Here is a 55483-nt window from a genome sequence, read left to right as displayed (position 1 = left end):
GAACTACGCCACTTACCGTTACCAAAGCTTCAACTTCTGGCGATTTAGCCAATCCCGTTCGGGCCAGCCTGCCGCCTCCGATCGGTCACTTGTTGGTGGCACACATACACATGACGCCAATCCGGCCAACTGTCGAACACCTCGATAGGGCCGAGCGCGCGGGCCAGACCCCGCCAGCCGCCCAGGGAATTCACACCATGCAATCGTCCAACCTCGCTCTGCCACTGTCCGAACCCAGCGCTGCCAACAGCGCCGTCAGCCAACGCCTGCCGAGCCCGATGTTGCTCAAGCAGCAAATGCCGCTTTCCCCCGCCCTCGCCGCCCAGGTCGAAGCCCATCGCCAGGCCGTGCGCGCCATCCTCGATGGCCACGACCAGCGCCTGCTGCTGATCGTCGGCCCGTGCTCGCTGCACGACCCGCGCTCGGCCCGCGAATACGCCCAACGCCTGGCCCGCCTGGCCTCGGAGGTCAGCGACAAGATGCTCCTGGTGATGCGCGCCTACGTCGAAAAGCCGCGCACCACCGTCGGCTGGAAGGGCCTGGCCTACGATCCGCACCTGGATGGCAGCGACGACATGCACGGCGGCATCGCGCTGTCGCGCGGGCTCATGCTGGCCATGCTCGAATGCGGCCTGCCGGTGGCCACCGAGCTGCTGCAACCGATGGCGGCCGGCTACTTCGATGACCTGCTGAGCTGGGCGGCGATTGGCGCGCGCACCACCGAGTCGCAGATTCACCGCGAAATGGTCAGCGGCCTGGGTTTGCCGGTAGGCTTCAAGAACGGCACCGACGGCGGTGTTGGCATTGCCTGCGACGCGATCCGCAGCGCCGCCCACGGCCACCGGCATTTCGGCATGGACGTGCAAGGCTACCCGGCAATTGTCGAGACCCTGGGCAACGCCGACACCCACCTGGTGCTGCGCGGCGGCAGCAAGGGCCCGAACTACGACCGCCAGAGCATCGCCCTGGCCCGCCAGGGCCTGGCCAAAGCCGGCGTCGCGGCACGGATCATGGTCGATTGCAGCCACGCCAACAGCGCCAAGGACCCCCTGCGCCAGCCGGCGGTGTTCAACGAGGTGCTCGAGCAGCGCCTGCAGGGCGATACCTCGCTGATCGGCATGATGATCGAGGGCCACCTGCTCGACGGTTGCCAGACACTGGGCACGCAGCCGCTCAAATACGGCGTGTCGATCACCGACGGTTGCCTGGGCTGGGATTCGACCGAGCGCTTGCTGCGTGAGGCGGCTGGACGGTTGTGACGCCTTTCAAATAGAGCGGCACGGTTCTGGCTGTTTCGTACCTATCCTGGCAAGTAAAAAAGCCGCCCCTAGCGGGCGGCCTATCAAGAACACACAAGCCTTGATTCAAGTGAATCGAATGGTTCGAGTTATCAAGGACCCCCGCACAAGGAAGCTAACGATGAGTTCGAACGTTAATACAACTGGTTCAGCTCTTGAATGAACTACGTCGATTACAACGTATCCCTCTCGCACCGAACCGACGGGGTAGTACTGCATTCTGATGGTTACGGCGGCCCCCGGATGCCCCACTACCTGCGCGCCCCCGGAAAGGGTTACCTTGCACCATTGATTGCCATCGAAGTTATGCGTCCTATAGACGATTCGGTTCACGCTTCGCCCATCGGCTCGTGCTCCCGTTGCCGCCATCGCCCAGATGTAACGGCCGCCTAAACTAAGGTAGCTAGAATTGTGTCTGAAGTTCACCTCAGTAGTCACTGGACTGCCGCCATGAGGAGAAACAACCACGCTTATGCTGTAGGCATTGGCGCCCACCCATTCACGCCACTCCCCCCGCTGGTCAAGTGTTACGTCTTTCTGTATTCCTCCATGGTCAAAGTAACCGTTGCCAACCACTCGCAAGGTCGCAACTTGCCCCGGATTGCCCGTCACCAATAATTGGTTGCCCATCGTCGTTTGTGGCGGTATCTTGAGCGAGCCTTCAGCGGTAACCATCACAGCCACCGGGCTCAGCACCCGCATCTCATAAGCAATCACCGGCGCAACGATGTCCTCCACCCTTAAATGAATACTCAGGCGCGAACGGTCAGCCAGGCCTTCAAGGGCCGAGCGCATGATCGAACGTGTGATGCCCCCGCTCACTTCATCCGCAGACACCGGATGCGCCACCAGTAGCGGCAGCGTCCAGCTCCCACCGCTTTTGAGCGTGCCCCGCAGGTCGACCCATACCCGTTGATCCCGGGCAATCCCCTGCCACCTGTCAATCCGCAGGGTGGCGTTGCCGGAAAAGGCTGCCAGTTCCAGCACATTGCTGTCGCGTGCCTCGAGGATCCGCGGATCGGTCAGGCTGATCTGCACCTGCAGGATCTGATACTCACGCACCGGAAACCTGATTGCCTGTGACTCTTCGGCATCCAGACGCAGCGCTACCGCCATTTCCAGAGTTATCCGGCTTTGGTGGGCAAATGCCTGCAAATCCGTCCTGTCCAGGGTAGCGCGTACCCCCCGATTGACTTCACCCGCCGACACCTGCTGCCCTTCCCCCAGACGGATAGTCTTGGGATTACCTTGTACATCGGTGCCATGGCAACGGAACCAGTAGCGCTGGCGCTCATTGATTCCGTTCCACGTCGCCACGGTTGCCAGCGCATTGCCGGGAAAACTCAGCAAATTGAGTGTATCGCCATTGGCCTCCTCGATCCGCGGCCGCGGCGGATTGCTCAACACCGGGCCGATTCCCAGGCGCAGGTAGTCCGAATAGCGCCGACGTTGGCCCAGCTCGCTGACGTGGTAGCGGATGCGTACCTCATGCCCCAGGCTGCGTACCATGTCTCGCTCATACACGGGAAAGCCGATGTCACCGATAAACTGCACATCATAAAAATCGATGATGTTCGCCCCGGCCACCGGGCTCAGCCACTCCATGGTCACCCTTTGCTCTTCCAGCATGCCGTCGTACACCGGAGCCTCGACGTTAGCCACCACAAGGCCGACCGGGTCGAGGGTATCGTTCTCCGCCTCGGGCACGTTCGGGGTGACCAGATCGGGGGCGGTTTCACCGACCCACAGTTTCAGTACTGGCGACTCCCGTGGCTCGCTGCTGCCGTAGAACACCCAGTAGGACAACTCCAGGTACCCGCCCGACAACGCGACGATATGCTCGGGCGGCACGATAAGCGCCACCTCTTTGCCCACCCCAAATTCAGTCACATACCAATCGCGAAAATAAGAATAGGCGTGACCGTTGGCCTGCTTGCCTTGCCAGACCAGGCGTGCCTGCTGGTTGCGGTACATGCCCACCCACGGCGGAACGATCACCTCGGCACGCGACAGGGTGTCAGGGAGGTAATCCTCCTGGCTATCGTAAACCCTCGGCGGCAGCAACTCGGCCGCCTTGCCCCGCACCCCCACGGCAGTGGTTCGCGAAGCAAACTCCTGGCCTTCGCGGGTGACCTTATAGGAGACATAGGCCAGCCCCCCCGCGATCGACTCGGCGATGCTGTTGGGCACCTCGTGGACAATGGGCCGCGGAGGCGGAATGATGCCTACCGGGTACGGGAGGGATTCATGCGGCGGGATCGCCACCACCTCTTCGGTGAATCCACGGAAGATGAACACCACCTGGTCGCCGACCCTGAAGTCGGGCCGGTCGGCAATCACCGAGACCTCAACATCGGCCCCGTGCAGTTCCCCCAGGTCGAGGAAGCCTTCCTCGTCGAGCCCGGCCACCGCCGGCCGTGGCAGCAACACCAGGCTGACCTCGACAAAGGCGTAACTGGGCAACGAGGCGCCATCGGATTCGTTGCCCACCTCGTCTTCGAGCCAGTACAGCACCAGCAGGCGTTCATCATCGCCTCCGGCCTCGATGGTGGCAAAGTCGACGAACACCGGTATGGTCTTGCCCACTTCGCCTTGCTGGACAACATGGGTGACCTTGGCCCCACCCCAGCTCAAGCTGAGAACATCACCGGCCTCCATGATGCGCCAGCGGTTGACGTACACCGTGATGCCGTCCTGGGCCATTTCCCAGTCGATCAGGCCGAAGGGCACATCTGGCGACATCAGGGCGGCATTATGAGGGCTGCCGGGGATGGGATTGGGCCCGCCGGGCAAGGTGACCTTGACCTTGACCCGCAAACGCGCCGACGCGCGCTTATTGCCGCTCAGCGGCTCGACCGTGAACCATACCTCACTGACGCCTTTGGGAATGCGGGCAGCGGGAACGTACAGGGTGACTAGTTCGTTCACCTCTTCAGGCAGTACCACCACCGGAATCGGCGTGGCCGGCACCTGTTCGTCGCCAAAATGCACATGAACCTTATCGCCAGCGGCCATTTGCAGGTACGGCTCGACCAGAACCAGCAGCCCATCGGCGTGAGCTTCCAGGGCCCGCACACCAATGCCACCATCAAGGCCTGCGGGATGATCGATGAACTCTTTCCATTGCGGGATGCGCACATGGCTGGTTTCGACGCTGGTGATCTGGTTGACACGCATGAACCAGGGGCTGCCGTCGGCGGCGACGCCGCGGGTCGCATAGCGCGAGGCCAGGCCGGTGAAGTACAGGGTCTGGCTGAAGCGGGTCCAGCTACCACCCTGGGGCAGTTGAAACGTCACTGTCACTTCTTCGGCGACGCTGTCGACCACGTCGAACTGGCAATCACCGCTCAGCGCCGTCAACGGCAGGCTGACCACCTGGCCAGGGTGGCCGACAATCCGCGCACTGCCGCTGAGCTCAACCTGCACATAGGTGGCGTTGGCAAAGCCATCGGCATCGAAACACACCCGATTGGCCGACCGGCCGTTGGCCAGCGCGCCGCTCGCCGCACGGGCGCGCACACGCTGCTCATCTTGCTGCTGGGCGTACGGGAACACATCAACGAATTTCACCGGCACGTGCTGGGCTTGTGCGCCGCCGATCTGCGCGCTGACCAGCACCGTCTCGGCGTACGGATCACCCAGCCAGGCGATAAACTCGCCCTGGGCATCGAGAGTGAAGTCCAGTTGCTGGCTGTCGTTGTCGAACTGCGCCGAGCCATTGACGCTGAGACTGCCTTGCGCGCCGGGCCGGCCGGCCAGGGTCACCGCGCAGGTCTGGGTGGGCAGCGTCCAGTCCGCCGGCAAGACCGAGCTGGCCAGGCCGGCATCGGAGATGCCTATGTGCAATTGCCCCTGGCGCACGGTGTAGCTGCGCACCGGACACTCTAGCGCCGCAGCGCCACCGTAGCTGACGCTCAGGTGCAGCGACAACGGGCTGCCATCCTCCAGCGGTTCGAGAAAATCGCGCGGCAACGCCACGCTCAATTCCGCCACCTGCTCGACCGGGCTGTCCTCCCACAGCGCGAGCGTGGCGGTGGCGCTGCGCACTTCCAGCCACACCCGCTGGCCCACGGCCATAAACGGCCAGGCTCTGACGCTGACCTGGGCATCGCCTTCGAACAGGTCCAGGTCCAGCTCGTTGCCGATCGCCTCATCGATCCTCGGGTGCGCCAAGTCGTGATCATTCGGCACGCCGATTTGCACCGCCTGCCTGGGCGATTCGATCGCCGCCAGCTCGTTGCGCAGCACTTCATAATAAAACTGCACCGGGCCGTTGAAGTTCGCCGCCACCGCAGCCGCCGGCACGCTGATGGTGATGCTGCCGCTGTCACTGCCCGCACGCTCCGGGAGGGTGGGAGTGCCGGCGCCCGCCGATCCTTTCCAGTACAGGACGATGCGATCGCTTTCACGCATGCCCGGGTAGCTGATCAGCACCTGGGCGCCATGCAGACCGAGCATCGGGTCGTAACTGCCGTCCTGGGCGCCAATCAGCAGCGGCCGCTCAGGCACCGGCGCCACCGAGCGCAACGCCAGCGCCCGCGCTTGGGACTGTCGCGGCCGCCCGCCCAGCGCCGGCTCGACCACGTAGCTCATCATCACCGTGCTGCCCACCCCGGCCTGGGCGATGGCCTGGGGCACGCGAAAGCTGGGTGCGGCGCCACTGCTGTCGACAAGCTTGGCTTCGCTGTAGCTATGCCCCGGATCCTCAGCTTGCCAGGTAAAGGTGACCTTGTCCCCGGCGCGCTTGCTCGGGTAGTTGATGTTCACCTGCACCCCGAACGGGTAAAAATACGGATCGAGCTCATTGACCGGGTCGTCCAGCTCCGGCGCTGGCAGCAAGCCGGCAGCACTGATGCGCAGCTCCAGCACCGCCGATTGGCGAAAACCGACGCTGCGCGTGCTCAGCATGCGCACCTGGTAGAACACCCTGACCGAGCCCGACTCCAGCAGGTTGATGTGCGCCTTATCGACACTGAACGCCATCTCATCGTCACCTGCCCCCTCGTTATGGGAGACTGCTCGGCTGACCTGGTACAACGTCGGCCGGCCATCACTTTGAGTCCCCTGCCATACCACGGTCACCTGGCGGCCTTGTGTGCGCCCCTGGTACTTGGGGATCATTACCGTGGCCCGGGCAACATCATAGGCCAGCACACCCTCCGGCGCCTGATGGACCCGAGGCACGGTCAGCGCCTTGGGCTGACCTACAAAACCGATGCTCAGGCGCTGCGACTGCTGCTGGCCGCCAGCATTCACCAGCGTGTAGCCCACCACCGCCAGACCACTGGCCAGGGCCCAGGCTTTGTCATTGGGAATGGTGAACGTCAGGGTCTGCGGCAAGGTCCCGCGGATGGTCTGGTCCAGCTCGGTTACGGTCGGCACGCCCGAGTCGATATAACCGGTAAAGCGCAGCCTGACCGTGTCACCGGTAGCGAATGCCGGCGCGCTGGCCTGCACATGAATCTGCAAGTCGTCGCTGCCCAGCACCTCGAGGTTGATATAGCCCTCGTTATCGAGCCCCGTGACCGAAACGGCCGGCAACTGCGCATGACCGGTGTCGACCACCACCGATACATGCGGCGCCCAGGTCTGGCTGGTGTTGTGGACAATATCGTGCACTTCCCAGGTCACCACCAGGTTGGGGCTGTCACCGGCCTGGAGGATGACGCTGCCGGGCACAGTGAACACCACCGGCTGGTTGAGGTCTGCCTCGACCAGGGTATAACTCAGCATGACCCCGCCCCAGCTCAGGCGGATCACGTCGCCGACCGCGCGGTTCTCATAGAAGTAGACCTGCACCTGAACGCCGTTTTCCAGGTGTTCGGCGGTCACCGGGTTGACACCGACATCCGCCGCCACCAGGCCCTGGTGCCCAGGCTCGGAACCGCCCGGGCGGTCCAGCTTGACCAGGATCGCGAGATCGCGGGAAGGCCCATACTCCACATTGTTGCGGCTGAAGGCATAGCGCACTGTATGTGCACCCGGGGTAAACCGCTCGCTCGGCAGGAACAGGGTCAGCGGCCGGCCGAGGTCGTATCCCTCAAGCACCAGCGGCGCAACGACCGGCGTGCTGTCGGCATCCATGTACACCCGCAACTCATCACCGGCGACCACATTAACGAACGGCGGCACGGTCGCCAGCACGCCACGCGGATCGATGCTCAGAGTATACAGGTTGACACCCGCGTCATGGCCGCTGACCGGTGCTACCGCAGCGAACAGGGACAAGACAGGCAGTTCGCTGGTGGTGGTTGCGTCGACGGTATCGCTTTGCAATTCATTCATGGCAGACATGCCTCGGTGCAGGGGAAACGCGTTGTGGCCCCGCATGCTTACCGCCATGAATAAGGGCCGACCTGGGTAAAGTCGACACTTATTCAATACCTCGTTATCGAGGCCAACAACTGACAAAAATACTAGGTGGCGGGTTCAAGCCCCATGAAATTTGTCCAGCTATACAGCGCGAAGTGCTCGTAATCCAGGCAGCAGCAAATTCACCGACCCTTGCTCGATGCCAACTATCAGCCACCCCGCATTTACGTTAGGCTTTACGTTTTACCCCAAGGAGCCACTCCCATGGCCAAAGCCACTGCCCGTCACATCCTGGTTGCCACCGAAGACAAGTGCAACGAACTCAAAGCCCAGATCGAAGGCGGCGCCGATTTCGCCGAAGTCGCCAAAGCCAACTCCACCTGCCCATCGAGCCGCCAGGGCGGCGACCTGGGCTCGTTCGGCCCGGGCCAGATGGTCAAGGAGTTCGACACCGTGGTGTTCAGCGCGCCGGTCAACACCGTGCAAGGCCCGGTGAAGACCCAGTTCGGTTATCACCTGCTGGAAGTGACCAGCCGTCAGGACTGATCGCTACTCTGCAAGCCGGCCTCCAGGGCCGGTTTGCTCGCGCAAGTGACCTGCTAAGCTTCAGCCACAGTCGTGGTTCAGGTGGTCAGGCGCTTGCGAATTGCTCCCTTCCCCTTCTTGTTGTTCGTCTTCGGCCTGGCCCTTGCCTGGTCATGCGCTGCCACGCCAGCGCCGGTTCACGCCCTGACGGTATACGGCGAAGCACCGCGCTATCCGTCCAGCTTCCAGCACTTGCGCTACGCCAACCCCGATGCGCCCAAAGGCGGCAGCCTGCGCCGCTCGGCCATCGAAATCGGCCAGTTCGACCACATCATTCCCTACATCGACAAGGGCATCGGCGTTGCCGAGGTCGATGGCTGGCTGTATTCGCCGCTGGCGGTGCGCTCCCAGGATGAACCCTACACCGTGTACGGGCTGGTGGCGCAAAAGCTTGAGCGTGATCCGCAGGGGCTGTGGCTGCGCTTCTATCTTGACCCGCGTGCGCGCTTTGCCGATGGCCAGCCGATCCGCGCCGAGGATGTGCGCTACACCTTCGCGCTGTTGATGCGCGCCGGCAGTCTCAAGTACCGCACCCAGTTCGCCGATGTCTCTGAGGTAAAGGTCGAGAACCCGCGCCAGATCATCTTTTACTTCAAGAACAACCTGAACCGCACCTTGCCTCTGGACCTGGCGACCCTGCCGGTGCTGCCCGAACACTGGTGGAAAGACCGCGATTTCGCCAATGGCGCAGGCTTCGAGGCGCCGCTGGGCAGCGGCCCGTACAGCGTCGGGCGGGTCGACAACGGTCGCAGTATCACCTTCGAGCGTAACAAGAGCTGGTGGGGGCGCGACCTGCCGGTCAACCGTGGCCGTTACAACTTCGACCAGGTGCGCATCGAGTACTTTGGCGACACCGAAGTGGCGCGCCAGGTGCTGCGCGGCGGCGGCTTCGACTACAACCGCGAGTTCTCTGCCACCGCCTATACCCTCGGTTACGCCAGCCCGGCGCTGGACGATGGCCGCCTGCAGCGCGCGCACCTGGCCAAGGACGCCCCGCAAACCGCCCAGGGCTTTGTCTTCAACCTGCAACGCCCGGTGTTCAAGGACCGCCGGGTGCGCCAGGCGCTGGGCCTGCTGTGGGACTTCGAGTGGAGCAACCGGCAGATGATGCGCAACCTGTACATTCGCCAGCAGAGCTTTTTCGCCAATACCGAACTGGCCGCGCGCAACCTGCCCGACGCCCAGGAGCTCAAACTGCTGGAACCGTTGCGCGGGCAGGTACCCGACGAGGTCTTCAGCCAGGTGTTCGAAGCGCCGCGCAGCGACGGCTCGGGGCTGATCCGTGACCAGCAGCTACAAGCCCTCGAACTGCTCGAAGCGGCAGGCTGGCAGCCGCGCGGTGATCAACTGGTCAATGCCCAGGGTGAACCGCTGATCTTTACCTTCCTCAACGGCCAGGCCGGTTTCGAACGCTTGCTGCTGCCGTGGAAGCGCAACCTGGCGCAGATCGGCATCACCCTGGAGATCCGCCGCATCGACGCCTCGCAATACGTCAACCGGCTGATGGCCCGCGACTACGACCTGATCGTCACCGGCTACCCGGTGTCGCCGTCGCCCGGGCTTGAGCTGTACAACTATTTTGGTTCGGCGGCGGCCAGCGACCCCGGCTCGAACAACTACATGGTGCTCCAGGACCCGGCCGTGGACCGCTTGCTCGACGGCCTGGTCAAGGCCGAAACCAAGGCCGACATGCTGCGCCATGCCCATGCCCTGGACCGTGTGCTGAGCTGGAACTACTACTGGATTCCCAACTATTACCCACCCGGCTCATCTACCGTGTGGTGGAACCGCTTCGGCCTGCCCAAGGTGCAGCCGAGCAACGACGAAGGCCTGGACAGCTGGTGGCAAGTCAGCCCGACACCGCTGACCAACGCGCAGATGGCCGAGCGCCTGGGGAGCCGGCCATGATCGGCTACATCCTGCGCCGTCTGCTGCTGATCATCCCGACCTTGCTGATTATCCTGCTGGTCAATTTCGTCATCGTCCAGGCTGCCCCCGGCGGCCCGGTGGAACAAGCGGTAGCGCGCCTGCAGGGGATCGGCGGCGGTGCGCCGGGGGCCAGCAGCGAAACCCTGCACGCAAGCTCCAGGGCCAGCCGTGGCCTGGACCCCAAGCTGCTGGAGGACATCAAGCGCCAGTACGGTTTCGACAAGTCGGCGCCCGAGCGCCTGTGGCTGATGCTCAGCCAGTACGCCCGGCTGGACTTCGGCTCAAGCTTTTTTCGCGGCGCCAAGGTCACCGACCTGATCCTTGAGAAGATGCCGGTGACCCTGTCGCTGGGTTTCTGGGCCACACTGATCACCTACTTGGTGTCGATCCCGTTGGGGATCCGCAAGGCGGTGCGCCACGGCACCGCGTTCGATGCCTGGAGCAGCAGCCTGATCGTCATTGGCTACGCCCTGCCCTCGTTCCTGTTCGCCCTGCTGCTGATCGTGCTGTTTGCCGGCGGCACCTCGCTGAACTGGTTTCCGGTGCGCGGGCTGGTCTCGGAAGACTTCGACCGGCTCAGCCTGTTGGGCAAGATCGCTGATTACTTCTGGCACCTGGTGCTGCCGGTGGGCGCGCTGGTGATCGGCGGCTTTGCCACCCTGACCCTGCTGACCAAGAATGCCTTTCTCAACGAGATCACCCGCCAGTACGTGATCACCGCCCGGGCCAAGGGCCTGAGCGAGCAACGGGTGCTGTACGGGCATGTGTTTCGCAACGCCATCCTGCTGGTGGTGGCCGGCATTCCCCAGGCGTTGATCAGCGTGTTCTTTGCCGGCTCGCTGCTGATCGAGGTGATCTTCTCCCTCGACGGCCTGGGGCGCATGAGCTACGAGGCGGCGGTGGCGCGGGATTATCCGGTGGTGTTCGGCTCGCTGTTCATCTTCACCCTGTTCGGCCTGCTGGTGCGCCTGATCGGCGACCTGTGCTACACCCTGGTCGATCCACGCATCGACTTTGCCACGAGGGCGCACTGATGTTCAGCCTGTCGCCGGTATCGCGCAGGCGCCTGCAGCGCTTTCGGCGCAATCGCCGCGGCTGGGTTTCGCTGTGGCTGTTTGCCTTGTTGCTGCTGGTGAGCCTGGGCGCGGAGCTGGTGGCCAACGACAAGCCATTGCTGTTGAGCTATCAAGACCAGCTGTATTACCCGGCATTCAAACGTTACAGCGAGCAGCAGTTTGGCGGCCAGCTGCCATTCCAGCCGGACTACCGCAGCCAGTACGTACGCCAGCTGATCGAGGGCCAGGGCGGCTGGATGCTGTTTGCACCGGTGCCGTTCAGCGCCGACACCCCGAACTACGATTTGCTGGTGCCCGCCCCCAGCCCGCCGTCGGCGGTCAACTGGCTGGGCACCGACGACCAGGCCCGTGATGTATTGGCGCGGGTGCTGTATGGCACTCGGGTGTCGATTCTGTTTGCCCTGGCGCTGACGCTGATCAGCACCCTGATCGGCATCGCCGCCGGCGCCTTGCAGGGCTACCACGGTGGTTGGGTCGACCTGATCGGCCAGCGCTTGCTGGAGGTCTGGTCGGGGCTGCCAGTGTTGTACCTGCTGATCATCCTCAGCGGCTTTGTCGAGCCGAACTTCTGGTGGTTGCTGGGGATCATGGCGCTGTTTTCCTGGCTGGCGCTGGTGGACGTGGTGCGCGCCGAGTTCCTGCGTGGGCGCAACCTCGAGTACGTGCTGGCCGCCCGTGCCCTGGGCCTGCCTGACCGCTGGGTGATCCTGCGGCACATTTTGCCCAACGCCATGAACGCCACCCTGACCTACCTGCCGTTTATTCTCACCGGCGCCATCACCACCCTCACCGCCCTGGATTTTCTCGGCTTCGGCATGCCCGCCGGCAGCGCTTCGCTGGGCGAGTTGGTGACCCAGGGCAAGCAGCATTTGCAGGCACCGTGGCTGGGCTTTACCGCGTTCTTTGCCCTGGCATTGATATTGTCGCTGTTGGTGTTCATTGGCGATGCCTTGCGCGAAGCCTTCGATCCACGGGCATAATCGCAGCCTTTACCCCGGCGGAGCGGCCCATGCAGGACAGTGACAGCCTCAAGGACTATCAGCAGGTGCGCCTGCTGGCGATTCGTTCGCTGTTCGAGATCATCGAGCAGTCCAGCGAAGGCACGATCATCGTCGACCGCGATGCGCGCATTGTCTGGATGAACCAGCGCTATGCCCGGCGCTTCGGTCTTGAAGACGCCAGCAGCGCCATCGGCCAGCCGTGCGAGAGCATTATTCCCGGCAGCCTGATGCGCGAGGTGCTGAGCAATGGCCGGCCGATCCTGCTGGACATGCTCGACACCCCCAAGGAGCCGCTGGTGGTCATGCGCCTGCCGGTGCACGACGCCGCCGGCACGCTGATCGGCGCTATCGGTTTTGCCCTGTTCGACGAGCTGCGCAGCCTCTCGCCGCTGCTCAAGCGCTACGCCAGCATGCAGCAGGAACTGGCCTCGACCCGTTCGTTGCTGCGCGCCCGCCAGGCCAAGTACAGCTTCGCTCAGTTCATCGGCACCAGCGCCGCCAGCCTTGAAGTCAAGCGCCGCGCCCGGCGTGGCGCCAGCAGTGACTCACCGGTGTTGCTGCTGGGCGAAACCGGCACTGGCAAAGAGCTACTGGCCCATGCCATTCATGCCGCTTCTCCGCGGGCGCACAAGGCCTTTGTCAGCATCAACAGCGCCGCAATCCCGGAGACGCTGCTCGAAGCAGAGTTCTTCGGCACCGCCCCGGGCGCCTTTACCGGCGCCGAGCGCAAGGGCCGCCCGGGCAAACTGCAGATTGCCGAGGGTGGCACGCTGTTTCTCGATGAAATCGGTGACATGCCCTTGCCGCTGCAAAGCAAGCTGCTGCGCGTCTTGCAAGAGAAGGAATACGAGCCGGTCGGCTCCAACCAGATGATCCACAGCGATGTGCGGATCATTGCCGCCACCTCCACCGACCTGCAGGCGGCCATGGCCCGTGGCGAGTTTCGCGCCGACCTGTACTACCGCTTGAACGTGCTGCCGATCCAGGTGCCGCCGCTGCGTGAACGCCTGGAGGATTTGCCAGCGTTGAGCGAGGCGATTCTTGAAGAGCTGGGCAGCCAGCACGAGCTGGACGATGACGCCCAGGCGCTGCTGGCCCGGCATGCCTGGCCGGGCAATATCCGCGAGCTGCGCAATGTGCTGGAACGGGCGACCTTGCTGGCCGATCAAGCGCGCCTGGGGCTGGGCGATGTTCAGGCGGCGCTGGGCGACCTGGCGCCGCTGCCGGTTGAAGCCGCCACGTTGAGCTATAAACAGGCGTGTGCCGATTTTGAGCGGCAGTTACTCGAAAACACCCTGGCGCGCTGTGCCGGGAATGTACCGGAAGCGGCGCGGCAGCTGGGGTTGGGGCGCTCGACGCTGTACAAGAAACTGGTGGCGCTGGGGATTAAGTCTCAATAAAGAGATATGTGTTTCTTTTTTGAGATTGTTATCGCGGGGCAAGCCCGCTCCCACCGGGAAGATGTCCGACGGCAGGAGCGGGCTTGCCCCGCGAACCGTTCAATCTCAATTCAGAGACTTTCATCTCAAAAAAACAAACTATATCTATATAAATCAACAGCTTAAAGAGTTGGCACGATTCCCGCTATCGCCTCCTGACCAACAAAAACAAGATGCACCCAAGGAGACACTCGATGAGTGTGATCATCGCCCTGGCAGCCCTGGCGCTGCTGATGCTGGCTGCCTACCGTGGTTATAGCGTTATCCTCTTCGCCCCCATCGCCGCCCTCGGCGCGGTGCTGTTGACCGACCCTTCGGCAGTCGCCCCGGCCTTTACCGGGGTGTTCATGGAAAAAATGGTCGGTTTTATCAAGCTGTACTTTCCGGTGTTCTTGCTCGGTGCGGTGTTCGGCAAGCTGATCGAGCTGTCGGGTTTTTCGCGCTCGATCGTCGCCGCCGCCATCCGCCTGCTTGGCACCCGCCAGGCCATGCTGGTGATCGTGCTGGTCTGCGCCCTGCTCACCTACGGCGGCGTGTCGCTGTTTGTGGTGGTGTTTGCGGTGTACCCGTTTGCCGCCGAGATGTTCCGCCAGAGCAACATCCCCAAGCGCCTGATCCCGGCAACCATTGCCCTGGGCGCGTTTTCGTTCACCATGGATGCGCTGCCCGGCACCCCGCAGATCCAGAACATCATCCCCAGTACCTTCTTCAACACCACCGCCTGGGCCGCGCCCTGGCTGGGCCTGATCGGTACGCTGTTCGTGTTCTGCACCGGCATGCTCTACCTGCAGCGCCAGCGCAACAAGGCCCAGCGCGCCGGTGAAGGCTACGGCAGCGAGCTGCGCAACGAGCCGGAAACCGCCGCCGACCTCAAGCTGCCCAACCCGCTGCTGGCACTGTCGCCACTGCTGCTGGTAGGGGTGATGAACCTGCTGTTCACCCACTGGATTCCGGCCTGGTACGGCAAGACCCACACCTTGAGCCTGGCGGGCATGAGCGCGCCGGTGCAAACCGACATCGCCAAACTCACGGCGATCTGGGCGGTGGAAGCGGCCTTGCTGCTGGGCATCCTGCTGGTGCTGATGGCAGGCTTTGGCGCGATCAAGAGCCGCCTGGCCGAGGGCAGCAAAAGCGCGGTCAGCGGCGCCTTGCTGGCGGCGATGAACACCGCGTCCGAATATGGCTTTGGTGCGGTGATTGCCTCGCTGCCGGGCTTTCTGGTGCTGGCCGACGCGCTCAAGGCGATCCCCAATCCGCTGGTCAATGAAGCGATTACCGTGACCTTGCTGGCCGGTATCACCGGCTCCGCGTCCGGTGGTATGAGCATCGCCCTGGCAGCGATGTCCGACAGCTTCATCGCCGCCGCCAATGCGGCCAACATCCCCCTTGAAGTGCTTCACCGGGTCGCGGCCATGGCCAGCGGCGGCATGGACACCCTGCCGCACAACGGCGCGGTAATTACCCTGCTGGCGGTCACCGGCCTGACCCACCGCGAGGCCTACAAGGATATTTTCGGCATTACCCTGATCAAGACCCTGGCAGTGTTCGTGGTGATTGCTACGTTCTATGCCACCGGTATCGTCTAAGGAGCACCTCATGAGTCTCAATGGCAAGACAGCAGTCGTCACCGGCTCCACCAGCGGCATCGGCCTGGGCATTGCCCAGGTACTGGCCAAGGCCGGGGCCAATCTGATCCTCAATGGCTTTGGCGATGCCCGCGCGGCGATTGCCGAGGTCGCCCGCCACGGCACCCGGGTCGGCCATCACCCGGCCGACCTTAGCGATGTGGCGCAGATCGAAGACCTGTTCGCCTACGCGGAACGCGAGTTCGGCGGCGTCGATATCCTCGTCAACAATGCCGGCATCCAGCATGTGGCAGCGGTCGAAGACTTCCCGGTGGAACGCTGGGATTCGATCATCGCCGTCAACCTCTCGGCAGTGTTCCATGGCACCCGCCTGGTGCTGCCGGGCATGCGTGCGCGCAACTGGGGACGGATCGTCAACATCGCCTCGGTGCACGGCCAGGTCGGCTCCACCGGCAAGGCCGCTTATGTCGCCGCCAAGCACGGGGTGGTCGGCCTGACCAAGGTGGTCGGGCTGGAAACCGCCACCAGCAACATCACCTGCAACGCCATTTGCCCCGGCTGGGTACTGACGCCGCTGGTGCAGAAACAGATCGATGATCGCACCGCCAGCGGAGTCGATCCGCAGCAGGCCCAGCACGACTTGCTGGCCGAGAAGCAGCCGTCGTTGGCCTTTGTCACTCCCGAACACCTGGGTGAGCTGGTATTGTTCCTCTGTAGCGAGGCTGGCAGTCAGGTTCGTGGCGCTGCCTGGAACATCGATGGCGGCTGGCTGGCCCAATGACGGGCAGCCTTGCACCCTGGCTGCGGCATCGTGTTTTTTTATCTGCAAGGAGGCCTTATGCGCCCACGCTCCCTCACCGCGTTGTTCACCCTGACCCTGGCGGCCGCTACTTCGGTACAAGCTGCCAGCCTCAAGGATGTAGCGCCCTACCCCGAGGCCGAAAAAGGCTTTAGCCGCCAGGTGATCCACCTGCCAAAACAGGCTGACGAGTCGGCCTACAAGCTCGAAGTGCTGGCTGGCAAACAGCTGGAAGTCGACTGCAACCGCCAGCACCTGGGCGGCAACCTCGAAGAACAAACCCTGCAAGGCTGGGGCTACAACTACTACCGCCTGGAAAAAGTCTCGGGCCCGGCCTCGACCCTGATGGCCTGCCCGGACGGCAAGAAGAAACAGGCGTTCGTGCCGGTGGTTGGCGACGGTTTCCTGCTGCGCTACAACAGCAAGCTGCCGGTGGTGGTGTATGTGCCGGAAGGTGTTGAAGTGCGCTACCGCGTGTGGTCGGCTTCGAACAAAGTGAAAAAAGCTACAGTGGAATAAAGCGCTGCTGCTTGAATAACAGCCCTGTGGGAGCGGCGGTGCGGTGCAAACAGGTACTGTATGCCTTTCGCCGGCACCGACGCCCTGGCCACCCCCGAAGCCCTCGAGCAATTTCGCGACCGCCAAGGGCTGCGCGATCAGGCATAATGCGCGGTTTTTACCCGTTGCGAAGGTAGGTTCAGATGAAAGCACAGGCCCGGCACATTCTGGTCAAGACCGCTGAAGAGGCCGAACAGCTCAAGCAACGAATCGCCAAGGGCGAGGCGTTCGATGTGCTGGCCAAGAAGTACTCCACCTGCCCGTCCGGCAAGCGCGGTGGCGACCTGGGCGAAGTGCGCCCGGGGCAGATGGTCGGCGCCATCGACCAGGTGATTTTCAAAAAGCCACTGCGCACCGTGCACGGCCCGATCAAGAGCAAGTTCGGCTATCACCTGGTGCAGGTGTTCTACCGCGATTAAAGGCTGTCGCGACGCCGTTGCAAGCGTTGACTGCGCTGGTCTTCAAGGTCATTGCGCAGGCCGACGATCAGGTTGGAAATCGCCCGGCTGCTGGTCAGTTGCTCGGCACTGATGCCGGTCACCAGCAAGTCGACCCGCTCACAGCTGCGGTCGAACACCCGCACGGTCAGCGAGCGGTCGGCAGCCAGGGTGCATTGGCAGCGGGTGGGTAAAAAACTGCTTTCTATAATGTTGCGCAACTCCAGGGTCGAGAGCATCGGTACATCTCCTTGGCAGGTGGCGGACAGCGGTTCCGTGTTGCCCGGTCCAGCCCCAAGACTAGGCCATATTTCCCAGGCGAATCAGACCCTTTCACTATAAGCACCTGGCGCTTTTACCGACCGGCGGACGGTAGCGGCCATTCGCCACCTAGCATTTTTGTCAGTTGCCGATATTGCGGATTGCTCTATACCTGCAAAGCAAGACCCGTCCGGTACTAACAAGGTGGCTGGACAGCCAGTGGGCCAATGCCTGGAAGATATGGAGCCTGCCTGATGCGAATTTCGCTTATCGCGGTACTCAGCGCCCTACCTTTTGCTGCCCTGGCCCAGAACCTGGTGGTCGGGCCCGGCGATACCCTCGGTGTGGTCGTGCAGACACCCTTGGTCGATGACTTCCTGATGACCGGCGGCACCCTGCAATCCCTTGCCCAGGGCGATGGCCGCGATACCTTCAACATGTCACTGGGGCAGATCATCGGTGCCTTCGAAGACGGCGACATCGCATTCTTCTCTGGCGGCAGCATCGGCCGGGTCGACATGAAGCTGGACAACAACATTTTCAGCATGTCCGGCGGCACCATCGTCGGCAACCTGGTTACCGGCTTTGGCAATGACCAGATCTTCCTCAACGCCGGGTTCATCGGCGGCAACATCAGCACCAGTGGCGGCACCGATGTCTTCGTGATTACCGGCGGCACGCTGCAAGGCAACCTGCTGGCGAGCTTTGGCAATGACTGGCTCAAATGGCAAGGCGGCATCATTCGCGGCAGCGTCGACATGGGCGGTGACGATGATGTAGCCGCGCTCGAAGGCCTGGGCAGCACGCTGCTGAACATCACCGTCAACGGTGGGGCCGGCATCGACAGCCTGACCTTCAACAACAGCCAGCCGGTGGGGGGCGACCGTTATATCAATTGGGAGTCGGTCAGCCTTATCAACGCCAGCCTGTTCAAACTGGATAACACCCTGACCCTGGGCGATGCCAGTGCCGTTGCCGCGCCCACCCGCCTTGACATCGACGCCAGCAGTTCGCTGGTCTCGCGTACCGGGGTGATCAGCCCCTTCACCGCTGGCCAGCCGCTGACGGTTAACAACAGCGGGCTAATCGACCTGAGCAGCGGCGGCGATGCCCAAGGGCGGTTGACCATCAACGGCAACTACACCGGCAACGGCGGCACCCTCAAGCTCAACAGCGTACTGGCCGGCGATGGTGCGCCGTCTGATCGGCTGGTGGTCAGCAGGGGGACGATCTCCGGTAGCACCAACTTGCAAATCACCAACTTCGGCGGCGCCGGTGCGGTGACCAGCCAGAATGGCATCCAGGTAGTTGAAGCCATCAACGGAGCGACCAGCAGCAACACCGCCTTCGTCCAGACCCAGGTGTTGTCGGCCGGGGCGTTTGACTATCGCCTGTTCAAAGGCGGGGTGACTGCTGATAGCGTGAACAGCTGGTACCTGCGTTCCACCGTCGTGGTGCCCACCCCGTTGCCGGAGCCCGGTAACCCGGACCCTGGTACGCCGGTTGATCCTGGAACACCGGTTGATCCTGGTACTCCAGTCGAACCCGGCACACCGGTTGTGGTGGTGCCGCCGCCAATCCCTGGCCCTGCTCCCGGCCAGCCTGACTTGCCACCACCGCCGGCGCCTGGCGAAAGCATTCCGCTGTACCGTCCGGAGGTGGCCACCTACGCCGCCGCGCCTCGAGCTGCGGCGTTGATTGCCCGCGCGGCGCTGGGCACCTTTCATCAACGCCAGGGTGACCAGAGCCTGCTGAACCAGGATGGCGCGTTATCGGCCAGCTGGGGCCAGGCCTATGGCGACAGTTTCCACCAGCGCTGGTCGGGCACTGTCAGCCCAAGCCTGGATGGTAGCCTGTACGGCTTCAAGGTTGGCCAGGACCTGTATGCCTGGCTCAACGATGATGGCATGCGCCAGCACGTCGGCATGTATGTCGGTCACAGTCGCCTGAGCGGCGATGTAAAGGGCTTCGCCCTAGGCTTTGAAGACAACAAGGTTGGCGATCTGACACTCGACAGCGACAGCGTTGGCGCCTACTGGACCCTGATCGGCGCGCAGCAATGGTATGTCGATGCCGTGGTGCAGTACTCCGACCTCGACGGCCGGGCCAAATCCGATCGCGGCGACAAGCTCGACCTCAACGGTCACGCCTGGACAGCGTCATTGGAGGCCGGCTACCCATTTGCCCTGTGGTCGTACTGGACCCTGGAGCCGCAGGCACAACTCATCGCCCAGAAAGTCTCGTTGGACAGCGCCAACGACAGTGTCAGCTACGTTAGCTTCGACACCCAGACCGAGGTGAGTGCGCGCCTGGGCATGCGTCTGGAAGGCAAGTTCAAATCCGCCGGAGTGCACTTGCAGCCTTATGTAACCACGGATTTCTGGAGTGGCAACGGAGGCCGCGACACGCAGACGTACGATCATGTCGACAAGGTCAAGACCGATTACAACTACACTTCCCTGAATGTCGGCACCGGCCTGGTTGCGCAACTGAACAAGAACCTCAGCGTGCATGCGGGTATCGACTACACCGCCAACCTGGACAGTCGTCAGCAGAAGCACGTCGGCGCCAACCTGGGGTTGCGTCTGAGTTACTGAAAGCGCTTTGTTGCCAGTCACCAAGGGAGCGGGTCTGATGCGAGTGCCACTGTTCTTGACCTTGGGAGTCCTTCCCTGGATGACGTTTGCCCTGGATGCCGAGGCCGAAGATCGCGTCGTGGTCGACGGCGACGTTTTCGGCGACATCGTGCAGACCCCGCAGGCCGATACCCTGACCATGAGCGGCGGTACGGTACAGTCGCTGGATCAGGGCGACGGGCGGGACCTTTTGATCATGACCGGCGGCCACATCGTCGGCACTTTTGCCAACGGTAATAGCGTTGCCCTGCGGGGCGGGCGTATCGGCCGCATAGAGTTGCAGCCCGGCAACGGTGATGTAGCGCTCACCAGCGGGTCCATCGACGGCGATCTGATCACCGGTGATGGCCATGATTTTTTGGTGTTTCGCGGCACTGTGCTCGGCGGCAACCTGATCACCGGCAAGGGTATCGACCTGATTTCCTTCGAAGGTGGCGAGATTCACGGCAACGTTTCCACCGGCCCCGAGAACGATCACTTCAACTGGAAAGGCGGCCAACTGTACGGCAGCGTCGACATGGGCGACACCACCGACCAGGTGCTGATGGTCAACCTGCGGGCCGAGCAGTTGTTCGTGCCCTTCAATGGCGGCGCTGCACGCGATGAGTTGCATTTCCAGAACAGCTTTCCCACAAACGGAGCGTTGTACACCAACTGGGAGAGCATCAGCCTTGGCTTCGTCAGCCACTACACACTCAACGACACCTTGGTTCTCGGCGACGGCGGAGGCCCGATCGATGTTGCCACCGGCACGGGCGATCTATTCATCGGCAGAGAAAGCACGCTGTTCTCAAGCACCGGTGTGATCCGGCCCTTTGCTGCCGGCCTGAACGCGCGCCTGGGCAACACCGGCCTGGTTGACCTGCGCAACAGCGGCGATGGCCAGGGGCGCCTGACCGTCATCGGCAATTATTTCGGCAACGAAGGCAGGCTGGCGGTGAACACCGTACTAGGCACTGACGACTCGCCTTCCGACCGCCTGGTTATCAGCCAAGGGGCGATTTCTGGCGATACCGCCCTGCTGGTTACCAATCTTCATGGCCCGGGCGGGCTGACCCGCCAGGACGGCATCCTGGTGGTCGAGGCCGCCAATGGTGCAACCAGTACCGATACCGCCTTTACCCAGACCCAGCGCCTGTCGGCCGGGGCTTTCGACTATCGCCTGTTCAAAGGAGGGATAACGCCCGGCAGCGAGAACAATTGGTACCTGAGTTCGGCGCTGGTCGCGCCTGCTGACGGCCGCCCGCCGCCCTTGGCCGCACCGGCCCCGGGACTCGCCGAACTGCCCCGGGCGATCCCCGGCCAAGTCATCCCGCTGTACCGATCGCAGGCCTCACTGTATGCCGCTGCGCCTCGCGCCGCGGCGTTGATCGGACAATTCAACCTCGGTACTTTCCATCAACGCCAGGGCGACCAGCGCCTGCTCACTGAACAGGGCGCCTTGGCCGCCAGTTGGGCGCAAGCCCATGGCTACAGCTTTCATCAAAGCTGGTCCGGCTCGGTGAACCCCAGCCTGGATGGCAATCTTTATGGCTACAAGGCAGGCCAGGACCTGTTTGCCTCGCCCAGCGCCGCAGACTACCGCCAGCACATTGGTGTTTATGTCGGCCACAGCCGTTTGAACGGTGATGTCAAAGGCTATGCGCAGGGATTTGCGGATCGCCCGGTCGGTGACCTCAGGCTCGATGGCGACAGCGCCGGGGTGTACTGGACGCTGATCGGACCGCAACACGGTTACCTCGATATGGTCGTGCAGTACACCGACCTGGACGGCCGCGCGCGCTCGGAGGACGGCGAAAAAATCGACCTCGACGGCCATGCCTGGGGTAGCTCGCTGGAGGTGGGCCGGCCGTTTGCCTTGTCCAACCAATGGAGCCTGGAGCCCCAGGCACAAGTGCTGGTGCAGAAGGTCAGCCTGGACAAGGTGCAAGATGGTGTATCGACGGTCAGCTTCGATACCCGGACCGAAGTGAGCAGCCGCCTGGGGCTGCGTCTTGAGGGTAACCTGCGAGCAGGCACGACGCCCCTGCAGGCTTACCTGCAAACCAACATCTGGCACGCCGATGGCGGGCACGACTCGCTGGTCTTCGCCGGTGTCGACCAGGTCCGGACCGATTATCGCTCAACGTCCCTTGAAGTCGGCACCGGACTGGTGGCGCAGTTGCATAAGCAGTTCAGTGTGCATCTGGGCATCGACCACGCCAGCAACCTCGACAGCCGCCAGCAGGAGCGCGTCGGTGCCAACCTGGGAATACGCATCAGCTACTAGGCACGCCGCGCTGCCAGCAAGCCGATGCCGGCGCAACCCAGTAGCGTGGCACTGACCCGGTTGAACAGCCGGCGTGGCCCAGGCTGGCTGAACCAGCGCTGCAGGTAGGCACCCAGCCAGGCGTAGATGGCGATGGCCAGCCACTCCAGCAGCAGGAACAGCCCGCCCAGCCAGGCGAACTGCTCGGCCACCGGCACCGGGCTGGCGACGCTGACAAACTGCGGCAGGAAGGCGGTGAAAATCAGGATCGCCTTCGGGTTGCCCGCCGCCACCCAGAACTCCTGGCGCGCCAGGCGCAAGGCACCGCGGCGTTGGCCGTCAGCCGCCAGCGCCTCGCCCACTGGCGCGCGCCACAGCTGCCAGGCGATGTAGAACAGGTAGGCTGCGCCCAGCACCTTGACCAGCAAAAACAGGTACTCGCTGGTGTGCAGCACCACTGCCAGGCCCATGGCTGCCAGCACGATCATCCCGGCAAAGGCCAGCAACCGGCCGATGCCTGCCACACAGGCAATGCGCAGGCCGTAACGGCTGGCGTTGTTCAGTGACAGCAGGTTGTTCGGGCCAGGGGCCATGTTCAGGGCAAAACAGGCCGGGATGAACAGCGCGAGGGTGGACAGGTCCATGGGGGCTCTCCGGTGACAGGAGCGACAAGATTCCCGCGCACACAGTTGCCGGGTCAAGGTACAGCTGAGGGAAAAAACTGTGTGCCTGGCAATGCACCCTGCCCCTTTGGCAACAAGCACTTGGCTTGAGGCTAAAGCGATTCGCTTGAACCCGCGCCACCAATGATAGCAAAACAATATCAGTACTCACCTTCGGCTTGGCTATACCTCCCTCTGGCACATGAGTGCCCGGGTGCACGGAGGCTGCACACAGGAACGCAGCGCACCGTCACCTGCCCTGTCAACGCTAGGAAAAGGACATTTCCATGGAAAGCATCGGTGTACTCGCCACCCAGACCAACTGGAACGGTGGCCAACGTCTTACCCTCAATGCCGGCGATACCGCCACCTGCACCACCCTGAGCCCGGGGCAGTTGTACGGGATCTTCATCTACAACTCGGCGCAGAACCAGACCAGCGCCACGGTCAATGTGAACTGGAGCAACAGCCAGCCGCCTTGCCCGATCACCGTGCCTGGCACCACCGCCAACGCCGGCCTTGCCTCAATAGGGTTTGTCTCGGGTACGGATACCCAGACAGTCTCGGTGTCGATTGCCCCCAACAGCGGCCTGGCCCAGGTGGATATCTGGCTCGGTAGCGTCAGCATGCCGATCAACACCGCCGGCTTGAACAACCAGGCGTTGCAGGCCAATGGCGAGCTCTACCCGTTCAGCAAGTACAGCCGCTACTACGCAGTGCCACCGTCAAAATGGATGAGCCTGACGATTGCCAGCAAGATCACTCAGTTCGTCTCCTGCCAGTTCCGCGAGGAAAAGGCCGTCGTCTACGTGATCAATGAAACCTCCAACGGCTTGTTGTCGGGCCAGATCACCTCCATCGGGCCAACCGCCAAGACCGCTGGCGTCGTGACCATCCTGCCAACCAGCTTGCAGAGCATCACCAATACCCTGCAGGGCGATGGCAGCCAATGGGTGTGGATGGATGCCGATAGTGCGCAAGACTCGCAATCGGCCAGCATCGCCTTGCAGTCCATGTAATTTCGCCTGAGCTTGCGCAAACGCCCCTCCCGGCAACGTGAGGGGCGTTTGTTTTAGCCGGTGGATTGCGGATAAGCTGCAGGCTTCGCCCCTTTGAGGCTTACGTGATGCTGCGGGCAACCGGCAAAAACCCTACCCTGTTCTGGCGTGACCCGGCCCTGCCCTTTGTCGAGAGCCGCCGCGCCTGCGACAGCCGTGCCTGCTACAAGGCGCACAGCCATCCAACGTTCTCGATTGGCGCGGTCGATCAGGGCTGCAGTGTGTTCACCGGCGCAAGCAAAGGGCAAACGCGCCTGTTGCCCGGCACCCTGGTGTTCGTCCCGGCGCACTGCGTGCATGCCTGCAACCCTGAACCCGGGCTGAGCTGGAGCTACCAGATGCTCCACCTGGACGCCGGCTGGCTGCAAGCCTTGCGCCTGGAGTCGGCCCTGGCCCCGCAGGTTCAAGCAAGGCCTGCGAAGATCACCCGCAATCCTTCTACCTATGAGCGATTTACCCGGCTCAACGACTTGCTGTTCTCCGAGGCCTGCGCCGGTGTGAAAGAGGCCGCGCTGATCGAGTTCATCGGTGATCATGATGATCAGGCGCCAGCCACCACAGCTCAGGCGCTTGACCGCAGCCTCGAACCCTTGCTCGAGCGCCTTGCCCAGGAAGACGCCAGCAACCTGTCGCTGGGCGAACTGGCGAGCAGCGCCGGCATGGGCCGTTACCAACTGATCCGGGCGTTTCGCGCCGCCACCGGCCTCACTCCCCATGCCTGGCAGTTGAACCTGCGCATCAACCGTGCCCGCCAGTGGCTGCGCAAGGGCCAGGACATGGCCGACATTGCCTACCGCCTGGGTTTTGCCGACCAGAGCCACTTCCAGCGGGTGTTCAAGGCCCATACCGGGGTGACGCCCGGCCTGTACCGCAGCTGAGCGCGCAATTTTCTTCAATACAGGCGCTGCAGCCGCTACGGACAATCAGCAACCCTCTTGCTGAAGAAGTCCGAAACCGATGGAGCAGTTTTTACTCATTGCCGCCGCGCACTTTCTTGCCTTGCTGTCACCCGGCCCGGATTTTTTCCTGGTCGCACGCACCTCCATGAGCGCCGGCTGGCTGAAGGCAACCGGCGCCTGCCTGGGCATTGCCCTGGCCAATGGCGCGTTCATCGTCGCGGCCTTTGCCGGAGTGTCGGCGCTGCGCCCGGACAGCACGCTGTTTGTCCTCATCCAGTTGGCCGGTTGCGCCTATTTGCTGTACCTGGGCGTGCTGTTCCTGCGCCATGCCGGTGCCAGCGCCCTGACTCCGGTGGGCGATGCCCCTGTACTGCTAAAGAACCCGTGGTTCCAGGGCCTGGTGATGGGCTTTGTGTCGGGGATTCTCAACCCGAAGAACGCGCTGTTCTATGTCAGCCTGGCCAGCATGGTCGCGGCCAGCCAGGCCAGTGCTGGCTGGAAATGGCTGTATGGCCTGTGGATGTTCAGCGCAGTGCTGCTGTGGGATGTGCTGGTGGCCGCGGCCATTGGCAACCTGCGGGTACGCCGGCGCTTTGCCCGGCTGCTGCCCTGGCTTGAGCGGGTGTCGGGGGTGGTGCTGATGTTGCTGGCGCTGGGGGTAATCATTCACCTGGCCTGGCGTTGAGCACGGTGAGGCTGGCGAGATCGAGCAGGCTGAACTGGCCGCTGGCCCAGCCGCCGGTGTCGATATGCCAGATATTACCCAGCACCCGCACCTCACGCTGCGGGGTGTGCCCGACCACCAGCGCCCGCAGCCCCTCAACGGGCGTCTCATCGCCAGCAGCCAGGCGCTTGCGCGACCATTGGCAAACTTCCTGGACCTCGCTCGGTGGCGTGCTCACCAGCAGCTCGCGTAATTGCGACCAGTGGCGGAACGGGCAATCGGCATGCAGCAGGGCGATCAGCCCGTCTGCGGTTTCCACCTCAAGGGCCAGCGGCAGGCGCCGAAAGCGCTCGGCAAAGCGCGCCTGTTCATCGCTGTCCAGGGCCAGGAACCAGCCGCCACCGGCGGCGCGGTACTGGCTGTAGTCGAGGGTGCCGCCATCAACGTGGGTGATCGCCAAGGCTTCATGGTTGCCCTGCACCGCGTGGAACCACGGCTTGGCCAGCCACTCCAGGGCCTGCGGGCACTCAGGGCCGCGGTCGACCAGGTCGCCAACGCTGAACAGGCGGTCTACCGTCGGATCGAAGCCAATAACTGCCAGCCGCTCCTGCAGGCGTGAAAAATGCCCATGGATATCGCCCACGGCAACGTCCCGCCCGCGCCTGTTGGCTGTAAACCGCTCGATCCTGCGCACTGCCGACTCCTCTGTTTTCAATCCGTACAGGCGTACAATGAAGCCTGTGCAGCACACTGCGCAAGGCTGCACCTGGAGGTGAATCATGCGCCCTGCCCTGACCCTGGCCACCTTGAGCCTTTTGGCCTGCAACAGCCTGGCGCAACCGGCGGCCACGCCCAACGTCGAAGTCACCTTCGACAAACCCGAACACTTTCGCGACGCCAGCCTCGACAGCAACGGATTCCCACGCGGTGCCGATGCCTATGTGATGAAGGAACTGAGCGCCTACCTGGTCAAGCTCGGCCAGCGTTACCTGGCGCCCGGCCAGAGCCTGCGCATCGACATCCGCGATATCGACCTGGCGGGCCAGTATGAACCCTGGCGGGCCAATGCCTATTCAGTGCGGATCATGCGTGACGTCACCTGGCCCAGTATCGACCTGCACTATGCCCTGTCGCAACCCGGCCAGGTTGTCAGCCAGGCCGATGCCCATGTGAGCGACAAGTTCTACCTGCAGCGCCCGGGCCGGCGCGCCGACAGCGACCGCCTGTATGCCGAAAAGGCCATGCTCCAGGAGTGGTTTCGCAAGCAGTTCAGCGTGCAGCACCAGACTTCGGGCTTTTAGCCATCAGCTGTTATGCTGGCGGTTTTCCAGCCGTCAGAGGACGGCCCGCAAGCAAGGACGCTTATGCGCAAACACTCTCGCCCGTGGGATAGCAACGACCTGGGAGTACTGGCCCTGGCCGTCGCCGCGCTGACCGGCGCCTTATGGCTGACCCTGTCGTACTGGATAGACCAGGAACGCGGCTGGGTCCGCATGCCCCGGGGTGGTCGCACGGGCTCCGGCTACATCACCTACTACGCCGACCTGCAGCCAGAAGAATTCCACCGGGCCCTGTTGTTCAACCTGTGGTTTGCCGGCGCCTTGCTGATCGCCGGCCTGCTGCTGGGCTGGGCGGTGACGAAAATGCGCCGCTATCCGTCATACAACCGTCACACAGTTTCACGCAACACCCCTCTCAAGTAACGGAGCGGCATTAACATGGACGTGGGCAAGATTGCAGCACTGCTGGTGGTGCTGGGGCTGGCAACGCCGGCCTGGGCCGGTGAACCGATCGAGAACCCGATCGAACGCAGCACCATGGTGGTGGCAATTGGCGTCAGCGTCGTCGTGGCCAGCCCGTTTATCACCACCACCGGTGCGCCGGCGCTGTTCAAGTCGGCCAAGGATGACGCCACCGCGTTCGTCGGCTCCGACGGCGCCATACGTGGCGTCGCCTTCGAACGGGCGGTGCAGGAATACCGGGCCGGCAGCGGCCCACGGCCGATGAGCGACATGCAACTGGCCCTGGCCATCGTCACCCTCTAGCGGCGCCGAACCTGACCCTGCCCAAGCGGTCCAACCCTTAGAGCCTGTTGTTGAGCAACAGTGCCGAGGAGGATCCCCATGGTCACTCACTTCAAGACCGCCGGCCACCTGGCCTGCGGACACCACGGTAAAAACCTGGTCGCCACCAGCGAACTCAATCGGGTCAAATGCCGTAGCTGCCGCAACACCGATGCGTTCAAGACCGCACGCAAAGACCAGCGCAATGCCGCCCGACGCGCACGCAGGGCCAGCACCCAGCACGCCGCCAGCGACTGGCGCAGTGCCTGGGTCGAGCGCCTGAGCGCCCTGCCCGGTCGCCAGCGCTTGCCCCGCGGCTTTGCCGATCAGGGTTTTGTCTGAGCGCAAGCGCTTAGCTGGCGTTGACCAGGCGCCTGAGGGCAATGGGTGCGATAAAGCGGTGAAACGGCGCGACCGGCAACATGTACAAGCGGCCGAGACGATTGTGCGTGTGCACCACGGTGGACACCACGATCTCGCGGCGCTTGTCGGCGCCCAGGGGCAGGCGCAGCAACGAGATGTAAACGTCCAGGTGCTTGTCGCGATCGACCAGCAGCACTTCATCCGGGCTATTGCTGACCAGGGTGAAGATACCGATGCGCTCATCGACCCGGTAAGACCCTTCTTCGCGATCAAGGTCGATCCTCGACAAGCGCCCCAGGTCTTTCAGGCCACACAGGCGAACCAGGCGATTGCGCAGCACCATCAGGTTGTCGATCCAGCCCGGCATGCTGCTCATCAACCGCAAGAAATGGCCCAGCGCCGTGCGCTCGGCGTTTGCCACCTGCGCCCGCTGCGCATCGACGAAATCGGCGCCGGCCAGTTGCAGGTGGATGCGTGCATTACCCGGAACCGCACAGGCTTTGATGGGCTTGTTCATCGGCGTGTTTCCTTATGGGCAGGGGCGAAAGCCGAGGTCCTGGAAGAAGCGCAGCAAATAGCCATCCGGGTCCTGAATAAGGAAATTGCGCTGGCCGGCCTCACGCTCATCACTGCGGTACCAATGATCTTCCACCGCCCGCCGCAGCGGGTAACCGCCGGCCTCGAATGCGCCGGCCAGTACCGTGGCATCTTCACAGCGGATCTGCAGGTTCAGGCCTCGGCCAAAAGGCGCCTCAAGCGGGCCGACGCGCCAGGGCGATTCGCTGTGCCAGTCCTGCTCGAGCATGATCTGGCTGTTGCCCAGCGACAGGAAGGCGAACTTGTCCTCGGGGCGTTGGTACTCCAGCGCAAAGCCGCCAACCTCGCAGTAAAACCCAAGGCTGCGCTGCAGGTCGCTGACAATCAGTTCCGGCACCAGTGCGTTCATCTTGAACATCGGCATATCCATAAAGGGAAGAAAAGCTAACCACGGTGCTCGCTGCTGAGCACACGGGCATCCTGGTCGATATAAAAGCGCCAGCGGTTGCGGCATTCAACGAAGGTCACGATGGTTGCCGGTGGCTGGCTCATGGTCTCGGTGAGGGCCAGAAACGTGACCTGGTCACAGGCCGGCTGGCGGGCGATAGCGTATAGCGCCTGGCGCTGGGCGCGGCTGATGCGTTGCACGCCCTCTTCACCCCAGCGTGCGTAGGTATTGGTGTGCAATTGCGGGCTATACACCGGTAGCAACGACGCGTCGATGACCGGCGCCTGCTGCGTGCTGCAGCCGGTCATTAGTGCAAGTGCACTCCAGCTAAGATAGCGAAACACCGCTGCGCCTCCCTGGCAAAGCGCCGAGTCTACAACAGCGCTGCGGCCTACTTGTAGAAAATATCCAGGGTCGCGCCGGCATTGAACTCACCAAAAGTCGGCGTTGCGGTCATCCATTTAAGGCGTGCCAGGAAGTTATGGGTGTTGGTGGTCGAAGTGGTCTTGGGGGTGAGCAAGAACTCTTTCTTGAAAAACAACGCGCGTTGATCGTCTTCGTTGATCAGGCTGATGCCCACCGATTTGTTGTCGGTCGGGACCAGCGTGTCCTGGGCCGTGTTCAACGTCGCGGTCAACGGCTCCAGATATCCGCCCAGGCCATAGGCGGCATTGCAGGTGCGCTGTTCGGTGATGGTGAACGGCACCTCCTTGATCGTTGCTCCGACCTTGGCCCCTGAGGTACGGATCGCACCGAAATTGATGACACTCGGCTGAATGTTGATCGACGACTCGCAAGGCAGGTAGCGAAATTTGTTCAAGCCGTTGACGGTGACGTTGTAGCTCTCGCCGGGCCGCACACCGCCAACCCCGTCGAACTGGAACGCCCGGTAGTTGGCAAGTGAAGTGATCGGTCCTTCCTTGTTATCGCCTGCTGGCGACTTCTTGACGAAGAACAACGAGTAGGTCATGGCTTTGCTTTCTTTTTGCCAGCCGCACGTATCGCCTTTTGGACAGCCGGCCACAGTCCAACCGATGTCCAGCTTTCCACCGGTTAAGGATGAATACAAATAGTCTTTGCCTTGGTAAGTGACGCCGATTTCTATGTCCTTGCCAAGATCGACCCTGTTCGGGTTCATGTAAAAGTAAATATTTTCACTAGGGCTGCCCGCAAAGTCCACCCAACACTCAACCCTGATGGATTGCGTGGGTTGTCGCCAGAGAATGGTGCCGGCAGGCAACGAGTTGGGAATGGCGGTGGTATCGGTAATGGTGGTCGTATCATTGATTAGCGCCGAAGCGCTCTTCTGGCATTTCAACGCATAGCTGTCAGGAATGCTCAGAAAAAACAAAACACCAATAAAAAGTAACTGTCTGCTCAACATGGCAACGCCTTCCGGAATAATCACAACTGCAGCTCGCTGCGACGCGCATGGGCCAGCCCGGCGTCGCTGATATAGGCGTAGGCCACCTGGTCGACGGGCCGGTCGCAGTCGCTTACGGGCAATGAATAGGTCGAAAACGGCGCAATCATCAGATGATCAATGACCTTGCCGCAGGCGGCGCCTGAATGGTCAAGCAAACCGACTTCGGTCAGGGTCAGGTAATAGGGCGAATCGTTGCGCGCTTCATAGCTGCCGGCTGCGCTTGCAGACCAGCGCAGCTGCTCCACAGCCTCCTTGACCGAGCCAGGCAATCGCGGCCGGTAGAACAGCTTGAGGTTGTGCTGCAGGGCAATCGCCATGGCGTTGCTGTCGGCAGTCTTTTTCGGAATCTGCAGCACTTTCAGCATCAGCAACGACTCGCGGTCATCAGGCAGGCCTTGCCCTTGATAGAGAATGTCGGTCGATGCCTTGCTGTTGGCGGGTATCAGCAACAAGGGTTTCGACACCGCCATGGGCAACTCGCGGCTGTCCTGCTTGTCGCCCCAGCCGAGCTTGACCTGCACCAGCGCCGGCTCATTGCCCTGATTGACGATAATCAGCGGCAACTGCTTCTGCGTGCCCTCGAAAACGAACCGGGTAAAGCCGTCGAAGGTAATGTCGGCCCGTGCGCAGGCGCAGGCCAAGGCCAGGAGGAAACCAATTGAGGCGATAAACCTGCGGGGTACTGGCGAGACGCTGCGTTCGAATTTCATCCGCCGATGATGGCGTGGCCCAGGCCCGGCCTGTATCAGACGATTCTGAAAGGCTGATACTCACGGCAGAGTGGCAGCGCCCTGGCGTCGTGTCAGAAGCCCCTTGCCAATACTGCAGCCATGTCCTGCGCCTGCAGCCTCAGTACCTCGCAAAATCGCTCCACCACGGTTGAGGCCGGCCGATAATCCGGGCGTATCAACATCACCTTATACGGCACAGAAACACTCAGGCGGCGAATCGGCAGCCCACTTTGCGCCGCCTCCAGCCCACTCAACGGGTTGATGATCGCCACCCCCAGGCCTTGCCTGACCATGGCGCACACCGATGCTGCACTGGTGGTCTCGATGATCGTGCGCCGATTGACTGCAATCGCTCTGAAATGCTGGTCCAACTGCTGCCGGTAGGTATCCAGACTTGCCAGGTTGATAAAGTCCACCTCATGAAAATCGCTCAGCGCAAGTTCGGACTTCGCCAGTAACGGATGCTGGTCGGGCAATACGCAGACCATGCTGGCACTGAAAATCAACTCCCCGTAGGCACCTCGCGGAATCTGCTCGACTTCGGTCAGGCCGAGATCGTGTTGCTGGGCGACCAGCGACTCTTCCAGTAACGGCGATTCTTGCGCCGTGATGCTCACGCTGACGCCGCGGTGCTGCTGGTGGAATCGCTGGCAGGCCTTGGGCAACAAGGTCTGGGAGAACAGCGGCAGGCAGGTGATGGCCAATCGGCCCTGTTCGAAGTTGCGTATGGCCTGAACAAAGCGATCGATACGCTCAAGCCCGACATAGGCACGCTCGACCTCCTCTATCAGCAGCAGCGCCTGGGCCGTCGCCACCAGGCGCCCACCTTCACGCTCGAACAGGCGCAAACCGCTAAGGTGCTCCAGGCGCGCCAGTTCCCGGCTGACGGTCGGCTGCGAGGTGAACAGCAGGCGAGCCGCACCGGTAACGCTGCCCGCGTTCATGATGGCGCGAAATACTTCGATATGGCGAACGGTCAGCTTCACGACAACACTCAACGGGAGGTGATTGACATATCAGATATGAATAGCCTTGAGAAAACTAGCTATTTTTCTGGATCACCTGAATGACTCATCCTCGGGGCTACCTTGCCTATGAGTAACGCCATCATGACCGCTCCCTTAACATTACTGGCCGACGCCGTGCGCCGCCACGGTTCGCCGCTGTGGATCTACGATGCCAACACCATCGGTGAGCGGATCGAGCAACTGCAAGGCTTCGACACGGTCCGCTACGCGCAGAAAGCCAATCCGAACCTGCATATTCTGCGCCTGATGCGCGAGCGCGGCCTGGTGCTCGACGCCGTATCGCTGGGTGAAATGGAACGGGCCTTCGCGGCGGGTGCGTCGGTGGCGGGAGATCCTGCCGGGGTGGTACTGACCTGCGACGTGCTGGATCAGCCCACCCTGGCGCGGGTCATCGAAACGAAGATCGAAGTGAATGCCGGCTCGATCGACATGCTTCGCCAGCTGGGCCAGCACTCCCCCGGGCACCGCGTGTGGATCCGGATCAACCCGGGGTTCGGCCACGGTCACAGTCGCAAGACCAACACTGGCGGTGAGCACAGCAAGCACGGCATCTGGCACGCGCAATTGCTCGAAGCGCTCGACTGCGTGAGGTCCCATGGCCTGCACCTGGTAGGCGTGCACATGCATATCGGCTCGGGCGTGGACTACCAGCACCTGCAGCGGGTTGCCCGCTCGATGGTCGATCTGGTTGGCCGGCTGGATATGGACATCGAAGCCTTTTCGATCGGTGGAGGGCTGTCCACGCCCTACCAACGCGGCGACAAGCCGGTCGACCTTGAATGCTACGCCCGCACCTGGGCAGCGGCCCGGCTGGAGATCGAGGCAATACTCGGTCATGGGGTGCGCATGGAAATCGAGCCAGGGCGGTTTCTGGTGGCGCAAGCAGGCTGCCTGGTGACCGAAGTCCGTGCAGTGAAACAGGTGGGCCGTAATCTCTTCATCCTGGTCGATGCCGGCTTCAACGACTTGATGCGCCCGGCGCTGTACGGCGCCTATCACCGCATGACCCTGCTCGACGCCCAGGGGATGCCGGTAGATCGCCCGCTGCAGCCCAGCCTGGTGGCCGGGCCGCTGTGCGAGTCAGGTGATGTGTTTACCCAGGACGAACTGGCGCTGGCCCCTCAGCACCTGCCACAGGCTCAAGTCGGTGATCTTCTGGTGATCCACGACACAGGCGCCTACGGTGCATCCATGTCTTCGAATTACAACAGCCGGCCGTTGCTACCTGAGTTGCTGATCGAAGACGGTGCCTTGCGGATGATCAGGCGCCGACAGACCATACAGGAGCTCATGGCACTGGAAATGGAGGTGTAGGTTTCCCCTTCGCCAGCGTCCCGCCCTTTTGGAAATGACCTGTGAAGGCCGTTATGATGAGGCGCTTCGTCATGCGTAAACGCAGGGACGCGAAAATACGGATAGCCCGGCTAAGCCGGACACTTGAAGATGGGTATACGGCATGACTGACCGGGAATTACTGGAACTGGCAGCCAAGGCTGCCGGCTATGAACTCATCGAATGGACGGATGCATGGCAAGGCCATACGGGGCACCCGAGGGACGGTGAAGCGGGTTTTCTGCTGCGCGTCGACGCACGGCACGTGCTGTGGAACCCGCTGGTGAATGATGGCGATGCCCTGCGCCTGGCGGTGCAGCTGGGTATTCACATCGATTGCGCATTTCTCTGCGCGATGCCCAGAGACCTCTACGGAAAAAATCCGGACGACTGGACTGAAGGCTCAGATATCGACTCGGACGATGAGTGCGAGTTGATGCGCCGCGCCATTGTCCATACCGTGGCCCGTATCGGTAAACGCCAGCATCAGATCAACGGTGAGTCCGCATCCACTCATCCGCCACGTCGCCCATCGTCAGGGGTTCCGCCGTTTTAACCCAGGCCATGAAGGGTCGGTCGAACTTGAATGACGCCCCACACTGGCCAATCAGAAACCGCCGGACCTCCTGGGTATTGCGATAATTCTTGTCCAGCGGCGTGCTGCGGGTAATCGGCCCTGCGTGCCAGTCGAAGCTCATTTCCTGTTCCCTGGATGGTGTGGTTCGCCCAAAGCCTAGCACTGCCCAGGCCACAAAACACCAGCAGGGTGACCCGCACCGTTCAAGGCAGTGGATAGATCTGCTTGTACCCGCTACCTTGAGGCTTCACGCAAGGAGTTCGGACATGGCAGATAAATATGTTGGCAAGCTCATGGGGGTCGGCACGGACAACGTGCAGTACGTGATCAACATTTATCAGGACGAGACCGTTGAACGCTCATCTCACGGCATGGTTCGCCATGAGGGCCGCAAGCATTTCGAGATGCAATTCGGCGGTGAGGTGAAGAAGATTTCCGAGACGGAGTACGAGATTGTGGCCACGGGCATCAGGGTCACTGTGCGCGGTGACCAACGCTAGCCTCACCCTTTGCCTTTATTCCTGTTCCTGGCCCCGCCCTGGCGTGCTTTGGATTTCGGATTTATCCCGCCAGATCGATTCGCCCGAATCGCCTTCACCAGATTCGCATCGAAGCCGATGTCTTGCCCCCTGCATGCGCTCCAGCATTGACACTGTTACGGCAGGTTGATGTTAATATTCGGCGCGGCCACGCCGCACTGCGCAACAGGAGCAGCATGCATACCTTGCAGGTATGCTGATTTTTGATAAGGACTATTTCTCATGCGTTTTCAACGTTCGGGCATCGCCGCCCTTCTCGCCACGTTAACCTGCACGGCTGTTCTGGCCGCAGATGACATTTCCGGCGTCGCCCTTGGATCCTCGTTGGCTGTCGCCAAAGAAGCCATTGCAGAGGCAAACCCAAACTTCAAGCTTTCGCCATTGATGCTGCGTGACGGCAAGGAAGCCGGCGTTACAGCAGTTACAGCAGACCGACTCAAAGGAACCGGCCTCAGCAATGCGGGGGGGCCTTCTGACGAGTTTGCAGCGCTTCAGAATGATGCTGGGAAAGTGTGGTTCATTGCGCGTGTTCAACGCTTCGAAGACGGGTCGCGCATCAAGACAGAGGCACTTAAAGCTGCCTTGACTGAAAAGTTCGGTAAACCGTCGAACATTACCCAGATGATGACGCTCGGCCTTGTCTGGCAGTACGACCGCGACGGGAAACAGTACTTTGGCCCCAGCTCAGAGGGTCCATGCAAGGGCGTGCGCAGCGCCAACAGCAACATTCCCGGTGTGTCGTTTCCGGCGCCGCAATCGTTTAGCCCAACCTGCGGGAAAATCATCCAGGTTGGCGCTTCGGAACAACCAGACGAAATGGTGCCTCACTACACAGTGTCCATCATCGACGTCAAATCGATGTTTGACGAGCTGGCTGCGCGTGATGCTAACGCCGAAGCCGATCGAAACAAGAAACTGTCTGATGAGCAAGCGAAGAACGTAAAACCCAAAATCTGACAGGAAGGAAAAGGCCGTTGGTAAAACAACGGCCTTTGATCTTCAGGTCAAGGCTTGGCTTCATCACCACCGTGCATAACGACCTATCCTGCCTGCCAAACGCATCTGCCTAATGAGTCTTGCAATAGTAATGCAAATAGGGGTAGATCGCTTCAACGCGTTAATTCATCACACGTCTCGAAGTCAGGCCAAATTATGCCGTTAAGCTTTCATAAAATGCACGCCAATGGTGATGATTTCGTCATCGTAGACTCGCGAAATTCACTCAGTCCGGTTACCAGCAATATGGCTCGGCGAATGGGCGATCGGAACCGAGGAGTCGGTTTCAATCAACTTGCGGTGATGCTCGATTGCGATGACGCAGATGCGCGTTTGAAATTCTGGAATGCGGATGGCTCACCGCTGGACGTTTGTGGCAGCGCAACGCGCGGTGCCGCGGATATGTTGATGCGTAGCGCCCAAAAGACTTCAGTAATACTGCGAACCAAGCGTGGCTTGCTAACGTGCGAGCGAACCTCAACCGGCGGCGTTTCTGTAGACATGGGAAAGCCGCTTTTGGGCTGGTCAGATGTTCCTCTGGCTATGGAAATGGATACTTTGCTATTGCCACTGCCGGGGAGCCCAACAGCCTGTGGCATGGGAAATCCGCACTGCACCTATTTTGTCGATGATCTGACAGCCGTTGAGGTTGCGTCGATTGGGCCGACAATTGAAACCACGTCCTTGTTTGCGCTCAGGACGAACGTGCATTTCGTGCAGGTCATTGACCGAAAGCACATCCGGTTGCGAATTTGGGAACGCGGGGGTGGTATCCCGCTGGGTTCAGGCTCCTGCGCTTGTGGCGCCGCGGTGAACGGCATTCGTCGTGGCTTGTTAGACAATTGCGTTGAAGTTGAATGTGACGGTGGAGCCGTGACGGTTCAATGGGACGGCGTGGGATCAGTCTTTCTCTGCGGGCCGGTAGAGACGACTTTTTCCGGAACAATCGCGGATGCTTTGTTAAAAGCCTGATTTTCAGGCAGGCCGCTCGATTCATGCCGCGTTCTACGAGTTCGAATTTTTCACTGGCATGAGGTTATCTGCACCACCAATGACGGCCAATCCTCAAGGAATTGGGGATCGGCTACCGGCGGCCATACAACTGCTGTCACACCTATGCGACAATATGCTTAATGTCTGGCCTCAACCCCGCATTTATCGCCCAACAGCTCGGGCATAGCGTGCAGATGCTCTTATCGACGTATGCACGCTGGATAAACTCGTCCAATGACTGGCAGGCGCTGGAAAAGCTCCAGATTGGTCCGAAATTGGTCCGCAGCTGCGAAGACGTCACATAAGCTATTGATAGGTAAGCCCTTTGATCTCCACCGCTAACATCACCATGCAGTCCTGTATGGGTGTTAGCGGGTGCCAATGCGTTGATTTTATTGGGCGAAATCCCCCATCGCCCCCCACCCAAACGTACCCATTGGTATCAAAATTGGTATCAGCATCACTCCCTCCTTCGGCGTCCTGCCGACCGATCACAGTTCCCCTTACCCTACAGCTCGTCATCTTTCTGACCTTCCCCCTTCACACCCCAGAAATGTCCACTACCGTATATTGCTCGCTCGGCTCCAAGGAAAAGGTATCCGGAATGAAAGGGAAGCACATAGCCTTCTGGGCGTTGATGGTCATCGGTCCGTCAGCGTTAGCAGGATCAATCTCGGCGCCCGCCGACCCTGACGCCAAGTACTCAATTATCAGCGTCCAAAACGCCGGACTGGGGATTGAGGTCATTACGAAGCGCGAGGGCATCATTGGAGCCAGCTATACAAAGCGCCAATTTGACTGTACGAACCGCAAGTCCTTGTACATGGGATCAAGCAACTCCCTGGCTGACCTCGAGAACATCCGGGCAGATAGGGATGCGCTACCTTGGGCTAAAGGCTCACTGACTCGGTCCATATCCGAGGTGGTGTGCAAAGGCGTAGTGCTGGTTTCGAGACCGTCTTGATTCCTTCCCAAGGCTTCATTCACACGCGACTTTCCATAGCTGATCCAGTCTGGTGGTGAAGCTTTGGCTCATCATCTCGCGGCGCATCCCCCAGTCGGGGTTCACCGGTACGCTCGCTGCTCGCAGTGTTCCCCTGCCCCATCGCTCATTGATCTGGTCAAGCACCGCCATCACCCTGGTCGCCTCGGCCGGCTGCGCCGCGGCGAACAAGTCGTCGGTGTACTCACCGCGCTGGCAGAGATTCAGGAGCATCACCTCGGCCTTGCTGTAGTTGAAGCCAGGTCGGAACACTCGATCAAGCGCGTCGACCGCAGCCTTTGTGAGCAGTCGCACGTCATCGGTGGGATATGGCAGATCGACGACCACGCCATTCGCGTACTTGGCCTCATCCGGATTGAACATACCGGTGCGGATGCTGACGCGCAGCTTCTTGCAGACAGAACCCTGGGCCCGCAGCTTTTCCGACGCCCGCATCATGTAGGTGGCTACCGCTTCCTTAATCGGGGGTAGTTCCTTGAGCCGCTTGCCAAACATCCGGCTACAGCAAATCTCCTGCTTTGGCGGGTTCGGCTCATCCAGCTCCAGGCAGGGCGTGCCGGCCAGCTCCCGGGCGGTCTTCTCGACCACCACGCTGAACTTCTTCCGAAGCGTCCAGGGGTCAGCTCTGGCCAGGTCCATTGCCGTCTTGATGCCCATGCCTTCAAAGTGCGCGCTCATGCGCCGGCCAACGCCCCACACCTCGGATACCGCAGTGTTGCGCAGCACCCAGTCGCGCTTGAACGGGTCGCAGATGTTAACCACGCCGCCAGTCTGCGCCTGCAGTCGCTTCGCGGTATGGTTCGCCAGCTTGGCCAGGGTCTTGGTCCCGGCAATGCCGACGCCGACCGGGATACCTGTGCAGCGCAGCACCTGCCCGCGAATTCGGCGTCCCAGCGCGTCCAAGCCTGTTATGCCTGTCAGATCGGCGAAGGCTTCATCGATGCTGTAGACCTCGACGCCGGGGACCATGGATTCAATCAGGCTCATGACCCGCTCGCTCATGTCACCGTAAAGGGCGTAGTTTGAGGAGAACGCCACAATGCCGTGCTGCTTCAGCTTCTGCTTGATCTGGAAATACGGCTCGCCCATTTTTATAAATGGCTTGGCATCGTAGCTTCGAGCGATGACGCAACCATCGTTGTTCGACAGCACCACAATCGGCACCTTGGCCAGGTCCGGGCGGAATACCCGCTCGCAGGATGCGTAAAACGAGTTGCAGTCGATCAGCGCGAAGACCGGTGGGTTAGACATGGCTGCGCACGCTGCTGGTGACCACACCCCAAATCGACAGCTCATCGCCCTCCAGCACGTAACGCGGCGGGTACTTCGGGTTCTCGGACAGCAGGATCACGTCCTTACTGCGGATGCACAGTCGCTTGCATACAGGGTCGTTGTTCAAGAGCGCTACGACGATGTGACCGTGAGCAGGCTCCAGCGAGCGATCGACGATCGCCAGATCCCCCTCGAAGATCCCGGCCCCCTGCATGCTCTCGCCGGTGATCGACACCAGATAGACGTGCGGAGCCCTGATGTTCAATACCTCATCCAGGGAGATGTGCGCCTCGATATGGTCTGCCGCCGGCGAAGGGAATCCGGCAGGAACCTGGGACGAGCACAACGGGAGTTGCAGGCCGCCTTCAGCAATGGGGCCTATGATTGAGTAGCTCATGACGCACGACTTCCGACACTGTACGAATATACAGTTAACTTTCAGAAAGCCTTGCGGTCAATTTCTATGTGAGAATTTTCTGACAGGCGGGAATCTCGATGTGCGGAAGATTGAGCCAGTACCACGGCATCCACGACTTCGTCGACGCCCTGAGCATGCCCTGCCCGCTTGCCAACAGTGTCGGTGACCATCCGCTTGAACGATACAACGTCGCCCCGACGACCAGGGTCGCCCTGCTTCGGCTCGAGGGTGGAGTACTGCATGCAGACCTGGTGCGCTGGGGTTGGCGGCCGCACTGGGCCAAGGACCGCGCCGCGCCGATCAATGCCCGGGTCGAGAAAGTGGCTCACGGTCCGTTCTTCCGCGCGATCTGGCCGCACCGGGCCATTGTGCCGATCGACAACTGGTTCGAATGGGTCGATGAGGGCGGCCCAAAAAAGCAGCCCTACTTGATCCGGCGTCGTGATGGCCGCCCTTCCCTGTGTGCCAGCATTGGCCAGTTCAGCGAAGAGCCAAACGAGCATGACGGGTTCGTCATCATCACCGCCGACAGCGCGGGCGGCATGGTCGATGTGCACGATCGGCGGCCGGTGGTACTGGCGCCGGAGTTCGCTCGGGAGTGGCTCGATCCGGCAACGCCGAAAGAGCAAGCCGAGCAAATGGCGCTGAGCCTGGGCGAGCCGCCAGAGGTATTCGAGTGGTTTCGGGTGAGCACTGCGGTAGGAAACGTGCGTAATCAAGCTCAAGAGCTGGTCGAGCCGCTTTGATAAGGATGCGATTTCACTGGAATTGATTGAGGGGGCGATTAGGCTGTTCAGCCAAAATGAGAATCGTCTGATGTCGAGCAGGAGGCGGGATAGGTAGCTTTACCTATTCATTTCTGACAGTACGAATTAGCAATGTACATACAAAACTCGGAACTAACGCCAAGCAAGCAAGCAAGCAAGCAAGCAAGCAAGCAAGCAAGCAAGCAAGCAAGCAAGCAAGCAAGCAAGCAAGCAAGCAAGCAAGCAAGCAAGCAATTATAAGCCAAACCCAATTGCATTGGCAAGTCTATTTTTTGCAATATCTGCTTGCGCGCCCACCGTGCCACACGAAACTTTTGCCAGCCCATCTACTTCCGATGAACTGAATAAAATCAAAGCCGAAAACCCGAATTACTATTGGGAATTTATTGAGAGGCCAAGTAACTAATGGCACTCAAGAACATCACATGGCCACTGCTCGCCCTAATACTCTTCGCCAACGAATCCTCAATGGCCGCGATTTGCACGCCGACATCAAATTTCAAGACGCTTATATTAAACTCTTCACTTGGCGATGTTAAACTTGATATCCCCCGAGATACGCCCAACGGCACGACCGTTTACGAGAAAACCATGGGAAGTTTGGGCGACACGGGCACATATGATTGCAGCGTCAGCACCAATATGGGGATTATCGCTAATCCCTCTCTCAGTACCCATGCCACCAAGGGCTACTTGTTCGAATTGCCTGGGACTGGACTGTCTTGGTTCATTAAAGGTGGACGTAATAGCAATGGCCTGTTTTCCTACGATGACAGAATTTCCAACACAACGGGGAGCAGATACTTGGAGGGAGATACCTATACATTAGGTCTGGTAAAAACAGGACGTATTCCCACCAACACCAAAATAATCAATGGGCTACTTGCCACCTACAAGAAAGGTGACTTGGAACTTTTCAAGTTCTATCTTGATTTGACCATTACCCATCAATCTGCCTCCTGTAAGAGTCCAGACCTGCAAGTCAATATGGGCACGGATCACACCGTTAGCAGTCTTGGGGCTGCCAACCCGCCCAGGGTCGCCTTCAACATTAACCTGATTGATTGCCCGAAGACGATCAACAAAATCCATTACATGCTCAAGGCCAATACCGCAACCATTGATGCAAGCGCGGGTATTGTTGGCCTAAGTACCGACTCAGGTGCTCGCGGGGTTGCCCTTCAGCTATTCAATGACGACAATCAACCCATCCAATTTGATAAAAACCAGGTTTTTACAGATAGTACTGGAAGTATTGGAGGAAACTTCTACATCCCCCTCAAAGCAGCCTATTACCGGATACCCAATGAATCCCTTACGCCTGGCACGGCAAATTCGAGCGTAACCTTCATCATGAGCTACCTTTGAAGGTCACATTCTTTCCATCAATGAAGCGTTGCGCCTTTGTTTCCAAGCAATCGCAGCTGGTATTCCGTGACAGCCTGGTACAGCGACTCGGCCTCCAGGCGCAAGCGCTCAACTTCCTTTGTCGGTCGACCAGCATCCTGAGCTGCATGGTAGCGCCGTTGCGCATCGATGGCCTGCTGAATCAGCGGCTCGCCGACCTCGATAACTCCCGCCAGGGTCTTCTTCACGCTCGCCGCTCCAGTAATTTGATCAAGCAGTATAGGCCAATAGCGATTCAGGCCTTGCTGTCGGGCGGCCAGATCAGTGACGATACCAATCGTCTGCTTCCGGCCAAAAGCTGTCAGCGAGTCTCTAAAAAGTCAGGGGCGATTCAGAACTTCTGTATCGCTGGGGTGGTGGCAACTTCCAAAATAACACAAAGGGCAAGGCACTAAACCCCTAGTTCCAGAGGAATTTTGACATGCCTAAGATAAGCATTTCGTGCAGCAATCCTGTAAAGGATATAGAGGCAACAAAGCTATTGCACAAATCACTTGGATGGGCTGTAGGCAACGCATCAAACATGCTAGCCATGGGTGAGCGAGGCTTTTTTTACACCTGTCAGCTTTACCTGAACGACCACATGGAACATGACAAAAACATAAGGGCGATAATTGATTTTTTCCAAAGCAAAGAAATCCCACTAACAATAATTGAAATTGGTGATGACGAAGAATGGGGGTCAATAGACCCCAGTAATTTGGACGATATAAAAATAAGCGAAGAGCTTATGCTAAATGAATTAAACAGCTCCGGCGATTATAGCGATTGAATAGACAGACAGGTGTAGCCTCGCTTAACGCGCCATTGACGCCGAAAGCGGCAAGCCCATTGCTAGTCTCGAAAGGCTCCCGGAGGGCGGTCGAACCAGCGCTTGAAGGCACGGTGGAAAGTGCTGGGATCCCTGAACCCCAGCCGCTCGCTGACCGTCGCCACGGGCAGCCCCTGACGAATCAGCTCCGCGGACAACTCGCGACGTACCTCCGCCACCAGCGCGCTGAAACTGGTGCCCTCTTCCTTCAAGCGTCGGTAGAGCGTGGTGCGACTGACGTGCAACGCCTGGCAGGTTGGCTCGATGCTCATGCCTTCGGGCAGGCTTGCGAGAATCAAGCGACGCACCGTGCCGGCAAGCGTATCTGCGTCTTGCAGCTGCGCGAGTGTCGCCCTTGCACGAGACTCCAGCATCTGTCGCAGGTAGTCGCTGGCGCCGAGAATGGGATGCTGCAGGAAGTCTCGCGGCAGGTGGAGGCTGTTTCTCTCGCTGTCGAAGCGCAGCTCGCTGCCGAACAGCTCGACAAAGTGCGCATGGTAGGCCGGGGATGGGAAAGCGAACTCGCAGGCCAGAGGCCGCAGCTCTACGCCGGTCATCTCCCGGCTCCAGCGCAGCACTGCACTCATGCTGCGTTCGATGGCGGCCTGCGGGTAGGTTTTGCCGGGGGCGAAGGTGATCTCCAGCACCAGGGCATCTGCCGTTTCACTGTACTGCCAGCTCTCCGAAGGGTTCATCAGCGCGATATGCCGCTGGAACACTTCCAGCACCTCGCTCACCCGACTGCATTGGCGCAACCAACTAGCCAGCACGCCATGCGTGGCGGGGTTGAAGGTCTGCCCGATCAGCAGGCCGATATGCGGCAATTGCGTGTTGTTCGCGGCGAACTGCCACAGCGCCAGTAACTGGGTCTCGTCGACACGCTGCTCCTGGATCGGCGATGCCGCAGCCCCCTGGTCGAGAAGTTTGGCACCCTCCACCCCGGCCTCCCGCAACTGGGTTGCAGTGACCACGCCGAGATTCAGCAACTGGTCGTGCAGATCCAGCACTGCGACGGCAGATACGGTGGTACTTCTGACCATCGGACTTGCTCTTGGTAGTTGCTTGGGTAACGACTCTAACGCACGGTGCAGAGCGGCGGCCAGCCGTCGGCCATGCAAGTGCAGGTTGCAACCAAAAGCCATACAGGTTGAACCGCAGAGCCATGGCCAGCCGTCATCGGACTGCCTAGCATCGACGACACGACCATGGCACAGGAAGACCTGCTATGCCCGAGCACAGAATCGAATCGTTAAGCGCCTTGCGCGCACTGATTCCGCCACCACCGGCGATGATGCACAAACGACTGCAGCGCAAGTTGGATGAGCACTGCCTGCTGATGATCCGCCAAGCGACGGTTTGCGCCGTCGGCTTCGCCGACCCGCGGTTAGATATCGAGTACCTCGATTTGCGCCACCATCCAGTGTTACGGGCCGAGGGCCAGGACATCTTGCTGCCCTGGCCGGCAGACAAAGCGATCTCACAGCAGCCGATAGAGGAAATGGCCTGCAGTCTGTATTTCATCCTGCCCGGCGTGGGGTTCAGCCTGCGCGCCAATGGCCGGGGCTCTCTGCGGGCCAGAAAGCTGTTGGAGTTTCGCGCCGAGGCGCTGTTCCTGCACTGTTCGCGAGCCAAGGTACGCGCCGATTTCTGGCGGGCCAGAGAGTACACCACGCCCTTTTTAGCTGACACAGGGCAGGCCTTGTCCGAGCCAGCGCAGGCCTTTATCGCCGCCTCGCCGTACCTGCTGATGCTTACGCAGCGCCAGGCCGACGCCACCGAGATGTCGCCACGAGGTGACCCGGCTGGTTTCGTACAGGTACTGGATCGCCACACTCTGCTGGTACCGGAACGCCCTGGCAACAAGGTTGCCTGCAGCCTGAGCAATATTCTCGTCGATGGCGCCTTGCGCCTGTCCTTCCTTCAGCCCGGCGCCGACACGGTTTTATCCGTGGCCGGGCGCGCCTGGTTGAACAACGACTCGAACTTGCTCGCCCCACTGGCAATCAACGGCAAGCCACCTCGGGTCGCTACCGTCGTGAACATCGAGCGCTATCGCTTTCAGCATTGCCCAGAACTGCTGGCCGCGGGCTTGTGGGATCGCGCAACACACCTGGACGAAAGGCAGATTCCAGCCTTTTCCAAGATGCTGTCCGAGCACATGAACGGTACGGGCCTGTTGGGCAAGGCCACCAGCCTGGTGGTCGATGCGGTGGTCAAGCATGACCTGCGCCATCTCTACTGAGGTGACGGGGTAGGCGACGGCTTAAGTGCCCTTCTGTACCTTGCCCAGCCATCACAACCTGCTCAAACGAGATTCTGCGATGGAAAAGGCCTTTTACATTCGCGGCAGCTAACGGCTAGAAGCGGACATTCGATGCGGATAAGGATGGAGACGACCTCTCGCTCTCGATTTCAGGACGCAGCAACATAGCATGCATTCCCGTGAGCAAATCAACGGATCGTTTACTCGGGAATTCCGGTCAACGTATGCACTACACGCATTGCACAAGGCGGTCGAGCCCCTTCCGGGTCGAGCTGTTCGCATTTCTTCAGCAGCGGGTAGGCATCGGCAAACTTCATAGCCGCCACCTGTTCGGCGTGCTGCTGCGAAACAAAGCAGTGCTCGAACCGGAAGGCGGCATACACCTCGGGCAGCAGTGCTGGATAATCGTAAACCTCGTCGACGATACTCTTTAGCATCTTGGACATCTGCCCGTTGGCTGTGGGGGAAATCCTGGTGAGCAGATCATCCTTGGCAACGCCCGCTTGCCTGGCCGCAATAGCTTCCTTCGACGCACCGATGGATGCCTGCACTCCCTGCGGAAACGGACAATCAGACGCCGCCAATGCCGATGCCGACGCCATGCAACTCAGTAAAGTGAAAACAGCAGCCATCCTTGTCATGGAATTTCCTTGTTTGTAGCAAGCATTGTTGAAATAAGCTGCGGATTCTAACCGATACCAGTTGATGATGCGCTCCATTGACCTGGTCCGCTCCGGGTGATAACGGTCACTCATGACCGGCTGCTTTCGACCCATAGCTGTCATTCAAGGCATGCAGAAAGCGATCATCAATAGGCGAAAAACTGATTGATTACCTCTTGGGCCGACTAGATAGGGAGATTAGCGCGGTGGAGCTACACAGTGAGCGTTTAAACATGAGGCAGATAATCGAAGATGACTGGCCGCTGTTCCTCGCGCTGCACGGCGATCAGCGTGTCACCCGATACGTCTGCGATACGCAAACACAATCCGAAGTCCGCGAAAGGTTCGAGTCAAGGCTGCCCCTGTGGTTGCCCGGCTCAACGCACTGGCTATGCCTCGTCATGTTCGATCCACATATCCAAGAAGCTATCGGTGTGACAGGTCTGAAGCTGGCAGAGCCGACCGGCTCGACAGCTGAAGTCGGCTATCTGTTGCTCCCGCAATTTCAAGGCAAAGGGTATGGTTCTGAATCTCTACAAGCAGTGATCAGCTATGCCCGAGATGTTCTTTGTTTGGATGCACTCAAGGGCGTCGTTACCGATGGAAATATCGGGTCATGTCGTGTGTTAGAAAAATGCGGTTTTGTGCTTGAAGAACGGCACGCCGATGCCTTCTGCATTGGTGAGCAACTATTTGACGACTTGGTCTATTTGAATCGAATAGGCAGGTGTCTAGAGGGGCGCTAATCGGCCTGGCTCAGCCTTTGATCTGTGGCAGCCATTGGCCGATAGCTGTCGGTCACAAATGGCGGATTTCGGCCCAGCTGTGCTGGTCGCATTTGATGCAAACGACTGGTCAAGTCGAATGCAAATGAGCGGGTAAGTGGAATGCAACTCTCCAGCTGAATTCGGGCACCGCAGAGGCGTCGGTTACAGGAAAATGCGCGTCAGCCTGATTTTCTGATCATATCCAGCTCATCCTCCAGCGCGCCTAAGAATACTTTGACCCGCATAGGCGTAAAACGTCGGCTAGGCGTCACGGCCCAGACCGAGAGATCCTCCATTTCGGCATCCTGTAACTCAACGACTTCAAGCTTACCGTCGCGCACCTCGCGGATGATGTCCCATGAGGTCAGCATGGCGAGGCCGAGACCTTGGATCGCTGCGATTCTTACCGCGTCAACGCTGCTGGTGTTGACACGACCGTTTACACGCTTGCGAGTGAGCTCTCCATCAATGATGAACGGCCAGCGCGGAATGGCTTGAAGCTGAATGCAGTGGTGAGCCTCCAGCTCAGTCAACTTCGTAGGTCGGCCATTGCGGCGTAAGTAGTCCGGCGATGCACATATCACGCGGGGGTTTGAAGTGATTCGCTTGGCGACCAGTTCGGAATCTCCCAATGGTGCAAGGCGAAGGGCTAGGTCCAGCCCTTGTCCGACGATGTCGATCACTTTGTCCGAGAGATCTAGGTCAACGCTCAGATCAGGATGGGCTTCCAGTAAGCGAGAGAGCATAGGCACCACTATTGATTGGCCAAATACGCTCGGCGCGGTCATGCGCAGGACGCCTTTCGCTTTGGCGGACGCTGGGCCCAGTTCGCTTTTCGCATTGTCTTCCGCATCAATTATCGTTGATGCATACGGTAGGAAGAGCTGGCCTTCAGAGGTGAGCGAAACTGATCGGGTGGTGCGATGGAACAAGCGCGTGCCCAATTCTTCCTCCAGTGCGGCCACTCGCCGTGACACCTGCATAGGCTGCACATCCAGTTGACGCGCAGCAGCGGAAAGACTGCCGGCAGACGCGACTGCCTGAAATACCCGTAGGTCGGACGTCAGCATTTTATATCCTTTTTTGTTAAGCCCGCTTCACTGGCAAGAGCCTTTGTCTCGCCGCTTTCGCTCGATAGCATGCTTGAAACAGCCGGTTCCATAGTGTGTTAAACGACTTTACGAGGCAATTATGAGCGAAACAAAGCAAGTCATCTTATCGGCCTACGATATCAAAGGCGCGCATTTCCGGAACCGCCTATCGGTAGCACCGATGACGCGGGTAACTGCGACGGAGGATGGTCTGGTCACGCAAACTATGCGTGACTATTACCTACGGTTCGCCAAAGGCGGGTTCGGTCTAATCATCACCGAAGGTTTGTACACCGATAAGGCATTTTCGCAGGGCTACCCCAACCAACCGGGACTGGCAGATGAGGAGCAGGCAGCCGAATGGTCGATGCTCAACCAGGATTTGCAGGCGCAGGGCGCTCTCGTTTTTGCGCAGATCATGCACGCCGGTGCGCTGAGTCAGGGCAATATCTATCGCCATCACAACATTGCCCCCTCTGCCGTTCAGCCCGTGGGCGAGCAGATGACTGTTTACCATGGCACAGGCTCCTACTGTATGCCTGTCGAAATGACTGAAGCTGAGATCGCGGAGGCTATTCAAGGCTTCGTGGATACGGCAGCACGTGCGGTCGAGGTGGCAGGATTTGATGGTATCGAAATACACGGAGCGAACGGGTACCTACTCGACCAGTTTCTGACGGCCCACACCAACTTGCGCAATGACCGCTGGGGCGGTGATATCCGTCAGCGCATGAGTCTTCTCGTCGAGGTGGTCGCTGCGGTGAAGGAACGTGTCGGAGCGAAAGTGCCGGTGGGCATCCGTATTTCTCAGGGCAAGGTCAACAATTTCAAGAACAAGTGGCTCGGTGGTGAAAGCGACGCTCAAATCATCTTCAGCGCTCTGGCTGATGCTGAGGTCGATTTTATTCATGTCACTGAGTATGAGGCGTGGCAGCCTGCATTCGAGGGTTCTCACGACAGTCTCGTCGCTATGGCCAGGAAGTATGCTCCGGGCGTGTCGATCATTGCGAACGGCGGCCTGCATGATCCAGATCGTGCAGCCGAGGTAATACGTTCGGGGGCTGATCTTGTGGCGCTGGGGCGCGGCGCGCTCGGCAATCCTGACTATCCTTCGCTGATCGAGGCAGGCGCAGAGCTTCGTCAGTTCGATGGTTCCATCCTTCAGCCCATCGCCAACATCAAGGAACGTGAATTGGACGTAGAGTTGTGCGAATAGCCGCGACTAACTCGTAGACTTAGAAATAGCCGCGCGAATGCCCGTCCTATCATCAGGGCGGGCATTGCAGCTGCTATTTAATCTGTGTCAGGAATCTGGCGTTACAGGCGGGCTGGGCAAGTTGAAATCAGTTCTACGCGATCAGCGTGCACCAGCACGTTATGCTCGAACTTCACAAAGCCGACGTCTTTTCGTCCAGCCATGCATTCGATGGCAATTGCCATGCCGGCCTCAATCTTCGTTTCGTTGCCAGGCACCAACCAAGGCGATTCCCAGCCAATACCGTAGGAATGCCCGTGCAGCGGGTATCCGCAATAAATCTCTCTGCTCTGAAGCACCTGCAGAACGACATCATACAGCGCTTGTGCCGACACCCCCGGCTTGCACGCGTCAACGCCTGCCTCAATGGCCGCGATTGCGCCGTCGTACACTTCGTTCTGTTCAGCTGTCCATTTACCGCCTGCGACGACAGATCGCGAAAAGTCCCAAGTGTAGCCTTCGACGGCTGCCCCGTACATGTCACAGTGGAAGATGTCGCCCGCTTCAAGCTTGCGTGTCGTCCATTGCGGTGCCATGCCATGTGCGTAGAAAGAAGAATGCGGGCCTGAGGAGCAGGCCGCGTCGATCATTGCCGCGCCCCGACGAATAGCAATGTTGTAGGCAGCCGCAACAGCATCGGCTTCAGTGGTGCCAACGGTGACTGCACTTTTCATCATCGCCTCCATGGAGGCATTGCCCACCTCGGCGGCTTCGCGCAGCAGTTCGAACTCGAAAGCTGACTTATGGGTGCGCAGCCCTTCAATAGCGTAATCGAGCTCTATGAACTGTACGCCCACCGCAGCGCTGAGCAGGCGTTTGTAGACAGACGCAACCAACCAAGGCCCGGCGACCAGGCCTACGCGGGAACTGCCAAGGCCCATTTCCTTTAGCGTTGCCGCAACTTTGTCGGGAACGAAGCCATTTGCCGAGCGCACGTCCTGAACGGCAATCACGTCCCGACGGATCGCCGGTGACTCGGTGATTAAAATGGGTTCGCCTGTCGCAGGGATGATGACGGCGCCGTGAGAAAGTCCCGCCCAGAGACCCGGTAGATCCGGAGCATAGGGAAAGACAGGGCAGTAGTTGGAGAGGTAGATCAGGTCGTTAGCTGTGTCGACGGTGCCGCCACCTTTACCCCAGACAACCAGTGCCTCAACGCCGTTGGCCTTGGCAACAGCTTGGGCGCGCTTCCAACGATTTTCAAACTCAGACCGGGGAGTGCGATTCGTAAGCAAGGTGTCATCCTCTTGGAATGCTTGAATGAAGAACCGAGCTTAATGGCGAGGGTTGTTGACGATAAGGCGGTAAGTTCGTTATAGGTTATGAACTTAAAGTTGATAATCGAGGCGAATGTGCAATCCACATCGAGCGGTCATAACCCGGCACTTCTCCCTGGGCTTTCGGTGTTCGTGACGGTGGCCCGCAATTTGAGTTTTGCCCGTGCTGCCTCCGAGTTGGGTGTCAGCTCTACGGCTGTCTCCAAAACGATAAAGCAGGTGGAGGCAGCGCTGGGCGCCAGGCTCTTTAATCGCACCACGCGCAGCGTTTCCCTGACCGATGCCGGAAGTCAGTTACTCAAGACTGTCGAGCCTGCGCTGGCTTCCGTGGACAGCGCCATCGATCAGATCCGATCAGACTACGATCAGCCGAGCGGGGAGCTACGCATCAATTCCTCCCACGTCGCGTTCGTCTCCTTGATCGAGCCTCATCTCACCGAGTTTTTGCGGTTGTATCCGGCCCTGAGCGTGGAAGTTTCCATCGACAACGTTCTCAGCGATATTGTGGGAGTGGGATTCGATGTCGGCGTGCGGTTAGGGCATACCGTCCAGCAAGATATGATCGGCGTACCTCTGGGGCTGCCCCAACATCGCATTGTCGTTGGTTCTCCAGACTACTTCCGTCAGCACGGCGAGCCCAAGGAGCCTCAACTACTGATAGCTCATACCTGCATTCGTCAGCGACTTCATACGCGAGGGCAATTTTACGAATGGGTATTCTGGGTGAATGACAGAAATCAGCAGGTCAACGTGACTGGCAATGTCATATACGACGAAATGCGCGCGGTGGTTTCTGCTGCGTGCAAGGGCGTGGGGCTAGCCTACGTATTTCGCCAGTTTGCCGAGAAAGAGCTTGCCGAAGGAAAGCTGCGCGCAGTGTTGGAACCCTTCAGTCCGGTCGGGGAGCCTTTCTACTTGTACTATCCCCACCGAACGCACATGCCCGCCAAGTTGAGGGTCTTCGTGGATTACCTCAAAGCCAAATGCCCCTAGCCTGCTGACCAGGTTCTATAGTGCGAAAGCTCCTTAAGTATCACATCCAGAGCCAAGGCTTTTCAGTCGACTACCGTTGCTAGATCGTCGCAACTCTCTGCTGCTCTGTGCTTTTCAATTTCGTCCAGCAGGTCGGCGTTTTGTTCGGCCTGAGTCGCCCCGGATTTCGTAGGCACTCCTGGCGGTTCGCTTTTGGCCGATTGCTGCCCTTCGCGAAAGCCCGCTTTGGGTCGAAAGCAGTCTCTTTACTGCTTACTTCCCGATACCTCGTGCGTAGGCCTGGCACGCTCGCAGGGCAATCAATCCTTGGTCACCGGCATCGGTGATAGCGACAATTCGTTGAGCAGCCGCTGGGTGAAAACAAAAAAATCACGCGCAACTTTGAATTAGTACAATGTACCTATTGGCTTTGCTCAGGAGTCAATGACTCATCGCTTTTCTGTTCGCAAAATGTTTTTGCATACCTCTGTAAGTATTCGAGGTGAATTCGCTGCTCAGTCAATCCCTCCCTCAGTTTCAAATACGCTTCAATAAATTGCGGAGACTCAACCTGTATATTGCTTGCGGCTTTAGATGCCATTCCTAGATTTAGAACCGATACACCCGACTCTAGATCCTCAACCCCTACAATTTGATCAAGATAAACCAAAAGGCTTTCTTGCCTCTTCATTGAATCTTCATTTGGGCATGGCAATTCAACTACAAACGCACCTCCAGCCTGAAGTTTCATCTTTTCATTTCTTGTAAATGGCGTAGGTGAGTTTTCAGAAAGAAGCCGCTGAGCCCAACCTTTCAGTTCATTGTCGCTCGTTGGCTGTTTCAAAACATCAATCGCTAGCTGCACGTACTCTTTTTTCAGCTGACCTTGGCTGATCTCTCTTTGAATCGAACTACCAAAATATGCAACGAGAACTGGAACAGCTAAGATTGCTAGTGTCTGCGACAACGCATTTAAAGTCTTCAGCCCGCTCATTTCTCAATCCTAAGTTTTATTGAAATTTATCTTACATGCACGCCTTCACAGACGCCACCAGTCGACGCTCATATCCGATTCGCTGACGACGCTCGGCAAGTAGCGCCCTCACCTTCACTTCCAAGCTATCGGCCTTGCGCAGGCCAGCAGCCGCCCACGTCGGTACGGCAACCTCTGGCGCTCGGCACAGCACCTGCACTGGCACCTCGACGCGGACGTATTGAACCTGCGGCTCTACTTTACCGGAGCACCCAGCGAGGCCCAGGACCAAAACAACTCCGCCCCCGCGGGCAAGGCCACGGATCGCGCGGCTCACAGCTTTGAAGATATCCATTCCGCACCCACGGAAACGCCGGTTTAGGCCCAGGCTCATAGTCCCAACTCCTTGTCGATGATCGAGGTGGCGGCAGCGCACTGGTCGCCGCCGGTGCGCTCCTGTTGCAGCCGGTTTGCCGCGGCGTAGTCGAGATCCGCGCTGGCCTTGGCTTCGCTCACCGCCTGCTCAGCAGCGGACTGCCGGGCGCTCGCAGCCAGCACCAGGTCTCCCAGTGCCTTGCCCTGCTCCTGCGTCAGCCCGGCAAGGTTGTCGCGGCCAGCCTTGCACCGGGCGGCCTGGTCCTGCTCCGCGTCGAGCAGCGGCCGGAAGTGGCTGGTGGTCGCCCAGGTGCCGACCGCGATGCCCAACAGGATCAGCAGACCGGCGCTGGCAACCCGCAGCGCCCAGGCGCTCACGCCAGCACCTTCAGCGCGCGGTCACACAGCGCCTTTCGCTCAGCAGCGCCGCGCGGCACCCGGCCAGGCTTGCCGGTGTTGATCACACTGCCGATATCCTGGAAGCGGCCGGCGTCGGCCAGCTCATTCAGACCGTGGGTCGACCACCACCAGGCGGCGGACATGGCGGCGTGCTCAGGCTGCTCGATCAGCTCGGGGTTGTCCTCCAGCGGCAGGGTCAGGCCGGCGCCGGCAGCGGCATAGTTCGACCGGCCGGTAAGCTGGATCAGCCCGCGTCCACGGTACCGCCAGCCGTCCCCCGGGCGGGTGTTGCCCATGCGCCCGCTGTAGACGATGCTGGCGATCTTTTCCGGTTGCCGCGCGCAGACTGCCGCTGACACTGCGGTAAACCGGCTGGGCCAGGTGCGCACCAGCGCTTCGGCGCTGTAGTTCAGGTTCTCCACTAGGTTGCGCAGCTGGCCCGACTCATGCCCAACCTGGGCCAGGAACGCCGCAGCGCGCACCGGGCTGTCGATCTTGTGGCGCGCCATGGCCCGGTTCAGCGCAGGCAAAAAATTGCCCGCGACTGGGCGGGCGTTCGGGAGGATTTGCAGCAACTGCTGCTCGGTCAAAGGGGTCATGCGTTTCTCCTAGTTGAACCAGCGGCCGATGGCGTGGCAGTGCACGGTGGCCACGGACGTGCTGATGAAGCTGTTGGTGCCGCCGGCGGTACGCCACAGGCGCGGCACACACTGAACGGTGTTGATAGAGGCGGCCATCGCGGGACCGAACTCGGCAAACGTCACCGGCGCCGAATCGGCCGACAGGCCCTGGATCGGGGTGACGGTTACCTTCGGCGCCGCTGAAAAGGCCGCAGGAAAGGACCAGAGCTTCAGCAGGGTCTGGGGTACGCTGAACTCGAGCACAACCGCCGCCGTGCAGATGAGGGTGCCGTTGGCAAACTTCACGTACTCGCCATTCGCGTTGGTGCCTGACTCGATGATCGCGCCAGTGGGCACGCCTGCTGCCTGCGAGACGGTACCGACGATATCCGCCACCGCCGCCGTCTTCAGGCCGAGGCCATTCCGACCACCCGCCGGCGTCGTTCCGCCCGTCCCGCCTTTGGCCACCGGCACCACGTTCTCTGTCGACACGGCGCCCAGCGAGGAAAGCGCCACGCCCCACTGGTCAATGATCTGGTGCATCCGATCGGCTGCAGCCTTTGGCCACCCCTGAATCGGCACCAGGGCGTAGGCGCCTGCGGAAACACTCGAACCCAGATACCCGGGCTCGATGCTCAGCGACGTCGGGCTGATGATGTTCGTGACCTCGTACTGCCGGCCGTCCGGCCCGACCCAGGCGTCACCGACCCGGCCATTCAAGGTGAACGCCGTGCCGGTACCGGTGACCGTCTTCTGGCCAGCTGTTACGGCCACTGTTCCTGCTCTACTCCAGGGCATGCTTTTCTCCAGGCAAAAATAAACCCGCTCGATGGCGGGTGCGCTGACGCTCTGACTGTTACTGCGGGAGCGGGTAGCGTTCCTTGATGGCGGCGACCGCGGCGGTCCAGGCGCTGTAATCGGGCTCAGTGCCGGCAGCCAGCGCGTCATATTCAGCCTCGAACTTCAGGCGATCGCTCTCGGCGGTATAGGCCGCACGCCGGGACGCCAGCGCCGCGTCGCGCTCTGCCTGGCGGGCCTCATTGGCTTTCTGCTCTGCGGTTTTGACCTTGCTGAAGTCGATCATGCATCGGTCTCCTCTGTTGATTCCGCCACGGCTGGCTTGGGGTCTTGGTCGGTCGGCAGCGCAATCGGACCGTCCGGGGCCCCGACAATGTCCGCGGGGAAGCGCGATCGCTCCCCGGCTTCGGCACCGTGCGGCATGGTGATCGGAATGACCAACACGCCGTTGATACGCTCCACCGGCTGGTTGATCCATGGGCAACCAATGGCCTCGGCCGGGAGCGTGGCGCCATCTGGCAGCGGGCCGAAGTCATAGGCCAGGCCATTGATGGTCAGCACGTCACCCAGTTTGTGAATGATCAGAGAGGCGTCCGAGTTGATCGGTATCAGTTTGAGTCTCATGCGTACCACCTGCCTTGGGCTGTCATTACAAAGTCTGCTGTGATGGTCCTGGAAGTCATGGACATGACTAGTCCCTGATAGGTCGTCGCGGTCACCGCATTGGGCTGGGTGAAAACCGTCTGCGCCCGCGCGCTGAATGTGAACTGAGGCGGCGCGATGAAGGCCGCCGGGAAGCCGAACGTCGGCGTGGCCCCGATGAATAGCCCGTCCTGGGCGAAGGTGACCGCTTGGGAGAAGTTCAGCGTTGCTGAACAGATCATCGTGCCGTCCGCAAATTTCGTGTAGCGGCCCGAGGCGTTGGAGCCGCGCTCGATGATTGCGCCGCCCGATTGGGAAACCGTGCCGACAGCATTTGCCGTGGCAGCCGTGCCCAGCCCCAACCCGGCGCGGCCAGCCGCAGCTGTGTTGCCGCCGGTGCCGCCCTGGGCAACGCTGAGTGCGGTGGTCAGGCCCAGGAGTGCCGTGATGTCGGCGTTCTGGCCCCGGGTCGCGGCAGCAATGTTTACTCTTAGCGTCGCCGCATCAGCAGCACCACCAAACAAAACCAGCGTTGCGCCGTACTGCTCGACGATCTGGCGCAGCCGATCAGCTGACTCCTTCACGTACCCCTGCATCGGCGCAAGGCCATACGTGCCGGCCGCGACAGTCGCCCCCAGGTAAGCCGGCAGAATGGTGAGCACCGTGCCGCTGGCAATGTTGGTCACTTCGTACCAGCGGCCGTCAGGCCCCTGGAAAGCATCCCCCACTCGGGCGTTTGCCGAGAAGGCAGTGCCGGTACCGGTCACCGTGTTCTGGCCGGCCGTGATGGCGACGGTGCCTGTTCTGTACCATGGCATATGGATTTCCTTTAGATCGGCTTCATCGGCCGCGCTGCAAACAGCGTCCGGCCATTGGCGGTAAGTGGGTTGATGCCTGAGCCGTTATCGACATACATCTGGAGCATTCCCCTGTTACCGGGCCAGAAGCCCCCGAAGTTCGCTCGTATCGGCTGAGTGGTTTGCACAATGTTCGTGCAGGAGAACAGGGCATTGGCCAACACGTAGTCGTCATAGCTGCCGGTCCATGGCATCTGCTGGCTCGGCGAGTAACTGCCGGAGCCGCTGATCGGGTCGCCTGCCTGAACGAACGAGTTGTTCGCCGGCTGACTGTTGAGGGAGGTGATGTTTGTTGATGTGGAAAACAGGCGGACGCCATTGGCGTCCCGCACTGAAATCCCGTACTGGCCGACGGGCGAACTGTCAGCCATGT

General features: G+C 60.4%; 57 protein-coding genes and 2 pseudogenes (1 of these 59 cut by a window edge). 32 read left to right on the top strand and 27 right to left on the bottom strand.

The window, feature by feature from the left end:
* The first annotated feature begins 197 nt into the window (after nt 1-197).
* Nucleotides 198-1259, top strand: a complete 1062-nt coding sequence (locus BLR26_RS16595; RefSeq protein ID WP_093382715.1) for a 3-deoxy-7-phosphoheptulonate synthase — start codon at nt 198-200, stop codon at nt 1257-1259.
* 105 nt (nt 1260-1364) lie between these two features.
* On the opposite strand, the gene BLR26_RS16590 is transcribed toward BLR26_RS16595, so the two are convergent.
* Nucleotides 1365-7583: a hypothetical protein gene (locus BLR26_RS16590; protein WP_093382713.1), complete on the bottom strand. Its 6219-nt coding sequence runs from the start codon at nt 7581-7583 to the stop codon at nt 1365-1367.
* Nucleotides 7584-7874: 291 nt separating this feature from the next.
* On the opposite strand from BLR26_RS16590, the gene BLR26_RS16585 reads away from it, so the two are divergent.
* The 9 genes from BLR26_RS16585 (at nt 7875) to BLR26_RS16545 (ending at nt 17002) form a co-directional block, all read left to right on the top strand.
* Entirely contained in the window at nt 7875-8156 is a 282-nt protein-coding gene (locus BLR26_RS16585) for a peptidylprolyl isomerase (RefSeq protein ID WP_093382710.1), read from the top strand.
* A 93-nt stretch (nt 8157-8249) separates the two neighbouring features.
* A complete protein-coding gene (locus BLR26_RS16580) occupies nt 8250-10103 on the top strand; it encodes an extracellular solute-binding protein (protein WP_093382707.1) in 1854 nt (617 codons plus the stop codon).
* The gene (locus BLR26_RS16575) at nt 10100-11158 is read left to right on the top strand and encodes a microcin C ABC transporter permease YejB (protein WP_093382704.1); all 1059 of its coding nucleotides are present in this window, start codon (nt 10100-10102) and stop codon (nt 11156-11158) included. Before BLR26_RS16580 ends, BLR26_RS16575 begins: the two co-directional genes overlap by 4 nt.
* A complete protein-coding gene (locus BLR26_RS16570; protein ID WP_093382701.1) occupies nt 11158-12180 on the top strand; it encodes an ABC transporter permease in 1023 nt (340 codons plus the stop codon). Before BLR26_RS16575 ends, BLR26_RS16570 begins: the two co-directional genes overlap by 1 nt.
* A gap of 29 nt (nt 12181-12209) precedes the next feature.
* Nucleotides 12210-13601: a sigma-54 interaction domain-containing protein gene (locus BLR26_RS16565; protein ID WP_093382698.1), complete on the top strand. Its 1392-nt coding sequence runs from the start codon at nt 12210-12212 to the stop codon at nt 13599-13601.
* A gap of 233 nt (nt 13602-13834) precedes the next feature.
* Nucleotides 13835-15226, top strand: a complete 1392-nt coding sequence (locus BLR26_RS16560; RefSeq protein WP_093382695.1) for a GntP family permease — start codon at nt 13835-13837, stop codon at nt 15224-15226.
* A 10-nt stretch (nt 15227-15236) separates the two neighbouring features.
* Nucleotides 15237-16007: a 3-hydroxybutyrate dehydrogenase gene (gene hbdH / locus BLR26_RS16555; protein ID WP_093382693.1), complete on the top strand. Its 771-nt coding sequence runs from the start codon at nt 15237-15239 to the stop codon at nt 16005-16007.
* Nucleotides 16008-16064: 57 nt separating this feature from the next.
* Nucleotides 16065-16544, top strand: a complete 480-nt coding sequence (eco, locus tag BLR26_RS16550) for a serine protease inhibitor ecotin (protein WP_093382690.1) — start codon at nt 16065-16067, stop codon at nt 16542-16544.
* A 182-nt stretch (nt 16545-16726) separates the two neighbouring features.
* Nucleotides 16727-17002 (top strand): peptidylprolyl isomerase, encoded by a 276-nt coding sequence (locus BLR26_RS16545; RefSeq protein WP_007932676.1) that lies wholly within the window; start codon nt 16727-16729, stop codon nt 17000-17002.
* Here the strand turns inward: BLR26_RS16545 and BLR26_RS16540 are convergent.
* The gene (locus tag BLR26_RS16540; protein WP_045201943.1) at nt 16999-17259 is read right to left on the bottom strand and encodes a DUF1652 domain-containing protein; all 261 of its coding nucleotides are present in this window, start codon (nt 17257-17259) and stop codon (nt 16999-17001) included. The two genes, BLR26_RS16545 and BLR26_RS16540, sit on opposite strands and share 4 nt — an antisense overlap.
* Before the next feature lie 276 nt (nt 17260-17535).
* On the opposite strand from BLR26_RS16540, the gene BLR26_RS16535 reads away from it, so the two are divergent.
* Nucleotides 17536-19878, top strand: coding sequence for an autotransporter family protein (locus tag BLR26_RS16535; protein ID WP_093382686.1), 2343 nt, complete (start codon nt 17536-17538; stop codon nt 19876-19878).
* A 79-nt stretch (nt 19879-19957) separates the two neighbouring features.
* Entirely contained in the window at nt 19958-22186 is a 2229-nt protein-coding gene (locus BLR26_RS16530) for an autotransporter family protein (RefSeq protein ID WP_256326733.1), read from the top strand.
* Here BLR26_RS16530 and BLR26_RS16525 read toward each other — a convergent pair.
* Nucleotides 22183-22809, bottom strand: coding sequence for a LysE family translocator (locus BLR26_RS16525; protein WP_093382680.1), 627 nt, complete (start codon nt 22807-22809; stop codon nt 22183-22185). The two genes, BLR26_RS16530 and BLR26_RS16525, sit on opposite strands and share 4 nt — an antisense overlap.
* A gap of 305 nt (nt 22810-23114) precedes the next feature.
* Here BLR26_RS16525 and BLR26_RS16520 point away from each other — a divergent pair, with 305 nt between their 5' ends.
* The 3 genes from BLR26_RS16520 (at nt 23115) to BLR26_RS16510 (ending at nt 25469) form a co-directional block, all read left to right on the top strand.
* Nucleotides 23115-23846 carry a hypothetical protein gene (locus BLR26_RS16520; RefSeq protein ID WP_045201935.1) on the top strand — a complete coding sequence of 244 codons (732 nt, stop codon included), beginning with the start codon at nt 23115-23117 and terminating at the stop codon, nt 23844-23846.
* A 107-nt stretch (nt 23847-23953) separates the two neighbouring features.
* Nucleotides 23954-24763 carry an AraC family transcriptional regulator gene (locus tag BLR26_RS16515; RefSeq protein WP_093382677.1) on the top strand — a complete coding sequence of 270 codons (810 nt, stop codon included), beginning with the start codon at nt 23954-23956 and terminating at the stop codon, nt 24761-24763.
* Nucleotides 24764-24842: 79 nt separating this feature from the next.
* Entirely contained in the window at nt 24843-25469 is a 627-nt protein-coding gene (locus tag BLR26_RS16510) for a LysE family translocator (protein WP_093382674.1), read from the top strand.
* On the opposite strand, the gene BLR26_RS16505 is transcribed toward BLR26_RS16510, so the two are convergent.
* Nucleotides 25447-26142 carry a metallophosphoesterase gene (locus BLR26_RS16505; RefSeq protein ID WP_249744349.1) on the bottom strand — a complete coding sequence of 232 codons (696 nt, stop codon included), beginning with the start codon at nt 26140-26142 and terminating at the stop codon, nt 25447-25449. The two genes, BLR26_RS16510 and BLR26_RS16505, sit on opposite strands and share 23 nt — an antisense overlap.
* An 85-nt stretch (nt 26143-26227) precedes the next feature.
* Between BLR26_RS16505 and BLR26_RS16500 the strand changes: the two genes are divergently transcribed.
* The 4 genes from BLR26_RS16500 (at nt 26228) to BLR26_RS16485 (ending at nt 27853) form a co-directional block, all read left to right on the top strand.
* Nucleotides 26228-26749 (top strand): DUF3016 domain-containing protein, encoded by a 522-nt coding sequence (locus BLR26_RS16500; RefSeq protein WP_093382668.1) that lies wholly within the window; start codon nt 26228-26230, stop codon nt 26747-26749.
* A 63-nt stretch (nt 26750-26812) separates the two neighbouring features.
* A complete protein-coding gene (locus BLR26_RS16495) occupies nt 26813-27151 on the top strand; it encodes a hypothetical protein (protein WP_045201924.1) in 339 nt (112 codons plus the stop codon).
* Nucleotides 27152-27166: 15 nt separating this feature from the next.
* Complete coding sequence (locus BLR26_RS16490) at nt 27167-27493, top strand: DUF2388 domain-containing protein (RefSeq protein ID WP_045201922.1); 327 nt, start codon at nt 27167-27169, stop codon at nt 27491-27493.
* Between the two features lie 78 nt (nt 27494-27571).
* Nucleotides 27572-27853 (top strand): hypothetical protein, encoded by a 282-nt coding sequence (locus BLR26_RS16485; RefSeq protein ID WP_045201920.1) that lies wholly within the window; start codon nt 27572-27574, stop codon nt 27851-27853.
* Nucleotides 27854-27863: 10 nt separating this feature from the next.
* Here the strand turns inward: BLR26_RS16485 and BLR26_RS16480 are convergent, their stop codons facing one another.
* The 6 genes from BLR26_RS16480 to BLR26_RS16455 all read right to left on the bottom strand — a co-directional run bounded on the left by BLR26_RS16480 (nt 27864) and on the right by BLR26_RS16455 (nt 32002).
* Nucleotides 27864-28391 (bottom strand): DUF2867 domain-containing protein, encoded by a 528-nt coding sequence (locus tag BLR26_RS16480; protein WP_093382665.1) that lies wholly within the window; start codon nt 28389-28391, stop codon nt 27864-27866.
* A gap of 12 nt (nt 28392-28403) precedes the next feature.
* Nucleotides 28404-28829, bottom strand: a complete 426-nt coding sequence (locus BLR26_RS16475; protein ID WP_093382662.1) for a bleomycin resistance protein — start codon at nt 28827-28829, stop codon at nt 28404-28406.
* Between the two features lie 26 nt (nt 28830-28855).
* A complete protein-coding gene (locus BLR26_RS16470) occupies nt 28856-29167 on the bottom strand; it encodes a hypothetical protein (protein ID WP_093382659.1) in 312 nt (103 codons plus the stop codon).
* Between the two features lie 83 nt (nt 29168-29250).
* Nucleotides 29251-30243, bottom strand: a complete 993-nt coding sequence (locus BLR26_RS16465) for a fimbrial protein (protein WP_093382656.1) — start codon at nt 30241-30243, stop codon at nt 29251-29253.
* Nucleotides 30244-30263: 20 nt separating this feature from the next.
* Nucleotides 30264-30995 (bottom strand): fimbrial biogenesis chaperone, encoded by a 732-nt coding sequence (locus BLR26_RS16460; RefSeq protein ID WP_093382653.1) that lies wholly within the window; start codon nt 30993-30995, stop codon nt 30264-30266.
* 92 nt (nt 30996-31087) lie between these two features.
* Nucleotides 31088-32002, bottom strand: a complete 915-nt coding sequence (locus BLR26_RS16455; RefSeq protein ID WP_093382650.1) for a LysR family transcriptional regulator — start codon at nt 32000-32002, stop codon at nt 31088-31090.
* A 123-nt stretch (nt 32003-32125) separates the two neighbouring features.
* Here BLR26_RS16455 and lysA point away from each other — a divergent pair, with 123 nt between their 5' ends.
* A complete protein-coding gene (gene lysA / locus BLR26_RS16450) occupies nt 32126-33358 on the top strand; it encodes a diaminopimelate decarboxylase (protein ID WP_093387537.1) in 1233 nt (410 codons plus the stop codon).
* A gap of 142 nt (nt 33359-33500) precedes the next feature.
* Nucleotides 33501-33932 (top strand): hypothetical protein, encoded by a 432-nt coding sequence (locus BLR26_RS27165; protein WP_143013284.1) that lies wholly within the window; start codon nt 33501-33503, stop codon nt 33930-33932.
* On the opposite strand, the gene BLR26_RS27540 is transcribed toward BLR26_RS27165, so the two are convergent.
* Nucleotides 33868-34074, bottom strand: a complete 207-nt coding sequence (locus BLR26_RS27540; RefSeq protein WP_093382644.1) for a DUF6434 domain-containing protein — start codon at nt 34072-34074, stop codon at nt 33868-33870. The genes BLR26_RS27165 and BLR26_RS27540 overlap by 65 nt on opposite strands.
* A 145-nt stretch (nt 34075-34219) precedes the next feature.
* Between BLR26_RS27540 and BLR26_RS16435 the strand changes: the two genes are divergently transcribed.
* The 4 genes and pseudogenes from BLR26_RS16435 to BLR26_RS27535 all read left to right on the top strand — a co-directional run.
* Nucleotides 34220-34453 carry a hypothetical protein gene (locus BLR26_RS16435; RefSeq protein ID WP_093382641.1) on the top strand — a complete coding sequence of 78 codons (234 nt, stop codon included), beginning with the start codon at nt 34220-34222 and terminating at the stop codon, nt 34451-34453.
* 261 nt (nt 34454-34714) lie between these two features.
* Nucleotides 34715-35449: a hypothetical protein gene (locus BLR26_RS16430; RefSeq protein WP_093382638.1), complete on the top strand. Its 735-nt coding sequence runs from the start codon at nt 34715-34717 to the stop codon at nt 35447-35449.
* 195 nt (nt 35450-35644) lie between these two features.
* Nucleotides 35645-36460 (top strand): diaminopimelate epimerase, encoded by an 816-nt coding sequence (dapF, locus tag BLR26_RS16425; protein WP_093382635.1) that lies wholly within the window; start codon nt 35645-35647, stop codon nt 36458-36460.
* A gap of 86 nt (nt 36461-36546) precedes the next feature.
* Nucleotides 36547-36786, top strand: a pseudogene (locus BLR26_RS27535) (site-specific integrase); the annotation flags it as partial.
* A gap of 674 nt (nt 36787-37460) precedes the next feature.
* Here BLR26_RS27535 and umuC read toward each other — a convergent pair.
* Together umuC and BLR26_RS16405 are read right to left on the bottom strand one after the other, a co-directional pair.
* A complete protein-coding gene (gene umuC / locus BLR26_RS16410) occupies nt 37461-38735 on the bottom strand; it encodes a translesion error-prone DNA polymerase V subunit UmuC (protein ID WP_093382629.1) in 1275 nt (424 codons plus the stop codon).
* On the bottom strand, nt 38728-39153 hold the full coding sequence (locus BLR26_RS16405; RefSeq protein WP_093382627.1) for a LexA family protein: 426 nt from the start codon (nt 39151-39153) through the stop codon (nt 38728-38730). The genes umuC and BLR26_RS16405 overlap by 8 nt, the downstream gene beginning before the upstream one ends.
* Nucleotides 39154-39251: 98 nt before the next feature.
* On the opposite strand from BLR26_RS16405, the gene BLR26_RS16400 reads away from it, so the two are divergent.
* Nucleotides 39252-39920: an SOS response-associated peptidase gene (locus tag BLR26_RS16400; RefSeq protein WP_093382623.1), complete on the top strand. Its 669-nt coding sequence runs from the start codon at nt 39252-39254 to the stop codon at nt 39918-39920.
* 426 nt (nt 39921-40346) lie between these two features.
* Nucleotides 40347-41309 carry a fimbrial protein gene (locus tag BLR26_RS16395; protein WP_093382619.1) on the top strand — a complete coding sequence of 321 codons (963 nt, stop codon included), beginning with the start codon at nt 40347-40349 and terminating at the stop codon, nt 41307-41309.
* 17 nt (nt 41310-41326) lie between these two features.
* On the opposite strand, the gene BLR26_RS16390 is transcribed toward BLR26_RS16395, so the two are convergent.
* The gene (locus tag BLR26_RS16390) at nt 41327-41536 is read right to left on the bottom strand and encodes a hypothetical protein (protein ID WP_093382615.1); all 210 of its coding nucleotides are present in this window, start codon (nt 41534-41536) and stop codon (nt 41327-41329) included.
* Nucleotides 41537-41769: 233 nt separating this feature from the next.
* Between BLR26_RS16390 and BLR26_RS16385 the strand changes: the two genes are divergently transcribed.
* Complete coding sequence (locus BLR26_RS16385) at nt 41770-42120, top strand: hypothetical protein (protein WP_093382612.1); 351 nt, start codon at nt 41770-41772, stop codon at nt 42118-42120.
* A gap of 62 nt (nt 42121-42182) precedes the next feature.
* Here BLR26_RS16385 and BLR26_RS16380 read toward each other — a convergent pair whose 3' ends face one another.
* Complete coding sequence (locus BLR26_RS16380) at nt 42183-43199, bottom strand: AraC family transcriptional regulator (protein ID WP_176794256.1); 1017 nt, start codon at nt 43197-43199, stop codon at nt 42183-42185.
* A 185-nt stretch (nt 43200-43384) separates the two neighbouring features.
* Between BLR26_RS16380 and BLR26_RS16375 the strand changes: the two genes are divergently transcribed.
* Nucleotides 43385-44401, top strand: a complete 1017-nt coding sequence (locus BLR26_RS16375; RefSeq protein WP_093382606.1) for a PNPOx family protein — start codon at nt 43385-43387, stop codon at nt 44399-44401.
* A gap of 221 nt (nt 44402-44622) precedes the next feature.
* Here the strand turns inward: BLR26_RS16375 and BLR26_RS16370 are convergent, their stop codons facing one another.
* A complete protein-coding gene (locus BLR26_RS16370; RefSeq protein WP_143013283.1) occupies nt 44623-45177 on the bottom strand; it encodes a hypothetical protein in 555 nt (184 codons plus the stop codon).
* A 140-nt stretch (nt 45178-45317) separates the two neighbouring features.
* On the opposite strand from BLR26_RS16370, the gene BLR26_RS16365 reads away from it, so the two are divergent.
* A complete protein-coding gene (locus BLR26_RS16365) occupies nt 45318-45830 on the top strand; it encodes a GNAT family N-acetyltransferase (RefSeq protein WP_093387534.1) in 513 nt (170 codons plus the stop codon).
* A gap of 200 nt (nt 45831-46030) precedes the next feature.
* Here BLR26_RS16365 and BLR26_RS16360 read toward each other — a convergent pair whose 3' ends face one another.
* Complete coding sequence (locus tag BLR26_RS16360; protein WP_093382600.1) at nt 46031-46921, bottom strand: LysR family transcriptional regulator; 891 nt, start codon at nt 46919-46921, stop codon at nt 46031-46033.
* Nucleotides 46922-47042: 121 nt separating this feature from the next.
* On the opposite strand from BLR26_RS16360, the gene BLR26_RS16355 reads away from it, so the two are divergent.
* Nucleotides 47043-48158: an NADH:flavin oxidoreductase gene (locus BLR26_RS16355; RefSeq protein ID WP_093382596.1), complete on the top strand. Its 1116-nt coding sequence runs from the start codon at nt 47043-47045 to the stop codon at nt 48156-48158.
* 101 nt (nt 48159-48259) lie between these two features.
* Here the strand turns inward: BLR26_RS16355 and BLR26_RS16350 are convergent, their stop codons facing one another.
* The gene (locus BLR26_RS16350; RefSeq protein WP_093382593.1) at nt 48260-49432 is read right to left on the bottom strand and encodes a M24 family metallopeptidase; all 1173 of its coding nucleotides are present in this window, start codon (nt 49430-49432) and stop codon (nt 48260-48262) included.
* Nucleotides 49433-49519: 87 nt separating this feature from the next.
* Between BLR26_RS16350 and BLR26_RS16345 the strand changes: the two genes are divergently transcribed.
* Entirely contained in the window at nt 49520-50467 is a 948-nt protein-coding gene (locus BLR26_RS16345; protein ID WP_093382590.1) for a LysR family transcriptional regulator, read from the top strand.
* Between the two features lie 252 nt (nt 50468-50719).
* Here the strand turns inward: BLR26_RS16345 and BLR26_RS27530 are convergent.
* The 9 genes and pseudogenes from BLR26_RS27530 to BLR26_RS16295 all read right to left on the bottom strand — a co-directional run.
* Nucleotides 50720-50821: pseudogene (locus BLR26_RS27530) on the bottom strand (lysis protein); the annotation flags it as partial.
* Between the two features lie 46 nt (nt 50822-50867).
* A complete protein-coding gene (locus BLR26_RS27160) occupies nt 50868-51440 on the bottom strand; it encodes a hypothetical protein (RefSeq protein WP_143013282.1) in 573 nt (190 codons plus the stop codon).
* 369 nt (nt 51441-51809) lie between these two features.
* Nucleotides 51810-52172 (bottom strand): hypothetical protein, encoded by a 363-nt coding sequence (locus tag BLR26_RS16325; RefSeq protein ID WP_093382583.1) that lies wholly within the window; start codon nt 52170-52172, stop codon nt 51810-51812.
* Nucleotides 52169-52792, bottom strand: a complete 624-nt coding sequence (locus BLR26_RS16320) for a glycoside hydrolase family 19 protein (RefSeq protein WP_093382578.1) — start codon at nt 52790-52792, stop codon at nt 52169-52171. Before BLR26_RS16320 ends, BLR26_RS16325 begins: the two co-directional genes overlap by 4 nt.
* A gap of 9 nt (nt 52793-52801) precedes the next feature.
* Nucleotides 52802-53611 (bottom strand): phage tail protein, encoded by an 810-nt coding sequence (locus BLR26_RS27155; protein WP_143013281.1) that lies wholly within the window; start codon nt 53609-53611, stop codon nt 52802-52804.
* 58 nt (nt 53612-53669) lie between these two features.
* A complete protein-coding gene (locus tag BLR26_RS16310; RefSeq protein WP_093382574.1) occupies nt 53670-53897 on the bottom strand; it encodes a hypothetical protein in 228 nt (75 codons plus the stop codon).
* The gene (locus BLR26_RS16305) at nt 53894-54235 is read right to left on the bottom strand and encodes a hypothetical protein (protein ID WP_093382569.1); all 342 of its coding nucleotides are present in this window, start codon (nt 54233-54235) and stop codon (nt 53894-53896) included. Before BLR26_RS16305 ends, BLR26_RS16310 begins: the two co-directional genes overlap by 4 nt.
* Nucleotides 54232-55071, bottom strand: coding sequence for a phage tail protein (locus BLR26_RS16300; protein WP_176794255.1), 840 nt, complete (start codon nt 55069-55071; stop codon nt 54232-54234). Before BLR26_RS16300 ends, BLR26_RS16305 begins: the two co-directional genes overlap by 4 nt.
* A gap of 11 nt (nt 55072-55082) precedes the next feature.
* Nucleotides 55083-55483, bottom strand: the 3' end of a protein-coding gene (locus tag BLR26_RS16295) for a hypothetical protein (RefSeq protein ID WP_256326732.1). The gene runs 655 nt beyond the window's last position; only the last 401 of its 1056 coding nucleotides appear in the window; the start codon falls outside the window, past its right edge — the gene reads right to left on this strand; its stop codon occupies nt 55083-55085.

The organism is Pseudomonas sp. UC 17F4 (assembly GCF_900101695.1).
GTDB lineage: Bacteria > Pseudomonadota > Gammaproteobacteria > Pseudomonadales > Pseudomonadaceae > Aquipseudomonas.
This window is presented reverse-complemented; position numbering and strand designations above follow the sequence as displayed.

Coding starts and splice junctions, on each gene's coding strand:
- BLR26_RS16375 (WP_093382606.1), top strand. CDS start 43,385: ATGCCCGAGCACAGAATCGAATCGTTAAGCGCCTTGCGCGCACTGATT.
- BLR26_RS27160 (WP_143013282.1), bottom strand. CDS start 51,440: ATGAGCGGGCTGAAGACTTTAAATGCGTTGTCGCAGACACTAGCAATC.
- BLR26_RS16525 (WP_093382680.1), bottom strand. CDS start 22,809: ATGGACCTGTCCACCCTCGCGCTGTTCATCCCGGCCTGTTTTGCCCTG.
- BLR26_RS16465 (WP_093382656.1), bottom strand. CDS start 30,243: ATGTTGAGCAGACAGTTACTTTTTATTGGTGTTTTGTTTTTTCTGAGC.
- BLR26_RS16300 (WP_176794255.1), bottom strand. CDS start 55,071: ATGCCATGGTACAGAACAGGCACCGTCGCCATCACGGCCGGCCAGAAC.
- BLR26_RS16520 (WP_045201935.1), top strand. CDS start 23,115: ATGGAAAGCATCGGTGTACTCGCCACCCAGACCAACTGGAACGGTGGC.
- eco (WP_093382690.1), top strand. CDS start 16,065: ATGCGCCCACGCTCCCTCACCGCGTTGTTCACCCTGACCCTGGCGGCC.
- BLR26_RS16360 (WP_093382600.1), bottom strand. CDS start 46,921: ATGCTGACGTCCGACCTACGGGTATTTCAGGCAGTCGCGTCTGCCGGC.
- BLR26_RS16495 (WP_045201924.1), top strand. CDS start 26,813: ATGCGCAAACACTCTCGCCCGTGGGATAGCAACGACCTGGGAGTACTG.
- umuC (WP_093382629.1), bottom strand. CDS start 38,735: ATGTCTAACCCACCGGTCTTCGCGCTGATCGACTGCAACTCGTTTTAC.
- BLR26_RS16405 (WP_093382627.1), bottom strand. CDS start 39,153: ATGAGCTACTCAATCATAGGCCCCATTGCTGAAGGCGGCCTGCAACTC.
- BLR26_RS16595 (WP_093382715.1), top strand. CDS start 198: ATGCAATCGTCCAACCTCGCTCTGCCACTGTCCGAACCCAGCGCTGCC.
- BLR26_RS16305 (WP_093382569.1), bottom strand. CDS start 54,235: ATGAGACTCAAACTGATACCGATCAACTCGGACGCCTCTCTGATCATT.
- BLR26_RS16400 (WP_093382623.1), top strand. CDS start 39,252: ATGTGCGGAAGATTGAGCCAGTACCACGGCATCCACGACTTCGTCGAC.
- BLR26_RS16570 (WP_093382701.1), top strand. CDS start 11,158: ATGTTCAGCCTGTCGCCGGTATCGCGCAGGCGCCTGCAGCGCTTTCGG.
- BLR26_RS16545 (WP_007932676.1), top strand. CDS start 16,727: ATGAAAGCACAGGCCCGGCACATTCTGGTCAAGACCGCTGAAGAGGCC.
- BLR26_RS16515 (WP_093382677.1), top strand. CDS start 23,954: ATGCTGCGGGCAACCGGCAAAAACCCTACCCTGTTCTGGCGTGACCCG.
- BLR26_RS16480 (WP_093382665.1), bottom strand. CDS start 28,391: ATGAACAAGCCCATCAAAGCCTGTGCGGTTCCGGGTAATGCACGCATC.
- BLR26_RS16475 (WP_093382662.1), bottom strand. CDS start 28,829: ATGTTCAAGATGAACGCACTGGTGCCGGAACTGATTGTCAGCGACCTG.
- BLR26_RS16535 (WP_093382686.1), top strand. CDS start 17,536: ATGCGAATTTCGCTTATCGCGGTACTCAGCGCCCTACCTTTTGCTGCC.
- BLR26_RS16310 (WP_093382574.1), bottom strand. CDS start 53,897: ATGATCGACTTCAGCAAGGTCAAAACCGCAGAGCAGAAAGCCAATGAG.
- BLR26_RS16540 (WP_045201943.1), bottom strand. CDS start 17,259: ATGCTCTCGACCCTGGAGTTGCGCAACATTATAGAAAGCAGTTTTTTA.
- BLR26_RS16380 (WP_176794256.1), bottom strand. CDS start 43,199: ATGGTCAGAAGTACCACCGTATCTGCCGTCGCAGTGCTGGATCTGCAC.
- BLR26_RS16510 (WP_093382674.1), top strand. CDS start 24,843: ATGGAGCAGTTTTTACTCATTGCCGCCGCGCACTTTCTTGCCTTGCTG.
- BLR26_RS16560 (WP_093382695.1), top strand. CDS start 13,835: ATGAGTGTGATCATCGCCCTGGCAGCCCTGGCGCTGCTGATGCTGGCT.
- BLR26_RS16585 (WP_093382710.1), top strand. CDS start 7,875: ATGGCCAAAGCCACTGCCCGTCACATCCTGGTTGCCACCGAAGACAAG.
- lysA (WP_093387537.1), top strand. CDS start 32,126: ATGACCGCTCCCTTAACATTACTGGCCGACGCCGTGCGCCGCCACGGT.
- BLR26_RS16485 (WP_045201920.1), top strand. CDS start 27,572: ATGGTCACTCACTTCAAGACCGCCGGCCACCTGGCCTGCGGACACCAC.
- BLR26_RS16370 (WP_143013283.1), bottom strand. CDS start 45,177: ATGAGTGACCGTTATCACCCGGAGCGGACCAGGTCAATGGAGCGCATC.
- BLR26_RS16395 (WP_093382619.1), top strand. CDS start 40,347: ATGGCACTCAAGAACATCACATGGCCACTGCTCGCCCTAATACTCTTC.
- hbdH (WP_093382693.1), top strand. CDS start 15,237: ATGAGTCTCAATGGCAAGACAGCAGTCGTCACCGGCTCCACCAGCGGC.
- BLR26_RS16320 (WP_093382578.1), bottom strand. CDS start 52,792: ATGACCCCTTTGACCGAGCAGCAGTTGCTGCAAATCCTCCCGAACGCC.
- BLR26_RS16345 (WP_093382590.1), top strand. CDS start 49,520: ATGAACTTAAAGTTGATAATCGAGGCGAATGTGCAATCCACATCGAGC.
- BLR26_RS16435 (WP_093382641.1), top strand. CDS start 34,220: ATGGCAGATAAATATGTTGGCAAGCTCATGGGGGTCGGCACGGACAAC.
- BLR26_RS16490 (WP_045201922.1), top strand. CDS start 27,167: ATGGACGTGGGCAAGATTGCAGCACTGCTGGTGGTGCTGGGGCTGGCA.
- BLR26_RS16365 (WP_093387534.1), top strand. CDS start 45,318: ATGAGGCAGATAATCGAAGATGACTGGCCGCTGTTCCTCGCGCTGCAC.
- BLR26_RS16530 (WP_256326733.1), top strand. CDS start 19,958: ATGACGTTTGCCCTGGATGCCGAGGCCGAAGATCGCGTCGTGGTCGAC.
- BLR26_RS16590 (WP_093382713.1), bottom strand. CDS start 7,583: ATGAATGAATTGCAAAGCGATACCGTCGACGCAACCACCACCAGCGAA.
- BLR26_RS27540 (WP_093382644.1), bottom strand. CDS start 34,074: ATGAGCTTCGACTGGCACGCAGGGCCGATTACCCGCAGCACGCCGCTG.
- BLR26_RS27155 (WP_143013281.1), bottom strand. CDS start 53,611: ATGCCCTGGAGTAGAGCAGGAACAGTGGCCGTAACAGCTGGCCAGAAG.
- BLR26_RS16500 (WP_093382668.1), top strand. CDS start 26,228: ATGCGCCCTGCCCTGACCCTGGCCACCTTGAGCCTTTTGGCCTGCAAC.
- BLR26_RS16460 (WP_093382653.1), bottom strand. CDS start 30,995: ATGAAATTCGAACGCAGCGTCTCGCCAGTACCCCGCAGGTTTATCGCC.
- BLR26_RS16430 (WP_093382638.1), top strand. CDS start 34,715: ATGCGTTTTCAACGTTCGGGCATCGCCGCCCTTCTCGCCACGTTAACC.
- dapF (WP_093382635.1), top strand. CDS start 35,645: ATGCCGTTAAGCTTTCATAAAATGCACGCCAATGGTGATGATTTCGTC.
- BLR26_RS16385 (WP_093382612.1), top strand. CDS start 41,770: ATGCCTAAGATAAGCATTTCGTGCAGCAATCCTGTAAAGGATATAGAG.
- BLR26_RS16565 (WP_093382698.1), top strand. CDS start 12,210: ATGCAGGACAGTGACAGCCTCAAGGACTATCAGCAGGTGCGCCTGCTG.
- BLR26_RS16470 (WP_093382659.1), bottom strand. CDS start 29,167: ATGACCGGCTGCAGCACGCAGCAGGCGCCGGTCATCGACGCGTCGTTG.
- BLR26_RS16575 (WP_093382704.1), top strand. CDS start 10,100: ATGATCGGCTACATCCTGCGCCGTCTGCTGCTGATCATCCCGACCTTG.
- BLR26_RS16355 (WP_093382596.1), top strand. CDS start 47,043: ATGAGCGAAACAAAGCAAGTCATCTTATCGGCCTACGATATCAAAGGC.
- BLR26_RS27165 (WP_143013284.1), top strand. CDS start 33,501: ATGACTGACCGGGAATTACTGGAACTGGCAGCCAAGGCTGCCGGCTAT.